Source organism: Eubacterium sp. OM08-24 (assembly GCF_003438075.1).
Lineage (GTDB): Bacteria > Bacillota > Clostridia > Oscillospirales > Acutalibacteraceae > Ruminococcoides.
This window is the reverse complement of record NZ_QSTA01000005.1, coordinates 1-57671: the sequence shown is the minus strand read 5'-3', so window position 1 is coordinate 57671 and position 57671 is coordinate 1. Positions and strand designations below refer to the sequence as shown.

The window sequence follows — 57671 nt, the reverse complement described above, 5'->3', positions numbered from 1 at the left end:
CAGGTTCGTGCCATTATTGCCCGAAAGGTCACAGTCACAGCCTTATTAATGACAGTGAAGAGGATCTTGTGTTTTTTGCAGTAGTTCCTGAGTTAAGATAAATCGAATACAATATAAAAAAGGACAGTTTTTTACGGCTGTCCCTTTTAATCAGGGTCTTTATAATGAGTTGGGGTAAATAATGGTTTAGCACACAAAGTTTGGTGTAATAAATTCAAAATTCAGGTCAACCCTTTTTAAAGGGTTGCGGGTTTGGGCAGAGCCCATAAAAAGTTTTATTTAGGACAAATTTGCAGGCGCAAACAGCTTGGCTGTTTGCATGCTAAGACTATGTTCGAAAAAACAGGCGACAGCCTTTAAAAAAGAATAATTAAAATAATGTGCCGTCATTGCGTAGCAAAGACGGCACAAATTATAAGAATATTTTTTTGTTGCTACCGCAATTAAAAGTTCATCGTTATGTTTAAGCCGCCAAACGGCAAGCTGTTTGGCTATCAAAAATTTGCAATAGCATAAAGTTTGTGGGCGTTGCCCACACCTACAACCTTTGAAAAGGATGACTAAACTTTTAACTTCGGGACGGAAAGTTTAGCTTTTGCTTTACTTTGTTGCCCGACCGAAAGTGCTATAAATCATTATATATAGTATAGATAATTTACTTGTTTTTTTCGCTCATTTCTTTAATTATATCAGCTACAAGCTCTCTTTCATCCATATGATATTTTACGCCCTTGATTTCCTGATAATCCTCGTGACCTTTGCCGGCAAGAACTATAATATCGCCGTCTTGAGCGTTTTCCATACAATATCTTATTGCGTCCTTACGATTTGGCACAACAACATATTTTCCGTCGGTTTTTGCAAGTCCTGTTTTAATGTCTTCGATAATATCCATAACATCTTCAAAGCGAGAGTTATCCTCTGTAATTACCGAAAGGTCGGAAAGTCTGCCCGAAGTTTCGCCCATTTCGTATCTTCTTACCTTTGGGCGGTTGCCGCCTGCACCAAACATTGTGATAAGTCGGTTAGGATTGTAAAGGCGAAGTGTTGAAAGTACATTTTCCATAGAAAGTGCGTTGTGTGCATAATCTATTATAAGTGAGTAGTTGCCCGGCACAGGCACAGGCTCAACTCTGCCCTTTACTTTTGCCTTGTGCAAGCCCTCTACAATGGCTTTGTCGGGAATATCAAAGAAAGATACTGCGCTGATTGCGGCAAGCGCATTGTAAACATTAAATTTACCCGGAATATTTACATCAAGAGAAAGCTGCTTTTTGCCGCTTAATTCAAAATGAACGCCGATAAATCCGTTTTCAAACAGCAAATGTTCGCCAGATGCAACAAAATCGGCTTTGTCTGAAAAACCAAAGGTAACAGGCTTTTCGGCTGCGAGCCTTGTAACCTCGGCAAACTTTTCGTCATCAATATTGCCTGCGGAGTGTTTGCACTGACCAAACAGCAAACTCTTGCAATAGAGATATTCTGCCATATCCTTGTGCTCAACACCGCCAATGTGATCGTGCGAAAAGTTTGTAAATACACCCACATCAAAGGTGATGCCGGCAAGTCTGTAATGCTTTAAGCCGATTGAGCTTGCCTCAATTACCATAGCCTCACAGCCACATTCGAGCATATCGTGCATTGCCTTTTGAATTTCGTAAGATTCAGGTGTGGTGTTGTCGGTTTTTACAATCTTGCCGTCATACAATATGCCGAGTGTGCCTATTGTGCCGGTTTTTATTCCTGCACTTTCAAGAATAGACGCAATCATAGCGGTTGTGGTTGTTTTGCCCTTTGTGCCTGTAATAGCAATCGTTTTAAGCTTCTCGGCAGGTCTGCCAAAAAGCTCGGCACTCATATATGCAAGCGCCTTTCTTGTATTGTCAACTTTAATGACTGCAACATTTTCGGGTACATCAAAAGGAAGATCATCGCTTATAATAAGCGCAGCCGCACCTTTTTCAACAGCGGATTGCGCATACTTGTGACCATCGGAAGTATATCCTTTAAGACATACGAAAGCTGTACCGTCGGTAACTTTTCGGGAATCATATATAATATCGGTTATTTCGGGATTGCCGTCATTTATTACGGTATATTCAATGTTTGCAAGTAAATTGCTTAGTTTCATAATAAATTCACTCCGTTTTTAGTTGTGATTACTATTACATTATAACAATTAGAGTTAAATAATACAATAATAATAATGAATTTTTTTGAGTGTGTTTGTTATGCGAAAAGACTTATTTTATCTATTAGTAAAAATCACCTAAAAAGTGCTTATGAAAGCGAAAATATGTGCATTTAGTCGATGTAAAACGAATTTAAGTTATTTACGAAAATAAAACGATAATCTCCAAATGGACAAGTTGCACAAAGATAAAACTGTTATTATTAACAAAAAATTAAATATAATTTTGTAAATAAAATCAAAATTTCAAAATTTAACTTGCAAAATGCACAAAAATAATTCAAAGTTTTAACACTCTGTATAAAAAGTACAAAGGTAGTTGCAATTTGTATGATTTTTTGGTATCATAAATGTAGTGAAAGGGCAGAGGGACTGTCCTCACATCATTCAGAAGGAATGAAAAAATAATTTATTTTTATGAAAGAAGGAAATATCCGATGAAAAAGATTTTTGCCGTTCTTTTGGCAAGCATGATGGCTGCAACAGCTCTCGTTGGCTGTGGCGGTTCAGGTGAAAGCAGCACAGCTGCAAACTCGAACGCTTCAGGTTCAGGCGCTTCAGCATCATCAGATTTGTTTGGCGACGAGGATAACATTACACTTAAAGTATGGGCTCCTGATAAGGCAGTTTCTACTTTTGAAAAAGAGTGCGAGGCATTCAAGGCTCTTTATCCGGACAAGAAGATTGATATTACAGTAGTTGCTCAGACTGAGAAAGATGCTGCTACAAACCTTCTTAACGATGCCTCAGCTGCTGCTGATGTATTCGGTTTCGCAAGTGACCAGCTCAACAAGCTCGTAAACGCAAAGGTTATTTCTAAGGTTGCTTTTGCTGACGAAGTTAAGGCAAGAGATACAGCTGAGGCAGTTTCAGCTGCTACAATGAATGATACACTTTACGCTTATCCGGAAACAGGCGATAACGGTTACTACCTCGTATATGACAAGTCAGTAGTTTCTGACGAGCAGGCAGGCAGATTTGAGGATGTCCTCGAAGCTTGTAAGGCCGGAGGTAAGAAGTTCATCATGAACGCAGGTGATGGTTTCTACGCATGCGTATTCACATTCACAGGCGGTCTTAAGACCGATGGTCTTGAGGATGACGGCATGACTCAGAAGTTCACAGATTATGATGAGGCCGAGGTAGTTTCAACACTCCAGGCTTTCTCAAAGCTTATACACGACTATAAGGGTACATTCCAGTCACTTTCAATAGACGCTATTTCTTCCGGTTTCACACAGAAGTCTTGCGGTGCCGGTATCGACGGTTCTTGGAACACAGTTGCTGACAAGGAAGCTCTTGGCGACAACTTCGGTGCAGCTAAGCTCCCAACAATCGATGTAAACGGCGAAGCTAAGCAGATGATTTCAATGCTCGGTTACAAGTTCATCGGCGTAAACGCTGCTTCTAAGTTCCCGCGTTCAGCTCAGATCCTTGCTAACTATCTCACAGGCGAAGAGTGTCAGAGAGAAAGAGCTACAGAGCTCGGTTGGGGTCCTTCAAACCAGACTGTAAACGGTGAAGAAGTTGTTACAGGCAGTGCAGTACTTACAGCTATCGCTGAACAGGGCAAGTTCGCTGTACCACAGGTAAATATGTCTCAAACATTCTGGGATCCATATGCAAACCTCGGTAACAAGCTCATTGCTGACGACACAGATCCTTCAAACGCTGACTTCTTCAAGCAGTTACTCACAGACACAATCGCAAACGTAAGAGACGAATAATTTAAGATTTCACAATAAATCTTCTCAATACTCGTGGGGCTCTCAAGTCGCTGAGAGCCCCATTGAGTGACTCGTTATCAATGTCGCAGACATTGTATTAATTTACACCAAACTACTAATGTATTTATGATGCTGATTGATAACGCAAAATATATTATTAGTTTGGTGTAAGTTTTGCAAACTATTTTAAGGAGAGCTTATTAATGAAATATATTGATTATGTTCAGCTTAATCCTTTCCAGAGGTTTGCCTATAATGCTAAAAACTTTTTTAAAGCTTTGCCCGGTAGAGTGGCAGGCTTTTTTAAAGCAATAGGAAATGCTATTGTAAAGTTTATCACAGGCATTGGCAAGGGATTTGCTAACTACGGCAAAACCTTTGTAAACGGAGATATTATGACAAAGCTTTCTTACCTTATCTTTGGTATCGGCGATATTTCAAAGGGTAAGTACTACAAGGGTGTATTATTCTTTGCAGCGGAAGTTTTGTATATTCTCTATATGGCTTCCTTCGGTTGGGGTTACATTTCAAAGTTCGGTACACTTGGTACTGTAAAGACAATGCAGGTTGAAGACGGTCCTTTCACAAAGACTGTATTCGGCGATAACTCAATGCTTATTCTTCTTTATTCTGTACTTACTATTGTAATCACAATAGCTGTATTTGTAGTTTACATTGCAAATATTAAAGATGCGTACAGAAACCAGCTCCTCGTAGCTGCAGGCAAAAAGCCTACATCATTAAGAACAGATGTTAAGGATTTCCTCGATGGCAAATATCACATCACACTTTTATCTTTCCCGGTGTTGATGATTGGTGTCTTCCAGATTCTCCCCCTCATCTTTATGATTCTTATTGCATTTACAAACTATGATGCTAAGCACCTCCCACCTGGTGAACTTTTCACATGGGTTGGTTTTGGCAACTTTACATCAGTATTCGATATTGCCGGTTCTGCAACAAGAGCTACAACATTTATCGGTCTTGCAAAGTGGACAATTATCTGGGCTGTTTGTGCTACATTCACAAACTACATACTCGGTATGATTGTTGCTCTTATGATTAACAAAAAAGGCATTAAGTTCAAAGCTTTATGGAGAACACTTTTTGTTATTGCAATCGCTGTTCCACAGTTCGTATCACTTCTTCTTATGAACCAGATGCTTCAGGTTGATGGTGCATTCAACGTATTACTTACAGATATTGCCCGTTTGTTTGACCCAAGCGCTGCCGAAGTCCAAGTTAAGTGGGTAGCATCTGACCCAACACTCGCAAAAGTTGTTGTAATTATTGTAAACCTTTGGGTTGGTATTCCATACACAATCCTTTCAATGTCAGGTATTCTTATGAATATTCCTGAGGACCTTTATGAGTCAGCTCGTATTGACGGTGCAGGCCCTGTAAAGACATTTACAAGCATTACACTTCCATATATGCTCTTCGTAACAGCTCCACAGCTTATTACACAGTTCGTTGGTAACATCAATAACTTTAACGTTATTTACCTCCTTACAGGCGGTGGCCCAACAACAGAGCAGTACTATCAGGCAGGTCATACAGATATCCTTGTAACATGGTTGTTCAAATTGACAATGACTCAGCAGGACTACAACCTTGCTGCCGCAATCGGTATCATTGTATTTATCATCTGCGCAGTACTTTCACTTATTGTATTTAACTCATCTAAATCAGCAAGAGACGAGGAGGCATTCTCATGATAAAAAGCTACAAACTCAGAAGAGGTATAGCAAATACACTTATCTACATTCTCCTTGCTGTCCTCGGATTTATCTGGATTTGCCCATTCATCTATCTCTTGATGCATTCGTTCCGTGCTGAGGGTGTTACAGTTGTAAACTATATTATCCCTAAGCAGTGGACTTTCCAGAACTATATTGACCTTTTCACAGGCGGCGGTACACTTAACTTTACAAAATGGTTTGTAAACACATTTGTTGTTGCATGCTTTAGCTGCGTAATTTCTACAATTTCTGTACTTATGGTAAGTTACGCATTCAGCCGTTTAAGATTTAAATCTCGTAAGAAATTCATCAATGTTGGTATGATCCTCGGTATGTTCCCCGGATTTATGACAATGATTGCTATCTATTACCTCTTAAAGGCAATGGGTCTTACACAGACACTCGTAGCACTTGTAATTTGTTACAGTGCCGGTGCAGGTCTTGGTTATCAGATTTCAAAGGGCTTCTTTGATACAATTCCAAGAGCTCTTGACGAGGCGGCAACTATTGACGGTGCAACTAAGAACCAGATTTTCTGGAAGATAATTCTTCCTATGTCAAAACCAATCGTAGTTTATACAGTTCTTACATCATTCATCGGACCTTGGACAGACTTTATTCTTGCTAAGATCATCATGGGTGATAACCGTGACAACTACACTGTTGCTATCGGCTTACAGCTTATGATTGACCTTGACTTTAAGACACAGTACTACAAGCAGTTCCTTGCAGGTTCAGTAGTAGTTGCTGTTCCGATTACACTTCTCTTCCTCAAGATGCAGAAGTATTATGTCGAAGGTGTAACAGCCGGTGGCGTAAAGGGTTAATCGAATATTTTGCACAGTTTTGGGTGGCAGTCTTTGGCTGCCATCCATTTTTCATTAATGGTTATGTTTTTTACGCAAAGCTTAGTTTAATAAATTTAAAATTTAGGTCAACCCTTTTTAAAGGGTTGCGGGTTTGGGCAGAGCCCATAAAATGATAAAAATTTACTGATTTGATATATTAACAAACAGCTGTAATTTATAAAATATAATAACTGAATCTTAGATTAATTGATGCTTTAAAATAAAACAAAAGTCAAGATTAATGAGTGGCAGAAAGTAAAAAAGTAACACTTTACCCTCAGTAGAGAAAAGGTATTCTAAAGGAAGCAAAAGTTTGCGTGTGTGGCTAATTTGCCCTTAAAAAGTGGCAAATTAGTAGTTTAAGTAGCGCTACTTTCCCTTTTATTGCTGTCGCATTTGGCTCACACTGTTGTATTCAGGTCGCCAAACGGCAAGCCGTTTGACTATTAAAAATTTGCGATAGCTTAAAGTTTTTGCGGGCGTTGCCCACACCCACAACCTTTGAAAAGGTTGACCAAACTTTTTGCTTTTTATGGAATGAATAGATTGTTGATTTTTTTACTTCCTTGTATAACTAAAATTGGCTCAAAACCATAACATATTATCCTAATCAAACCTTAAAAATGACCAGAAAAATAAAGGAGAGTTTATGAAAAAATTATTTTCGCTATTACTTGTTGCTATAATTGCGGCAAGTGCTTTACTTACAGGTTGCGGTACGCAGGAATATCAAGACCCTGTCGATACCCTGACAGCAACAGCCTCAACAGATAAGTATCGCAACTATTATCAGATATTTGTAAATTCGTTTGCAGACTCTAATGGAGATCAGATTGGCGATTTGCAGGGAATTATAGATCATCTTGATTATCTTAATGACGGAGATCCAAACACAGGCAATGACCTCGGTGTAGACGGTATCTGGCTTACTCCGATTATGCCGTCACCGTCATATCATAAGTATGATGTAACCGATTACTACAACATAGATCCCGACTTCGGCACACTCGAAACTTTCGATAAACTTGTGTCGGAGTGTCACAAGAGAGGTATTAATCTTATAATCGACCTCGTTTTAAATCACGCATCTTCACAGCACCCATATTATTTAAAGGCGGTTGAGGAGGTTGAAAAGGGAAACCTTGACGGCTATGCTCAGTATTTTGAAATTCACCCGACTTCATACTTCGCTTCGGACACACAAACAAATTATCTTTCTCACGCTATGGCTTGTGAGGCAAACTTCTCTAACGAAATGCCTGAGTGGAACTTAAATTCTGATAAAACAAGGGAAGAATTTGCTAATATTTCAAAATTCTGGCTCGACAGAGGTGTTGACGGCTTTAGACTTGACGCAGTTAAGTATTTTACAAATAAGTCAACCGACGGTACAGAATTTTTGACATGGTTCTATGATAAGTGTAAGGAAACCAATCCTAATGTATATGTTGTAGGCGAAAACTGGGACGATGACTCGCAAATTCAGGAAATTTTCAAATCGGGTATCGACAGTCAGTTTGCCTTTAAATTCTCTCAGACAAGCGGTACACTCACCACAGAGGTTATTGCTGAGCGTGGTATATCAATCGCTAAAAAGGTAATGAATTATAACGAAAAAATGTACTCAAACAATGAGAATTATATTCCGACAATGTTCCTTTCAAACCACGATATGGTAAGAAGTGCAAATTCTCTCGAACCGCAGGGACTCAGCTATGAAAAAATGGCGGCGGCTTTGTATTTGCTTTTCCCTGGAACTCCGTTTATTTATTATGGTGAGGAAATAGGAATTACCGCTCCAAACACAACCTCGGATTCAGCCTACCGCACACCGATGATTTTTGACAGCAATAACCTGCCGAATATTTGGGTAAACGGTGTTGGTGATGTTGCGAAAGATACTAAATACGGCGGCGCTAAGCAACAGCAGGCTGACCCCAATTCTTTACTTAGCTTTTACAGCAGAATTATAAAAATCAAAAATCAGAATCCTGAGATTGCTCGTGGCAAAATTACAGGACTTCAAACCTTTGACAATACGGCTATTTGTGCTTACTATGTTGAGTATAACGGCACAAAGCTGATGATTATTCATAATATGAATGCAGAGGAAAACGCAGAGCTTACCATTACCGATGATATGATAGCTAATCCTGAAATCAGAGCAGAGCTTGTTGCAAGCTCACCTGTTGACAAGGACGGTGCTTTTACCTCAACAGAGGATGAAAACGCTGTTTATCAGCACACAGCTATAAAAGACGGTGTGCTTACAATGCCTGCACAGTCAACGGTAATTTTAAAGACAGCAGAAAATTCAAAATAATTTTGAATTTTCGCTTTAAAGTGCTAAAATGCTATTGACATTTAAAAAATTCCGCTATATAATAGTATTAATTTATAAGATAAACCATTGAGCAAGAGTAGTAAGATTAATCGGCGCTTTCAGAGAGTCGGCGGTTGGTGTGAGCCGATAGTTGAGATTTTTCCGAATGGACTTGTGAGGGCGGACCGAAAGAGTATTCGAGTAGTTTCCGACGGAGCCTGACCGTTAAAGCAGGAGGCATATGTCAGTATGCTGTAAGAGTGGGCGGAATTTCCGTCAATTTGGGTGGTACCACAGAAGTCGTTTCAGACCTTTGTCCCTTAGTAGGGACAAAGGTCTTTTTATTTGAATTTTTTATAAAGGGTGAGATAAATGATTAAACCGTCTTATGATGAGGTAATGTCAATTAAAGATGAATACGATGTTATCCCTGTATACAAGGAAGTTTACGCCGATTCAGTCACTCCGATTACATTACTCAGAAAAATTCTTCAAAAGTCAGACAAGTGCTTTCTCCTGGAGAGTATAGAGGGCGGTGTAAAGTGGGGCAGATACTCATTTATCGGCTGTAACCCAAAGGCAAGACTTGTTTACAAAAACGGAGTTCTTACAATTACAGGCGAGGGCGAAAAAACAATCACAACCGCCAAGCCGTATGAAGAAATCCGAAACTATATGAAAAATTACAAAAATCCTCGTTTTGAAGATTTGCCACCGTTTACAGGCGGTCTTGTGGGATATTACGGATATGCAATGATTGCGGTAAGCGAGCCGATTTTGAAATTGCAGGAAAGCGAAACAAATGATTTTGACTTGATGCTTTTTGACAAGATAATTGCTTATGACCATCTCAGAGAGAAAATGACGGTTATAGTTAATATGAAAACCTATGACCCCAAAAGGCAGTATGAGCAGGCTGTAAATGACATAAACGAAATTATAAGTACAATTACAGACCTGGCACCTTTACTTAAGCTTGAAAGCGACAGGAATGTTGAGTTTAAGAGCACATACACAGAGCAAGAGTTTTGTGATATGGTTAATAAAACAAAGGAATATATTTTCAATGGTGACATTTTCCAGTGCGTTGTATCACGAAGATTTGAAACCGAGTACAACGGTTCACTTTTGAACGCTTACAGAGTGCTGAGAATTACAAATCCATCACCATATATGGTGTATATGAATATTGAGGGTGATGAGATAATAAGCACATCGCCCGAAACCTTGGTTAAATTGCAGAACGGTGTTTTAAATACATTCCCGATTGCAGGTTCAAGACCGAGAGGCGCTACAAAAGAGGAAGATGACGCACTTGCCGATGAGCTTATTAATGACGAAAAAGAGCTTGCAGAGCACAATATGCTTGTTGACCTTGGAAGAAACGATATTGGCAAAATTTCAAAATTCAATTCCGTAAAGGTGACCTCATATCAGCAGATTTTAAGATATTCAAAGATAATGCACATTTGCAGTGAGGTTGAGGGCAAACTCAAAGACGGACTTGACGCCTTTGATGCAGTAGAGTCACTGCTTCCGGCAGGCACACTTTCGGGTGCACCGAAAATCAGAGCTTGTCAGATTATAGACGAACTTGAAAAAACCCCTCGCGGAGTGTATGGCGGTGCGCTGGGATATGTAGATTTTAACGGAAATCTTGACACTTGCATTGCCATAAGAATGGCAGTTAAAAAGGGCAACAAGGTATATGTTCAGGCAGGCGCGGGAATTGTTGCAGACAGCGACCCTAAGTCGGAGTATCTTGAAACCTACAATAAGGCGCTTGCGGTAATAAATGCAGTTAAAAATGCGGGAGAGGTTGAAGCTATATGATTTTATTTATAGATAATTACGACAGCTTTACTTATAATCTTGTTCAGTATTGCGGAAGTATTAATCCCGATATAAAGGTAGTGAGAAATGACGAAGTAACGGTTGACGAAATCAGACAGCTTAATCCTACTCACATTATCCTTTCGCCTGGGCCGGGTTATCCAAAAGACGCAGGCGTGTGTGAAAAAGTTATCAGAGAGCTTAAAGGAGAATTTCCTATTCTCGGCATATGCCTCGGACATCAGGCAATATGCGAGGTGTTTGGCGCTGAGATTACAAGAGCCGTAAAACTTATGCATGGCAAAAAGAGCAACATTAACCTTGACAACAGTTGTAAGATTTTTGCCGATTTGCCAAAGGTAGTTGACGGTGCGAGATACCATTCTTTGATTGCAAAAAAGGATACCGTTCCCGATGAGCTTATAGTTACGGCAGAGGACGATATGGGCGAGGTTATGGCAGTTCGCCACAGAGATTACGAAATTTACGGATTACAGTTCCACCCTGAGTCAATTTTAACTTCTCATGGAATGGATATGATACGAAACTTTATTAACAACTGATAAAAAATACATTGAAATGGTGACAGTAATGATTAAGGAAGCAATAAAAAAGGTAGTAGACGGCAACAATCTTACCTATGATGAGGCATCGGCTGTAATGAATGAGATGATGAGCGGTACAGCCACTCAGGCACAGACAGCGGCATTTTTAACAGCACTCAGAATTAAGGGAGAAACCATTGATGAGATTACAGCTTGCGCAACGGTAATGCGTGACAAGGCTCTTCATGTAAAAAGAGATACCGATGTGCTCGATATTGTAGGCACAGGCGGCGACGGAACAGGTACTTTTAATATTTCTACAACAGCGGCATTTGTAGTTGCCGCCGCAGGTATTTCTGTTGCAAAGCATGGCAACCGTTCAATGTCGAGCAAGAGCGGTGCGGCAGATTGTCTGGAGGCTCTTGGAGTTAATCTTACAATAAGCCCGGAAAAAAGTGAAGAAATCCTTAAAAATACAGGCATTTGCTTTATGTTTGCACAGAGCTACCATTCATCAATGCGCTTTGTCGGCCCAGTAAGAAAAGATATAGGAATCAGAAATATTTTCAATGTTTTAGGCCCTCTTACAAACCCTGCATTTGCAAATTTGCAGGTAACAGGCGTATATTCAGAGGCACTTGTAGAGCCGATTGCAAGAGTTTTTGCAAACCTTGGTGTAAAGCGTGGATATGTATTTTACGGAATGGACGGTATGGACGAGGTTACAGTTACCGCCCCTACAAGGGTTTGTGAAATCAACAACGGTAAATTCAGCTCATACGAAATCACACCGGAGCAGTACGGTATGCTGACATACAGCAGTGCAGACCTTGTAGGCGGTGACGGCAAAGAGAATGCGGAGATTACAAAGCAGATTTTAAAAGGCGAGTTAAAGGGAGCAAAGAGAGATATTGTATTGCTTAATTCGGCTCTCGGCATTTGCGCAGGCGGAAAGGCAGAGAATATTGCCGAGGGTATTCGCCTTGCAGAAACTCTTATTGACAGCGGCAAGGCTTATGAAAAACTTGAGCAGTTTGTAAAGGCTACTAACGAATAACGGTGATATTATGATACTTGAAACAATAGCGCAGGCAAACCGAGAAAGATATGCGGAAATTGAAAAGCAAGTACCGCTTGAAGAAATTAAACGCAAGGCGCTTGCCATGGGGATTACAGATGAATTTCCTTTTGAAAAAGCACTTGCAAAAGACGGTATTTCTTATATCTGCGAGGTAAAGAAAGCCTCGCCGTCAAAGGGAATTATTGCCGAGAATTTCCCGTATGTGCAGATTGCCAAAGATTATGAAAACGCAGGAGCGTCAGCAATATCTGTACTCACCGAGCCAAAGTGGTTTAAGGGCGAAAACAGTTATTTGCAGGAAATATCGCAAAATGTAAAAATTCCGCTTTTGCGTAAGGACTTTACGGTTTGCGAATATCAGATATACGAGGCAAAGATAATCGGTGCATCGGCAGTGCTTTTAATTTGTGCATTGCTCGACACCGAAACAATCAGAAAATGGATTAAAATTTGTGATTCACTCGGACTTTCTGCTTTGGTGGAGGCTCACACAGAGGAAGAGGTGCAGTCGGCATTAAACGCAGGAGCAAGAGTGATTGGCGTAAATAACCGTAACTTAAAGGACTTTACAGTTGACCTCACAACCTGCACAAGACTGAGAAAGTTAGTGCCAAAGGAGATTTTATTCGTTGGCGAAAGCGGAATTAAAACCGCCGAAGATGTGCAGGAGCTAAGAGAGGCAGGAGTAAACGGACTTTTAATTGGCGAAACACTTATGAGAAATCCCGATAAAAAGCAGGCGCTTGCAAAGCTAAACGGCGCTGAGTTATAATTATATTAGAATTGTGATAAGGAGATAAAGCAATGTCGAAAGGTAAGTTTGGTATTCATGGCGGACAGTTCGTTCCCGAAACCCTTATGAATGCCGTTAATGAATTTGAAGAAGCATATGAAAAATACAAAAATGACCCTGAGTTTGTATCAGAGCTCGACACACTTATGCGTGAGTATGCCGGCAGACCGTCACTTCTCTATTATGCGGAGAAAATGACAAAGGATTTAGGCGGCGCTAAGATTTACTTAAAGCGTGAGGACTTAAACCATACAGGTTCGCATAAGCTCAATAACTGTCTTGGTCAGTGCTTGCTTGCCAAAAAGATGGGCAAAACAAGAGTAATTGCCGAAACAGGCGCAGGTCAGCATGGTGTAGCAACAGCAACTGTTGCCGCACTTATGGGACTTGAGTGTGAAATTTTTATGGGTAAGGAGGATACAATCCGTCAGGCTCTTAATGTATACAGAATGAAACTTCTCGGCGCAAAGGTAAATGCCGTTGAAACAGGCACAATGACTTTGAAAGACGCAGTAAACGAGGCTATGCGTGAGTGGACTAACAGAGTTGACGATACTCACTATGTACTCGGTTCGGTAATGGGCCCGCATCCGTTCCCAATGGTTGTAAGAGATTTCCAGAGCGTAATCGGTAAGGAAATCAAAGCACAGCTCCTTGAAAAAGAGGGCAGACTTCCTGATGTGGTTATGGCTTGTGTTGGCGGCGGCAGTAACGCTATGGGCGCTTTCTATGACTTTATCGGTGACGAAAGCGTACAGCTTATAGGTTGTGAGGCGGCAGGTCTTGGCGTTGATAATCCTAAGAATGCCGCTACTATCGCAAACGGCACACTCGGTATTTTCCATGGTATGAAGTCATATTTCTGTCAGGATAAGTACGGTCAGATTGCACCTGTATATTCAATTTCAGCAGGTCTTGATTACCCGGGTATCGGCCCTGAACATGCTAACTTAAGCGATACAGGCAGAGCAAAATATGTGCCTGTTACCGATGAAGAGGCAGTAAGCGCATTTGAGTATCTTTCACGCACCGAGGGTATTATCCCTGCTATTGAGAGTGCGCACGCTGTTGCACACTGCATTAAGCTTGCTCCTACAATGAGCAAAGACAGCATTATTGTTGTTAATCTTTCGGGCAGAGGCGATAAGGATGTTGCCGCTATTGCAAGATACAGAGGGGAGAATATTTATGAGTAAGATTAAAGATGCCTTCAAAAACGGCAAGGCTTTTATTCCGTTTGTAACCGCAGGAGATCCTAACCTTGAAACCACAGAAAAGCTCCTCATTGGTATGAGTGAAAACGGCGCAGATATTATTGAAATCGGTATTCCTTTTTCAGATCCGATTGCCGAGGGTGTTGTAATTCAAGAGGCTGACCTTCGCTCTTTGGCGGCAGGCACAACAACAGACAAGATTTTTGATATGGTAAAGGGAATCCGTCCGCAGGTTAAGGCGGCTCTTGCCGTAATGACATATATGAATCCGATTTTTGTTTACGGTACAGACGCATTTATGGCAAAGTGCGCAGAGTGCGGCATTTCTGCTGTAATCGTTCCTGATGTTCCTTTTGAGGAAAAGGCAGAGTTACAGCCGTATTGCGATAAGCACGGTGTAGAGCTTGTTTCGCTTATTGCGCCAACCTCGCATGACAGAATCAAGACCATTGCAAAAGAGTCGCAGGGCTTTGTATATTGCGTTTCATCAATGGGTGTAACAGGTGTAAGAAAAGAAATTACAACAAATATCGGCGAAATGGTTGACCTCGTGCGCTCTGTATGTGATACTCCTTGTGCAGTTGGTTTTGGTATTTCAACTCCTGAGCAGGCAAAGCATATGTCGCAGTACGCAGACGGTGTAATCGTGGGTTCGGCTATTGTAAAAATAGTTGCAAAGTACGGCAAAGATTGCGTAGAGCCTGTTTGTGAGTATGTAAAGCAGATGAAAGAGGCAATGCAGTAATGAGCAGTGTTGACGAACTTCAGAAAGTGATTGATGACAGCCATAGAATAGTTTTCTTTGGTGGCGCAGGAGTATCTACCGAGAGCGGCATTCCCGACTTTAGGAGTGTAGACGGTCTGTATAATCAAAAGTACGATTATCCGCCCGAAACAATACTAAGCCATACATTCTTTGTAAAAAAGACAGAGGAGTTTTATCGTTTTTACAAAGATAAAATGCTCTGCCTTGACAAAAAGCCTAATAAAGCGCATTTAAAACTTGCCGAGCTTGAGAAAGCAGGAAAACTCAGTGCAGTAGTTACTCAAAATATTGACGGACTGCATCAGGCGGCAGGCAGTAAGAGGGTGTATGAACTGCACGGAAGTGTGCTGAGAAATTACTGTATGAAGTGCGGCAAAGCATATACTGCCGAGTTTATTAAAGAGAGCAACGGTATTCCAAAATGCGAATGTTCGGGAATCATCAAGCCTGATGTTGTTTTGTACGAAGAGGGACTTGACGATAAAACCGTAAACGGTGCGGTAAATGCCATTGCGAATGCAGATACACTGATTATTGCAGGCACAAGCCTTACGGTTTACCCTGCCGCAGGTATGGTAAGATATTTTAAAGGAAATAAACTTGTACTGATAAATCGTGATGCAACACCAATGGACAGCGCCGCCGACCTTGTTTTTCACGAAAAGGTCGGAGAGTTACTCGATAAAATTAAAGTCAATATATAAAAGTTTGGTCAACCTTTTCAAAGGTTGTGGGTGTGGGCAAAGCCCACAAATACTTTCAGTTTACGCAATCTGACGATAGCCAAACAAATAGGCGTAAGTATTTGCGAGAGCAATAAAAGAAAATATACTTCATTTACATAGGGGCTGTTTTTTTACAGCTCCTTTAGCTTTGCCCGAAAATTAGTCTTACGGTCAGCACGCTCATCACTGCGGCGGTGAAATCCGCAAGCAGAGCGGCAACAAGGGTATGGCGGATTTTTTTTACCTTAATACTGCCAAAATACATTGCCACAGCATAAAATGTGGTTTCAGACGAGCCTGCAAGTACCGATGCCACCCGTCCTGCAAAACTGTCCGGACCGCAGTCCTCATACAAAGCCGTAAGCAATGCTGTTGAGCCACTGCCCGATACGGGGCGCAGCAGAACCATTGGCACAATTTCCTTTGGAAATCCGAGAATGTCGGCAAGCGGTGAAATAAAATTGCATATAACATCAATTGCTCCGCTTGACCTCAGCAAATCAACCGCAAAAACCAAGCCTATAATTGTCGGTGCAATCGTGTATAATACTTTTATGCCCTCCTTAACACCCTTTATAAATAAGTCGAAAACAGGCACTCGTTTTATAAGTCCATAAACCACAACGATTGCTGCAAAAAGCGGCATTATAACAGCCATAGCTTTACCTCGCTTTTTTCAGATTTAAGGTACAGGCAACAGTAAGCGCCACCGTCAGTGCGGTAGCCGAGCTTATCCAGATTGCGGTTATAACCTCAAATGGCGCATTGCTGCCGTAGCTTTGGCGCAGGGTTGCAAGCGTGGTAGGCAACAGCTGCAAAGAGGCAGTGTTGAGTACCACAAAAATTACCATTTCATTGCTTGCAGTGTCAGAGCAGTTGTTTAGTCTGTTAAGTTCTCCCATTGCTTTCAGTCCAAATGGTGTGGCGGCATTGCCAAGCCCTAAGAGGTTTGCGCTTATGTTCATTGTTATGCTTTTAAATGCCTCGCTGTTTCTATCAAGTTTAGGGAATAAGGGTCGCAGCAGAGGTGCGAAAAGTTTTGAAATGAGGGCGGTAAATCCGCTTTCCTCGGCAATTTTCATTATGCCGGACCATAAGCACAAAATTCCTGCCATTGTCAACAGCAGTTCTATTGATGACGAACCGCTTTCAATTAAAGCGGAAGAGAGCGACTCTGTTTTGCCGAGAAACAGTGCCGACAGCACGCTGATGATTATTAATCCTGCCCATACATAACCAAGCATTATTTCACCGACCTTAAAAATCTAAATATAGTATCAAAAATAAAGCAAATATGACAAAAATCGTTACAAAAATGTATTTATAAATATTATTTGGTAATTATTGACATATTAACCGTAAAATGGTATAATGATACAGCAATAAAAATTGTCAACCTGTCACTTCGGTTAAGGTTTACAATTTAAAAATACGAACAGAAAACTGTTCAGAAAGGGAGAAGATGTAATGATATTTACTAATTTCAGAGAAATTGACGGAGCAGGCAGAATTGTAATATCAAAGGATATTCGCAACCACCTTAATATCAAAGCAGGCGATGTATTGCATATTGAGGCAGATAATGATTGCATTACAATTAAAAAAGCGGAAGAAAAGTGCATTTTCTGCAATTCATCCGAAAATCTGAAATGTCTTAAGGGCAAATTTATATGCTCAAATTGTATCAACAAACTTAATAATTAATTATTATTAAAAAAGGGTAGGGCACACCGACAGCATACTTTGGCTGTCGGTGTGATTTTTTGCTTTATAAATTATATAGTAAATAATATTGATTTATGAATTAATGATTAACTTTTTTGGGTTATATTCAAAATGTTGGGGTAACATTAATAAATAATGGTTTAGTAAATTATCGGTCGGGCAACAAAGTAAAGCAAAGGCTAAACTTTCTGCCCGAAATTAAAAGTTTGGTCAACCTTTTTAAAGGCTGTGGGCAATGCCCACAAATCTTTATGCTATCGCAAATTTTGATAGCTAAACGGCTTGCCGTTTGGCGGCTTGAACATAACAGCGAAAGCCGATGCGATAGCAACAAAAAAGATATTCTTATAATTTGTGCCGTCATTGCTACACAATGACGGCACATTATTTTGATTATTCTTTTTTAAAGGCTGTCGCCTGTTTTTTCAAACTTAGTTTTAGCACGCAAACAGCAAAGCTGTTTGCGCCAACGAATTTGTTATAAAGGAAACTTTTTATTGGCTCTGCCCAAACCCGCACCCTTTAAAAAGGGTTGACCTACATTTTCAGTTTTTATAACTAAACTTTGTGTGCCAAACAATAATTCACCCCAATTTTTGATAAAAATTACTTTTGCAAATAAAAAGTGCCCTGCATTGCAAGGCACTAATAATTATTACAATTATTCTTCTGTTTCGGTTTCGTCTGCTTTTTCTGCAGCAGGGGTTTCTGCTGGCTCTTCTGATTTTTCTTCAACCTTTTCTTCAGCTTTTTTCTCTGCGACAGGTTCAGACTCGGCAGGTTCTTCTGCTTTTGGCTTTTCGTCGGCAGCTGCCCTTGTTTCTTCAGCCTCGTTAGCAAGCTCTGCTACATCGTCATTATCAAGGCATAAGTCAAGTTCTTCAAGGAGCATTGCGTTCTGTTTTTTCTTGTGCTGTTTTACTGCAAATACAGTTGCTGATACTGCAACAAGTGCTCCGAGTGCACCTGCAGCGGCGCAAATTAATTTTTTATTATCATCCATATTAAACACCTCTTAAAAATATAATTTTATTTTGTTTGATAATTATTCAAAATAAAAAATGCTTATTAAAATGAAATATCACTTTAATAAGCATATTATATCATAAAAATTATGCAATGCAACACTTAATTTGTAAAAATACCAAAAAAATTTGAATATTTTGCACATATATAAACAAAGTGTCTATTAATATACATTTTGGAAAATATTGCAATTTTAAATTATTTTGAATATTCGCAATAGTTGCCCAAAAAGCTGAATTCAGGCATTTCGGCGCTGAGCTGAGCTATAAGGTCGGTAACCTCTTTACTGCTGACATTGCCAGAAAAATCAAGGTAAAACAGATATTCAAATCCCTCGTCACTGCTTGGGCGTGGGCGAGATTCAATTTTTGTGAGGTTAAGACCGAGCGAATTGAATCTGCAAAGCAAGCCGTAAAGCGAACCTGTAACATGGGGGAGAGAAAAACAAAGGCTGATTTTGTTTGAATCGGGTGTGATGAACAGCTTTTTGGAAATAACAATAAATCTTGTTGTGTTTTTATCGCTATCCTGCAAATGATTGTCAAGCACTTTTAAACCGTATTCCTCTGCCGCTTTGTAAGAACATATAGCGGCAACATTAAGGCGCTTTTCTTTTGCTACATCACGAGCGGCAATAGCTGTGTTTGAACATGGTGTAGAATCAAAATTATTTCTTGCAATGTAGTCGGCGCACTGTGAAAGTGACTGCGGATGCGACCATACCTTTTCAATATCTGAAAATTCAGCTTGCTTTAAACCGCCAAGGCAGTAATCAATAGGCAAATCAAGCGCTCCGACAATGTAAAAACGGTGCTTTAAAATTAAGTCATATACAGCTGAAACCGAGCCTGCGTTTGAATTTTCAACAGGCAGTACGCCAAAGGTGATTTCGTCCCTGTCTACGGCGTCAAAAACATCGCCGAATGACTTGTAGCACTGAGCCTGAGCATCGGGGAAAAGTCTTATTGTTGCCTCGTGACCGTTAGCTCCTTTAATTCCCTGATAACCAACTTTGACATTTGTCTTTGGAATTTCGGTTTCAACATTGCTGATAATCTGCTTTATTTCTGCACCACTGCCTACAATATTGTGCTGTAAAGCTCTCGAAAGCTCCATAATATTTGAGTAAAGCAGTCTTGCATATGAACCGTACTCGCCGCCACGCTCTTCGATAGTGTCAAGAATTTCATTCTCTCTTGCTTGATTAAGAACAGGGATGTTGTTGGCTTTTTTGTAGTTGCCAACTTCCTTGGCACAATCCATTCTCTTTTTGAAAAGCTCAATAATCTGTTCGTCTATACTGTCAATTTCAGTTCTGATTTCTGAAAGATTTCTCATTTTTATTCATCCTTATTATAAAAGATTTATAATTGCAACGGCTGTAACAGCCTCAATAACAGGTACGGCTCTCGGCACAATACACGGGTCGTGTCTGCCGTTTATAACAAGTTTTGCATTTTCTTTTTTCTGCAAATCGACTGTGTCCTGTTCTTTAGAAATAGACGGAGTAGGCTTTACTCCTGCTCTGAATATAACAGGCATACCGTTTGTGATACCGCCGAGAATACCGCCGCAGTTGTTGGTTTTTGTTACAACCTTGCCGTCTTTGTATTCAAAAGGATCGTTAGACTGAGAACCACGCATTTTTGAAAGCTCAAAGCCTTTGCCAAATTCAATGCCCTTTATTGCAGGCACACCGAAAACAGCCTTTGCGATTACACCCTCAACACCGTCAAACATCGGCTCGCCAATGCCTGCCTCAATACCGCTTACGGCGCACTCAATAGTACCGCCTATGCTGTCCTGTGCAAGCCTTGCGGATTCAACTTCTGCACGCATTTTTTCTTCAACCGACTCGTCAATGAGCGCAAAGGTGCTGTTGTTGAGCTTGTTTATAAGCTCATCATCAATAGCAACAGGATTAAAGCTATCATCGCTTACATTTCCGATACTTGCAATGTGAGCGGCAATTTTAATGCCTTTTTCTTCAAGAATCTGACGGCAGATTGCGCCTGCAAAAACTATCGGCGCTGTAAGTCTGCCCGAAAAATGGCCGCCGCCTCTAATATCGTTGCTTGCGTTGTATTTTATGTATGCTGTGTAGTCGCTGTGACCCGGACGAGGACAGTTTAAAAGATTGCCGTAGTCGCCGCTTTTTGTATTTGTATTTTCAATTACCGCACATAATGGTGCGCCTGTAAGAGTATCTCCAAGCATACCGGAAAGTACCTTTGGCAGGTCGCTTTCTTTGCGTGGGGTTGCAGTTTTGTCTTTGCCGGGAGCTCGTCTTGACATCTGAACAAGCACTTTGTCCATATCAATTTTTACGCCGGCAGGAAGTCCGTCAATTACAACTCCTATGCCATTGCCATGGCTCTCGCCAAAGACAGATATTTTTATTTTTTCACCGTAGGTCGAGGACATTTGCCTTTCCTCCTATGCTGTTGTAGTCTATATAAAAATCGGGGTAGCTTTTGTTAATGCTCATTGCAAAAGTGGCGGTTATATCTTCATCACTTCTTGCGGCGCAAACAGCGGCAGACATAACGATTCTGTGATCGTTGTAGCCGTTTACATTTCCTCCTTTAAGAGAAGAAACCCCTGTGATTTCAAGTCCGTCCGAAAGTTCCTTTGCTTTGCCGCCGAGATTATTCAGCAATTCGGCGGTGGCTTTCAGTCGGTCACATTCTTTTATTCTTAATCTTTCGGCATTGATAATCTTTGTCGTGCCCTCTGCAAATGCGGCGCATACCGACAGTACAGGTACAAGGTCGGGAATTTGAGATGCGTCAATGGTAATTGCCTTTAAATCGCCTTTTTCCACTGTAACTTCATTATCCCTCTGAGTAACCTTTGCGCCAAATTCAGCGAGTATTTCGGCACATTTTTTGTCGCCCTGAGTTGAGTCCTTTGCAACTCCTTTTACAGTTACCTTGCCGCCGATTGCACCAAGCACCATAAAGAAAGCCGCCTGCGACCAGTCGCCGTCTGTTGTGTAATTGCAAGACTTGTAGGTTTGACCGCCTTCAATATGCCAGCCGTTTTCTGTGGTGTCGATATTCACACCAAACTGTTTCATTGTGCGAATTGTCATAGCAATGTAGCCAACGCTTTCGAGTGGGGAAGTGAGTACAATTTCACTGTCGCCCTCAAGAATTGGCAGAGCAAGCAAAAGTCCTGTGATGAACTGTGAACTTACATTGCCGGGAATTTCAAAAATTCCGCTTTTAAGCTGACCGTTTATCTCAAGCGGAAGTCCGCCCTCTGTTTTGCAGGTTGTGCCTGCTTTTGGCAATGCCTCGGTAAAAATTCCGATAGGGCGCTGCGGAAGTTTGCCTTTGCCTACAAAAGTTGCATTTACATTGCCGACAGCGGCAATAGGAATGAAAAATCTTAGTGTACTTCCGCTTTCTCCACAATCGAGAAGAGCGGTTTTGTTTTTATACATATTAGTTCCGTCAACAGTGAGAACATTGTTTTCGAGCACCGCCTCTGCGCCGAGCGCCTTTATACAGCCGATGGTGGCTTTTATATCGTTTGACAAAGCAACGGGAGAAATCCTGCTTACTCCGTTTGCCATGGCTGCGCAGATTATCGCCCTGTGAACATCACTTTTTGACGGCGGTACATTTACAGTTCCGTTTGGAACAAACGGGCTGAATTTTACATCAGACATATGTATCCTCCAATCAGGTTGTGATAAAGTCGCAGAGATTGGCAAGTTCAACTTTCTTTGTAAAGCTGTCGCCTATTTTTGTTAAAAGTACAAGGTCAATTGAGCTGCCTGCTGTCTTTTTATCGCCTTTTGCAGCCTGTGCCATCTGCTCAAAGGTAGATTTATCTGTAGTCGGCAGACCGTATTTTTTGCAAAGCGCACAAATTTTGTCGGCTGTGCCTTTTTCGGTAATTCCGTGTTTTTCACCTGCTTTTGTAATAAGCACCATACCTATGGCAACTGCCATTCCATGACTTATGCCTTTAAAGTTATAGATTTTTTCAATAGCGTGTCCGAGAGTGTGACCGAAGTTTAAGAGCTTTCTTTCGCCTGCCTCTTTTTCGTCACGGTTTACTACATCACGCTTTATTGAAACGCAGATTTCGATAATATCTTCAATATGCTCAAGTGCATTTTGATTTTCAAGATTTTCAAAGAGTTTTTCATCTTTAATGCAGCCGTATTTTATAACTTCACCCATACCGTCGCAAATATAATCATCGGTAAGGGTTTTGAGCGTGTCGGGGTCAATCAATACGGCAATAGGCTGATGAAAAGCGCCTACAAGGTTTTTGCCCTGCGGCAAATCAACGCCTGTTTTTCCTCCGACAGATGAATCTACCTGAGAGAGGAGAGAGGTAGGAATTTGAATAAAATCAATTCCACGCAAGTAGCTTGCAGCGGCAAAGCCTGCCATATCGCCTACAACACCGCCGCCGAGAGCAACAACAATATCTTTTCTTGTCATAGAAAATTCTGCAAGAGTGTTATACATTTCTGCAATAGAGCCGAGGTGCTTTTGCTCTTCGCCAGCTTTAAAAATATGTGTTGCAACTTTAAATCCCTCTTTTTCAAGAGAATTTTTCACTCTGTCCATATAAAGCGGAGCAACATTGCTGTCTGAAATTATAGTAACCTTTTCTGCCTTTGAAAGAGCCTTTGCGTATTCGCCGCATTTGTCAAGTATTCCTCTTTCAATGCAAATATCATACGGCTTGCCCGTATCTACTCTGACTGTTCTCATACTTTACCTCAATTCTATTCGCCGAGAGCAGTTTTTACCTTGTGTCCCTGCTCCAATAATTCTGCAAGAGTTTCTCTGTCTTCTGCTTTGATTGCGTCTTTAATTTTTGTAATATTGTCAATGAGTATGTCAAGCTCGGTAATAAGCGGCTCACGATTTTCAAGGAAAAGCTCGCTCCAAAGTTGTGAATTGATATTTGCAACTCGTGACACATCACGATAACTGCCGGCTGAAAATCCCTTATGATTTGGACAGCACGGACTCATTACATAAGAACAAGCCAACACATGGGGGAGCTGTGAGGTGAATGCAATCATTCTGTCGTGTTCTTCGGGAGTGGTAATTTTAACTGTGCCAAAGCCGATTTTTCTTGCAAGATTTGCGAGAATTTCTACTTTATCGTCAGGTGCTCCGCATGGAGTGATTATGTAGCTTGCGTTTTTGTATAAGTCAGCCTCGGAAACATCAAATCCGTTGGTTTCCTTGCCTGCCATTGGGTGACTGCCGATGAATACAAAGCCGTATTTTTTTGAAAGAGCAGAAAGACTTGGGCAAATTGCTCGCTTGATTCCCGAACTGTCGGTTACAATAGCGCCTTTTCTTATGTAGCTGCCATATTTTTCTATAAAGTCTACGGCTGCCTGCGGATAAAGCGCAAGGATTATAATATCACATTCTGTAAGGCTTTCGGGAGAGCCGATTTTGTCGATTGCTCCCACCTCAAGTGCCTTTTCTGCTGTTTTTTGTGTTCTGTTGATACCGATTACAAAGTTGTCGGTATATTTTTTAATAGCCTTGCAAAAGCTGCCGCCTATAATGCCAAGGCCGACTACGGCAATGTTCATTTTCAGTGCCTCCGAATATATTAAATAGTAAAATTACTTGCTGTTGATTTCGTTAATTGAGTTCTTGAGTGCAAATACTTTATTTGCAACCTTGTCGAACTGCTCAGGTGTGAGTGACTGCGCACCGTCCGAAAGAGCGTGCGGCGGGTCATTATGAACCTCAATGATAAGACCGTCTGCGCCTGCGGCAACTGCCGCCATTGCAAGCGGCTCAACAAGCCATGACTTGCCTGCTGCGTGACTTGGATCAACGATTACAGGAAGATGTGAAAGAGCCTTTACAACAGGAATTGCGGAAATATCAAGTGTGTTTCTTGTAAAGGTTTCGTAGGTTCTTATACCTCTTTCACAGAGAATAACCTTATCGTTGCCGCCTGCCATAATGTATTCGGCGCTCATAAGCCATTCCTCAATAGTAGCGGAAAGACCTCTCTTTAAAAGAATAGGCTTATCAATTTTGCCGAGCTCCTTTAAAAGCTCAAAGTTCTGCATATTTCTTGCGCCAACCTGAATAATGTCTACATTCTCAAACATATCAATGTGAGATGCTCTCATAATTTCGGTAACAATAGGAAGACCTGTTTCTTTTCTTGCAATCTTTAAAAGGTCAAGACCCTCAGCCTTTAAGCCTTGGAAAGCGTAGGGAGAGGTTCTCGGCTTGAATGCACCGCCTCTTAAGAATGTAGCGCCTGATGCCTTTACGCTTTTTGCAATGTCAACAATTTGAGTTTCGCTTTCAACCGAGCAAGGGCCTGCCATAATATGCAGACTGCCGCCGCCGATTGTTATATCATCATTGATTTTGATTTTTGTATCGTCCGGGTGAAATTTTCTGTTAGCCTTTTTGTATGGTTCCTGAACTCTCTTAACATTTTCTACAATGTCCTGAGCGTCAATGTAGTCCATATCGATTTTAGTAGTGTCGCCGATAAGTCCGAGAACTGTTGACTGCACACCCTCCCATTTATTTACTTTTACATTGTATTCCTCTTTGAGCATATTTGTAAAATTCATAATCTGCTCGGGTGAGGCTGATGATTTTAATACAATAATCATTTTTTTAACTACCCTTTCATTCGCATTTATATAATTTAATTCATATTTTACCACTTTAAAGCGTTACAGTCAAGCCCGTTGTATGCTTAAAATGCTTTTATTTGCTTTTTGCCGAATCAATGGCATTGAGTATTGCGTAGGCTGTTTTTAGCGGTGTGCTTTTGCCGCTTACTGTAATGTCGGCGGCAGAAAGATAAACAGGAAGTCGCTTTTCGTAAAGCTCACGCATTGCCTCCTCTTTGTCGGGGCGCTGTAAAAGCGGTCTTGTTGTGTCGTTTTTAAGCCTTTGCTTTATAATGTCAAGCGGAACATCAAGAAGAACGATTTTGTCTTTTCCTCTGAAAGCGTCTATGTTGCGCTGAAAAGTAAATGCGCCGCCGCCCGATGCGATTACAAGGCCCTCGGTATCGGCAAGCTCAAGGCATGCCTCGTGCTCCATATCTCTGAAACGGCTTTCACCGAATTTTTCAAAGATTTCGGAAATTTTCATTCCCGCCTTTTCCTCAATGTATAAATCCATATCTATAAATTTTCTACCTGCTTTGCGGGCAAGGTTTCTGCCGACAGTTGTTTTGCCGCAACCCATAAAGCCGCATAAAACTATATTATTCACTTAAAATCCTCCAAAATTATCTGTTCTTTAATTCGTTGGAAGCGGCAATGCAGATTTTTTCGATTTCGGCAGGGTCATAAACAGAGCCGTCCCATATTTCGTGAGAAACAACAGCCTGCCATACAAGCATTGACATACCGCCGACAGCGTTTGAGCCGTTAGCCTTTGCTTTCTGAATAAGTACGGTTTCAAGAGGATTGTAAACTGCATCAAAAACATTTTTGCATTTTGCGATTACCTCATCGCTTACAGGCTGATTTTCTACCTTTGGAAACATTCCGATAGGTGTTGCGTTGATAAGCACATCAATGTCGCCGCTAAGCTCGCTGATAAGGCAGTGTGACGGCTGAGAGCCGATAACCGTGTTTTTGATTTCGTTGCAAAGATTTTCGGCAATCTCAACATCTTCGGGTCTTGTAGCAAAAAGAACCGGAATATTTTTAAGTACAACCTCATAAGCCATTGTGCGTGCAACACCGCCACAGCCAAGAATTACAACTCTGCCGCCAAGTGTTATTTTTGCGGCGTCAAGCGCCTTTAAAAATCCGTCAGGATCTGTTGTGTAGCCCTTTGAGGTATAGTTTTTGTTGTCAACGGTATTTACACTGCCGTACATATTTGCTTTTTCATCAATTTCATCAAGATACTGAATAATATTCTGCTTGTGAGGAATTGTAATGTTATAGCCGCTCAATTTAGATAAAATGTGGTCATATTCATATCCGAGGCTTTCGGGAGCAACATCAAGTTTTGTATAAACGGCGTCGATTCCTGCAAGCTCAAACAATTTTGTATGTATAAAAGGTGACATAGTATGTCCGATAGGATGACCTATTACTGCATATTTTTTAGTACTCATAAAAATATACCCCCTAAAAAAATTTTTGGTAAAAATAGAAAAATTTTAAAATTCTATTGACAAAAGAATAAATAAACAATAATATAATCTAAGAAGCAAACCGATTACTCGATTGCTTATTCCATTGTAGCATAAAATATGTACTTTTGTCCATAATTACAATGGATACATTAAATATTTTTTTATTATGGGAGGAATTCCAATGGTATTGGAAAAAGTTAAGGCAATTCTTGCTGAGCAGTTCGATGTTGAAGAAGATAAGGTAACAGCTGATACAGATTTACAGGAAGATCTCGGCGCTGATTCACTTGATGTAGTAGATTTACTTATGTCAATCGAAGACGAGTTCGGCGTAGAAGTTCCTGATGATGAAATCGAGAACATCAAGACTGTTGGCTCACTTGTTTCTTACATTGAGGCAAATTCATAATTGAATTAAAAAATCTGAGGTCAGGCGGTTGTCTGACCTCTTTTACTTTTTGCAATAAAAATAATGTCGGTACTTGCAAAATAATTAAATTATAGTATAATAGAAATGTTATGATACACGAATATTTCTTTATATGGAGGAATTGAAATGGCAAACAACAAAAAAATGGTTGAGGCTATTACAAGCAGAGATGAAGACTTTGCAAAATGGTATACCGATATTGTAAAAAAAGCAGAACTTGTTGATTATTCAGGCGTTAAGGGATGTATGGTTATCCGCCCATATGGTTATGCTATTTGGGAGAATATTCAGGCTGACCTCGACAAGAGATTTAAAGAAACAGGTCACGAAAATGTATATATGCCTATGTTTATTCCAGAAAGCCTTTTGCAGAAGGAAAAAGACCATGTTGAGGGCTTTGCTCCCGAATGTGCATGGGTAACAGTAGGCGGCAGTGAAAAGCTCAACGAGCGCCTTTGCGTTCGTCCTACATCAGAAACACTTTTTTGCGAGCATTATCAGAAGATTATTAACACATACAGAGATCTTCCAAAACTCTACAATCAGTGGTGCAGTGTTGTAAGATGGGAGAAAACAACCCGTCCTTTCCTCAGAACTTCCGAATTCCTTTGGCAGGAAGGTCACACAATGCACGAAACGGCAGAAGAGGCAAAGGAGGAAACTCTCCGTATGCTCCATGTTTACGAGTCATTCTATAAAGAAACTCTTGCTATTCCGGCTGTAATCGGCAGAAAGACAGAGAAAGAAAAGTTTGCCGGTGCAGAAGAAACCTATACAATCGAGCCGATGATGCACAACGGCGTTGCTCTTCAGGGCGGTACATCACACTACTTTGGCGACGGCTTTGCAAAGAGCTTTGGCATTACATTTACAGGTAAAGACAATAAGCAGCATTATCCGCACCAGACATCATGGGGTGTGTCAACAAGAATGATCGGCGCTATCATTATGGTACACAGCGATGATGACGGTCTTGTGCTCCCACCGAGAATTTCACCTGTACAGGTTGTAATTATTCCTGTTGCACAGCATAAGGAAGGTGTACTTGATAAGGCTTACGAACTTAAGGCAGAGCTTACAAAGCGTTTCAGAACTAAACTTGACGACAGCGACCACGCTCCGGGCTGGAAGTTTGCTGAGTATGAGATGAAAGGTGTGCCTGTAAGAGTTGAGATTGGCCCTAAGGATATAGAAAAGGGTCAGTGCGTAGTTGTAAGAAGAGATACCCGTGAGAAGTATTTTGTACCGCTTGAGGGACTTTCCGATTATATTGCTGAGCTTCTTGATACAATTCACAACGATATGTACGAAAGAGCACGCAAGAATACAGAAGAAAAAACATTTACAGCCACAAACTATGATGAATTTCTTGACATTGCCAAGAATCACCCCGGCTTTATTAAGGCTATGTGGTGCGGCGACAGCGCTTGTGAGGAAAAGCTCAAGGACGCAACAGGCGGCGTTAAGAGCCGTTGTATTCCTTTTGTTGAGGAGCACATCAGCGATGTTTGCGTATGCTGCGGCAAGCCTGCTAAACATCAGGTTTATTGGGGCAAGCAGTATTAATTAAAATAATTTATTTGAAATGTATAAGGAGGTGCTGAGGCTATGCCTATTAAGGTTCAGAGCAATTTGCCTGCAATAAAGGTGCTTGAGTCTGAGAATATTTTTGTTATGCCAAATGAAATAGCGATAAAGCAGGACATTCGTCCGCTGAAAATCATTATTTTAAATCTGATGCCAACAAAAATTACCACAGAAACCCAGCTTTTAAGGCTTTTGGGCAACAGTCCGCTACAAGTTGATATTGAGCTTTTGCAGATGGCATCACACACTTCAAAAAATACCTCACCTCATCACCTTACTACCTTTTACAAAACCTTTGACCAAATAAAAAACGAAACCTTTGACGGTATGATAATTACAGGCGCACCTGTTGAACAGCTTGAGTTTGAAGATGTTGACTATTGGGACGAGCTTTGCAAGATTATGGAATGGTCAAAGCATAATGTTTATTCTACACTCCATATTTGCTGGGGAGCACAGGCAGGACTTTACTATCACTACGGTATTCAAAAGCATAAGCTAAAGGAAAAGCTTAGCGGTATTTACAATCACACAATATTAGATCCGCATCATCCGCTTATGCGTGGCTTTGACGATACTTTCTGTATTCCTCATTCAAGGTATACGGGCGTGAGGGAGGACGATATACGCAGAAACAGCGCACTCGAAATCCTTGCAGTGTCAGAGCTTGCAGGCGTGGCAATAGTTACAAATAAGTCGGGCAGACAGGTGTTTGTAATGGGACACGCCGAGTATGACAGGGATACCCTTGCAAGTGAGTATTATCGTGATGAAAACAAGGGAATCAATCCGAAAGTTCCGTACAACTATTTTCCGAATGACGATGCGTCACTCACACCGCCAATGGTGTGGAGAAGTAACGCAACATTGCTTTTCACAAATTGGCTTAACTATTATGTATATCAGGCAACTCCGTACGATTTACAGGACTTGCTTGAAAAATATCCGCATTAAACTAAAAACCATGAGCAGTTCATTTTGGACTGCTCTTTTTTTGGAAATTTTTTATAAAAACATATTGACAACCGTAACGCTTTAGCATATAATTCAATTAGTTAATTAGACAATTAACTAAATAACTAATAAATCAACAGGAGTGATTTTATGGGAGATGTGTGGAAAGCACTGGCTGATCCCACAAGGCGGAAAATTCTTGAATTGCTTAAAAATAAAAGCCTTAACGCAGGGGAGATTGCCGCTGAATTTAATATGACAAAGCCGTCTATAAGCAATCACCTTAGTATTTTGAAACAGGCAGACCTTGTGGACTCGGAAAAAATCGGTCAGAATGTTATTTATTCGCTGAGAACAAGCGTAATTGAGGATATGCTCAGAACGCTTTCAGATCTGACAGGAAGAGAGGAAAAATAGTATGAAAAAGTTTATTTTATTAATTTTATCGTTAATCAACACCGCAGTAACAGCTGCTTTTATCGCTGTTAATCCAAACGAGGTTCTGCCATCGCATTTTGGAGTGAACGGAAATGCAGACGCTTACGCTTCAAAATGGGCGCTTTTGCTTGTTCCGTGTATTCTTGTAGTATTTTCGATTGCATTTGCAATTTATGCAGCAATAAAAGAAAATGACGAAAGCTATAAATCCTACAAAAAATATGCCGAGAGATGTATCGGTGCAATATTTGTGTTTTTACTTGTCATTTTCTGGGTAATGCAGGTAATGGTGTTGCAAAATGCGTCAAATATGGGCAATCTGTTTTTCCCGCTTATCAGTATTACAATGGGCTGTATGTTTGCTTTTATAAATAACTTGATGCCGAAAATCAAGCAGAATTCCACCTTAGGCTTTAAAACCCGTGCAACGCTGCGCAGTAAAACAGTATGGAAAAAGGTTCACCGCTTTGCGGCATACCTTGGAGTTATCGGCGGAATTACAGTGGTATTTTTAGGTGTGATTTCACTGTTTGCGACAGGTATTTCAAATGTTCTGTTCTTCATTTCGCTTATAATTATTCTTGCAAGCGCAATAATACCTGCAATCTACGGAGAGATTATTTATTCAAAGGAAAAGAAGTCAAAAGTAAATGTTGAATAATTTTCTGATAAAATTTTAACTCGGATAAGAGGAAAATTCCTGAATAAAATCCCGACAGGGGAGAGCGTCAAGCTTTAGTTCCTGTCGGGATTTTTATTACAATTTACAAGACAGTTTGCAGAGTTAAACACTCATTTTTTCTCGAATAATTGCGAGAATTTTGCGTTCTCTGCGGCTGACCTGCACCTGCGTCATTGCAAGTCGGTCAGCGGTTTGTGACTGGGTTTTATTTTGAAAATAGCGCAGATGTATAATCTGCCTGTCACGCTCATCAAGCTCGGCTATTGCATTTTTTAGGCTCAGCCTTTCGGTAATCTCCTCTTGTTTGTCGCTTACAGGTATGTCTATTCGGGAATTTCCGTCATCGTCATAGTCGGCATTAAGGGAGAGTGGGGAACAGCCTGCCGCAAGCGCCTCGCAAATTTTATCTTCGCTTACATTAAGTGCTTTGGAAAGCTCGGTTATACTCATTTCTCTGCCGTTTTCTTTTTCGTACTCGTTGTTAAGTTTGCAAATTTTTAGCATTAGCTCTTTAAGGGTGCGACTAACCCGTACAGAGCCGCCGTCACGAAATATATGCTTTATTTCTCCTAAAATAACAGGTACGGCATAGGTAGAAAATTTAAGTCCTCGGCTTTCGTCAAACCGCTCAACAGCCTTTGCAAGTCCAAGACAGCCTGCCGAAAAAAGTTCCTCATATTCCACTCCTTTGCCTGCAAAATGCTTACAGCAGGAGTGAACAAGTCCCATATGCTTTTGTGCAATTTCGTTTTTGTTCCCGATAATATTATCACTGCTTTCCGACATACCGCTTACCGACCTCGTGCAAGAAATCTGTCCGATGAAATTACCTTTTCAAGCGTAACAGTAGTGCCTTTGCCGACTGCGGATTTTACCTTTACCTTGTCGCAAAAACTCTGCATAACCGCAAAGCCAAGACCTGCTCTGTCTTCTTCGGGAGCGGTGGTAAAGAGCGGTTCCATTGCCTTTTCAATATCCGCAATGCCACAGCCCTTGTCACGAATTTTTATGACAACCTTGTTGTTTTCGTAAATTTTTCCGCTTATGTAAACTGTTCCGCTTTCTCGGCGGTAGCCATGCACAATGCAGTTTGTAACAGCCTCTGAAACGGCGGTTTTTATGTCTGAAAGCTCGGCAACGGTTGGATCAAGACCGATAATAAAGGCTGATACCGCACTTCGGGCAAAAGCCTCGTTACTGCTCTTTGACGGAAAGCTAAGGCTCATTTCGTTAATTAAATTCATCTCAGCACCCCCAATCCTTCAAGTCCCGAAAGTGCAAAGAGCCTATACATATTTTCAGGTATATTGACTACACGCACAGCGCCTCCGAGTAATTTCATTTGGCGGTATCTGCCGAGCACCAATCCGATTCCGGAGCTGTCCATAAATGATACTCCCGAAAAATCAAGGCAAAGCAGCTTTGGCTTGATAGATTCGCAGATTCCGTCAAGCTTTGTGCGTATTCTTGCGGCTGAGTCATGGTCAAGCTCGCCCTCAATGAACGCAGTCAGCACATTGTTTTCAAATTTTGTTTTGAGCATTTTAAACATCCTTTTTGCTGAAAATTCAGCTCGCTATTTTTGCCCGATTAAAGGCAAATAAAAACTCCATAACTATATAATAATAGCTATGGAGTAAAAATTTTGTTTTATTGTGTTGCAGAAAAAATTATTTCTTAGCAAGTGAAGTAAGGTAATTAAAAAAATCTTCAAAACTTCCGTTTTTGTAAGCCGAATAATCTTTGTTGTTGCGGTTAATAACGCAGTCTGTAATAAGGAATGTGTCAAAGCCAAGCTCGGCTGAGCATAAATCCTCATCAACATCATTGCCCACCATAAGGCTTTCTTTTGGAGAAATGCAGCATTTTTCGCATAAATCTTTAAAATACAGAAGATTGGGTTTACAGCTTGACGAGTTGTCATAAACGGTAATATACTCAAAATCATCGGGATTAAGTCCTGCCCATTCAAGTCTTTTATATGTAGCCGACTTAGGAAAAATCGGATTTGTTGCGGCAATTACTTTGTATCCGTTTTCTTTTGCAAAATCAACACATTTTTTTGCATAAGGATTAACGAAGGTTGCGGTCTTTGCGGCGACAAATTCATTATTATAATAATCGGTAAACATATCTTCGTATTTAATAAGGTCAACGCCGCTGACTTTTGCGGCGGCTTTCCAAAACACATCTCTGTTAAGCGCAGAACCATCATTTTTTGACATTGCGCCAAGTCCTGCCATTATAGAATCGGTAAGAGCCTTTGGCTCAATTTTAAGTACGGGTATCATTTTTTCGCAGAGCGAGCCGAAATAATATTTAACAAATTCGTGAACATCCATCGGCAAAAGTGTGCCGTCAACATCAAATAAAATATTTTTATACATCATAATTCCTCCAAACACTATAATTATACATTTTTTGACAAACGATTGCAAGATTAAAAAAATTGTGTATAATAAAATTAGATTTATAGGCTTAATTGGAGGTAATAGTATGAAAATTGTTTTGACCGACGCACAGACCGTTGTCGATGATCTTGTACCTGCCGACAGACTTTTCCAGTTCGGCGAGGTTGTGCAGTACGGACTGTTAAAATATGACGAAGTTGCGGAAAAAATCGCAGACGCAGATATGGTTATCTGCAATAAAACCCGACTTGACGAGGGTTCACTAAGACTTGCAAAGAATTTAAAATATATAGGACTTTTTGCCACAGGCTATAACAATATTGATATTGAGTATTGCAGAAAAAACGGAATTACGGTTTGCAACGCAGGCTCATATTCCACAAATGCCGTTGCTCAGCATACTTTTGCGCTTATTTTGGAGCATTACAGCAAGGTGAGAGAGTATGCAAAATTTGTTGCTGACGGAAAGTGGAAAAGGAGCAAAACTTTTTCGCCGTTTGTGTATCCGCTCAATGAGCTTGCAGGCAAAACGATTGGAATAGTAGGCTTTGGCAGTATCGGAAGCGCCGTTGCAAAAATTGCGCAGGCTTTTGAAATGAATGTGATTGCGTACAATCGCTCTAAAAAGCAGGCTGACGGAGTGGAGTTTGTGAGCTTTGATGAATTGCTTGAGAAAAGTGACATTGTAACTGTTCACTGTCCGCTTAACAGTGACTCCGATAAAATGTTTGGCAAAGAACAGTTTAGAAAAATGAAAAGTAATGCCTTGTTTGTAAATACCGCAAGGGGCGGTGTAATGGTGGAAAATGACCTTTACAACGCCTTGCAGAATGATGAAATCGGCGGTGCGGCAGTTGATACCTTAGTTGTTGAGCCAATGGAGGAGGACTGTATATTAATGCAGGCGAAAAACTGCATTATAACTCCGCACATTGCGTGGGCGCCTGTTGAAACCAGAGAAAGACTGATGGGCATTGTTGCCGACAATATGCGCTCATTTATAAACGGCAAACCGCAGAATGTTGTGAGCTGAGGTAACTATGGACGAAAGACTGAAAAAGCAATTTGACTTTATAAAAGAGATCGACAAGGAAAAGTTTATACAAAGGCAAACCTTGCTTACAGGCGGAGAGCGCAAGGAAAATGATGCGGAACACGCTTGGCATATGGCGCTTATGACAGTGCTTTTGAGCGAGTATTCAAACGAGAAAATAGATGTTTTAAAAACCGTAACAATGCTTTTACTGCATGATATTGTAGAAATTGACGCAGGCGACACCTACTGCTATGACGAAGAGGGCAAGAAAACTCAGCACGAAAGGGAGTTGAAAGCGGCTGAAAGAATTTTCGGACTTTTGCCCGATGACCAGTACGAAAAGCTGAAAGGACTTTGGATAGAATTTGAAAATGCCGAAACACCCGAGGCAAAATTTGCCCACACAATGGACAATGTTCAGCCTGTAATGCTCAATGACGCAACAGACGGCAAAATGTGGGCGGAGCGAAAAATAAAATTAAGTCAGGTGCTCGGCAGGCAAAAGAATACCCCAAAAGGCTCGCAAATACTTGCGGAGTATTCTTTTGATAATTTTATAAAGCCAAATGTTGACAAAGGCAGATTAATTGACGATACACAAAAAGACAGCTGAAAACCCCTTTCTTATCAGCGCTTTTATAATTGAATTTTGGCGGTAATTGTGGTATAATTATGACCGATAAATTTATAAAAGGGCGATATTCGTGGAGAAAAGCATTAAAAAAGAAGCATGGCTGCATTTTTGCGTAAGCTCAATCGGCGGCTTTATGGGAGCGTATGCAATCATAAATCATTGTGATTTGCTGGCATCATCGCAAACCTCAAATATGATACACATTGTGCATAACTTATTTGAGCCCGAACATTCTCTGCTTGTTTATATGCTGCTTGCCGCTTTTGTGTATGCCTGCGGCAATGTGACCTATGTGTTGCTCCATAAGTTTGTAAAGCTCGACACAAGAATAATAAGCCTTTGCTTAACCTCGGCTGCTTTTATACTTGTAAGCGTGCTTAATTTTGTAGAAAATTCGTACCTTGCAATGTTGCCGCTGTTTTTTGCCGCTCCTATTCAATGGAACGCCTATGCAGGTGACGCAGGCTATGGCAGTTCAACAATTTTTTCAACCAATAATATAAGGCAAACCGTAACCTCGCTTACATCTTATCTCATAGACGGCGACATAAAAATGAAACACAAGGCGCAGTTTTTCGGAATGACCTTGCTGTTTTTCCACATCGGAGTTGCACTTGCCAGCGTAACCGAGATTTTCTGGGCAAGAGAAAGCATATGGTGGGGATTTTTGCCGCTCACCGTATCAACGGTTTGCTGTATGTGGTATAAAGAGGTAAAAGTATTTTCATTCGGCAAAAAGTCGGAAGCCTTAGAGCCGCTCGCCGAGGAACAAGTTAATATTTGATAAATAATAATTTATAAAGAATACAAAAAGCCTTGCAGTTCAAAATCTGCAAGGCTTTTGCTTTGGGTTAGTTCATATTTGCAATAAGTCGCTGAATGTCGGTTGCATCGTTTATATCAATTACACCGTCCTGATTGTAGTCGGCAAGCATTTTTTGCTCATCGGAAAAATCTTTAGATTGAGAAATATACATTTGTAATTCCGTTACATCATTAACATTGATTACACTGTCTGAATTTACATCGCCTAAAAGAGTATTTAGCAATATTTCTCTTCCGATATTTGAATCATCAATCTTTCCTCCTATGCATGCAAGAAGATAATGAGCGTCTAATGTATTAATTTTACCGTCATTATTTACATCAGCAATTTGTTTATTCATTTTATTACCTCTAGTAATATTGTACATTAATAGTTCGACATCTTCCATGGTGATGTAACCGTCATAATTAATATCTCCTACTGTTGCTTTTGCATAATTCATATTGACGCTCATATCTAATTTATCGGATAATATGCCGTTGTCCGATGATACTACAATGTAATATGAACCGTTTGGCAAAGCAAATGAACAGTCGGCAGTTTCTATATTTTCTTTTGATAATACCAATTCGTCAGTATCTTTGTTATATATATTTACTTTGTATAATTTTGCATTTAATACTTGTTCCCATTCGAGAGTAATGGAAGTTTTTGTTTTATCAATATAGGTTTTAACTGTTGGTTTAACGGTGAAAGATACAGTGTTAGATTTTTTACAATTAAAATAATTTACAGCATCAACATATGCCTCATAATAACCCGGTTGTAATTGTATTTCTTTGGCTAATGTATTTTGAGGTATATTTGAATCAATATAATATGGTTCTCCGACAAGTTCTTTGCCGTTCCATATTTTTAAAGAATAATAACTTTCACCATATGTTTTAGTCCAATTAAAAGTGGTATTAGTTTTACTGTTTCCCGGTATTACCGAAAGAACTGCACTTTTTAGTTGAACATCATCTTGCCCGTAAATTGCAAAAATTTGTGCGGCTGTTCCATTGTATTCGTATAACTGAATATTACTACCGTCCGTAGTGCTTCCGCCGGTTAAATCCATAACACTGTTTATTGTACATTTTGGAATAAAAACATATCCGCCGTTTTCAGATGAAATATACCAATGTTGAGCAGTACTGTTATTATCACCGCATACTTGTATGTTTGTTCCGTTAGCAGAAAGGCAACAGTACACATCAAGATTATAACCTGTTTTTGTGTTTTTTATTTCATAGGTTGAATCGCTTTGTCTTTCAAATTTCCATAATTGATTGGATATTCCCTGTTCGGATTGAAGTGTTACATTATTGTCATCTGTTGAGCCGATTGGTTTCCAAGCATTTTTATTTAAAATAAGTGCGTAAAAATCTGTGCCTAAATTTTCAGGTCTGAATACTCTAAAATAAACTCTTGCAGAATCTTGATAGCTTACAGAATTTCCGGCTGTAACATATGCGCTGTAATTGCCCGGCTCATTTAAAACAAAACTCGGATTTGTACCAACACCTTGAGTAATTATTCGTGTGCCGTCTTTGTCAATACCAATTGTATAACCGTTTGCATTGTTTGCTCCAAGATTAAATGTTACAGTTGATCCGGCAATAAAAGTTGAACCGTTTACTGTTAACCAAGTTCCGTTGACGGCAGGAGTGTTTGATTGATAATTAGGTCTTACAAAAATAGCTTGACATTTTGTTCCATATTCATCGTAATATGATGTGTATTTATGAGTGCAAACTTGAGAGTAGTTATACAGCCAATAATTTCCGCTTATTGCAGTAGTATTATTTAGCATTATTCCAACATGCATTAGTCCACCGGTATTTGGATTTTTATAAAAGACTAAGTCGCCTTGTTCTGCATACGATACAGTGTAACCTCCGGCATTTAAAACAGCTGAATATAAACTCGAAACTAATCCATTAAATGGAATTGCCTTTTCTTGCCCGGCAATTTTTGCACAATCACTTACAAAATTTGCACACCAAGCCTCTGTATAACCTAACTGACCTTGAGTTTTATTATTTTGTGCTTGTGCTATATTTGCCATATCAACACTTGCTGTTCCTGACAAAGAATAGCCTGTAAAATTCCAAGATCTACTTTGTGTGCTTACTGGTTCATCTGCTATTTGTGCAGCATAAACATTTAATGAAAAAAATGTACTGCTTGCTACAATAAGTAGCGATAAAAAAATTAAACATAGATTTTTAATGTGTTTAGTCATAAAAGTTCCTCCTTATATACTTTTTACAAGTATTATTATAACATAAAGGTATAATTTGTCAACAATTATGTAATAATATTATACTTAAAAAGTATAATTTAAGGGGAAGATTTATGAATAGGATTGCTATGCTGAGAAAAGAAAAGGGATTGAGCCAGATTTCTCTTTCGCTAAAGCTTAATGTTTCTCAAAAAATGATTAGCGCTTACGAAAACGGAAAAAGCGAGCCGAGCATTGCAACTCTTATGCAAATGGCAGATATTTTTAATACCTCGGTTGATTATATAATCGGCTATACAAATGTCAGACAGCCAATAGACAAAACGGTGCAAATGTCCTTAACCGAGGACGAGTGCGACTTGCTGAGCGGTTATAGGGAGCTGTCGCAAAAGCAACAGAATATAGCAATCGGAATAATTATAGGATTACTAAACTCTAACCAAAACTAAAGGTCATATCTGCAAATACAGCAGATATGACCTGTTTTTATAAATCTTTAAATATGCAGAACTGCGGTTGCAATTCCAAAGTAGATTAAAAGCGAAAGTGCATCACAAATTGTGGTGATGAGCGGAGATGCCATTACGGCAGGGTCAGCACCGATTTTGTGCGCAACCATAGGCAAAAATGAACCTATGAGTTTTGCCATTATAATAGTACCGATGAGTGTAAGCGACACTACAAGTCCTATGAAAAAGGCATTTTCTTTTCCGTTTAAATCAAATATCATCAGCTTTATAAAGTTTGCAGCGGCAAGTGTGGCACCACAAAGAATAGATACCCTAAATTCTTTCCACAATACTTTAAATGCGTTGTTAAACTTGATTTCGCCAAGTGACAATGCACGAATAACAGATACCGATGCCTGCGAACCTGCGTTACCGCCTGTACCTGTAATCATTGGTATGAATGACGAAAGTACAATTACGCTTGCAAGCGCCGATTCAAAACTTGAGATAATGGCACTTGTGAATGTGGCTGAAAGCATAAGCACAAGCAGCCATGGAATACGCTTTTTGTAAATTCCGAAAACGCTTGTTTTCATATACGGTTTGTCGGAAGGCATTACGGCAGCCATTTTTTCAATATCCTCGGTTGCCTCTTCCTGCAATACATCAATAGCGTCATCAATGGTTACAATGCCGACAAGTCTGCTTTCGGTATCTACAACAGGGAGCGCAAGGAAGTTGTAGTTAGAGAACATCTGCGCAACCTTTTCCTGGTCATCAAGGGTATTTACGCAAATTACATTTTCCTCCATAATTTCTGACACAATAACATCATCGTCAGATAAAAGCAAGTCCTTAACACTTGTAATGCCAATCAGTTTAGAGTTATCATCTGTAACATAACAAATGTAAATGGTTTCCTTGTCTACACCTGTTCGTCTGATTCGTTTAATCGACTGCTCGGCTGTCATTTCGGGACGGAGCACAATGTACTCCGTTGTCATAATCGAGCCTGCGCTGTCCTCAGGGTATTTAAGCAGTTCGTTAATAGTTTTTCTTGTATCCTTGTCTGCCTGCTTTAAAATTCGCTTAACAACATTTGCGGGCATTTCCTCAACAAGGTCAACCACATCGTCAATAAAAAGCTCGTCAACAACTTCTTTAAGCTCTGTATCGCTGAATCCGTGAATAAGAAGTTTTTGAGTTTCGTCATCCATTTCTACAAATGTTTCGGCTGCAAGTTCCTTTGGCAGTATTCTGAAAAGCAGCGGAGTTTTTTCGTCCTGGAGCTCTTCAAAAATAGTAGCAATATCATATGGCTTGAGGGTTACAAGAATATCTCTCAGAGTGTTGAACTTTTTTTCTTCAAGCAGCACTCTTATGGTTTCGGTTATTCCAACCTTAACTGTTTCCATCATCTTTCCTCCTTTAGTCTTTTAGGGAGTAAAGACGAGCACCATATTCAGTTTATTTTATGAGCGACAAAAAACGAACGCAGCTGCGGTCATTTTGTCTGTTACAACTTCGCCCAGGTACTGCGCCTTTATTACCGTCTGCGTCCATTAATTTTTCACCCCAATTTCTAAAAATTATATTAGCGGAACATAAAATTCCATACATATTTATTTTAATTTATTTTGTATTTGTTGTCAATAATTTAAAAGAATTATTATTAGCATTTTTGTAGAATTACAATATATGTGTTTCACTTGAAAAGATAAATATTTGTTAGTATTTTGCTATCGGTTATTTTGAATTGTTGTTGACTTTTTTTGTTTACAATAGTATAATTTTATGTGATGAAAATGTGAATAACACATTTTTTAATATTTTTTAATAATAGGAAGGTGGATATGAAATGAATTGCCCTAATTGTAAGAAAGAAATTAACGATGACAGCAAATTCTGTATTTTTTGCGGAACAAATGTTCAGGCAGCGCAGCCAAAGGCTGAAGAAAATTCAAATCGGCAGGCTCAGTTTACTCAGCCTGTTCAGAATCAGCAGAACACAGAGCCTCAGCAGAATAATACAGTACCTCAGGCAAACAATGAAGTGCCTCAGCCAAACTTTCAGGCTCAGAATTACACACAGCAAAATATGAATTACGCTCCTGCTATGCAGCCTAAAAAGCCGAAAAATAAAAAGATGCTTATTGGTATTATCGGCGGTGCGTGTGCTTTGGTTGCTATCATAGTTGTAGCTGCTGTTCTTGTGGTAAATCACAAAACAAAAATTAACCTTAACGATTATATTAATATTGAATATGACGGCTACGATACATATGGCAGAGCGTCTATTGATTTTGATTCTGATAAATATTTTGAGGATTTGCAGAAAGCATCATCTTCATTTAAAAAGGTTTATATGTCAGAGGGTGCAAACAATTTATTGTCTTACTACTATGATATGATAGACAGCCTTGATTACAGCCTTGACAAAAACAGCGAGCTTTCAAACGGCGACACTGTTACTGTAAGTTTTGAATTTGATAATGAGGCAGCCGCAAAATTCAAAATCGAATATGTAGGCGAACCGACAGAATACACTGTTGAGGGACTTAAAGAGGTTAAAAAAATAGACCCATTTGATGGCATTAGAGTTGACTTTACAGGTACTTCACCTAATATAAGCGCTGAGGTTGTTAAAACAAAAACTGATGATGTTTACTCAAATATCTATTTCGATTTAAGCAAGAGCTACGGTATAAAAGTAGGCGATACAGTTACTGTTACTGTATCTAATAACCCGGAATATTTTGTTGAAGACTACGGTTACGCATTTACAGCTACATCTAAAGATTATACCTGCTCTGATGTAGACAAATATATTGATAAGGCAGCTGATATTTCAGACGATACTATGTCTACTATGAAAAAGCAGACAGAAGATGTTATTAATTCATATTTTGCAGGCGACAGCAAATATATAGGTGTGTCGGATCTTAAATTTGAGGGCACATATTTCCTTACAGAAAAAGTTGATAATTCATGGAGCTTTAACGGTACAAATCAGGTTTATGTTATTTACAGCGGCAAGGTGAAGAGCAACGAGGAGAAAAAGCAGTTTGATGAAACTACTGTTTATTTCCCTGTAAGATACGCTGACATTATAGAGTACGCTGACGGAACTCAGTATGTAGATACAAAGTATGCGTCAATTGAGGGTGAAACAACACTCAAGTATTCTTACTTTAGTTCTGTAAAGGGTTACACAGATAAGTCGGCTATGTATAATGATTTGGTAGTTGCACAGAAGGCTGATTATAACGAAGAAATTACTGAAGGACTCAAGTAATTTACGAAAAATAAAAACGGGGCTTAGTTTAAGCCTCGTTTTTTAATGCAAAGCAACAAATATTGCATATCTTCTTGATTTTTTATGAAATTTAGTTATAATAGTATGAGTATTATAATATATTATTTCGGAGGTTATTATGAACGGTTTAGTTAAAAAATATTTGCCATATGGTGTGGTAATCCTTTTGGTTTATTTGCTTGTTCCTATTATTTTTATTTCAAAGTCAATGCAGGGATTTTCAACAGTGGCATATTACTTTATTTTCCCAGCAACAGCAATAGTTTGTGCGGCCATGTATTGCTCTAAGTACGGAATGGACTTTTTGTTTACGCTTATTGCTCCTGTTGTGTTTATTCCAAGTATGCTTATTTACAACGGCGGTTTTCAGCTTACCAATATAATTCTTTTGGTAGCTTACCTTATTTCGGGTATTTTCGGTTTGTTTGTAGGCGACATTGCTTTTGGCGACAAGCGCAAAAAGGCAGAGGCAGAGGCAGAGGCAGAGGCTGAGGAAAGATTGCTTGAGGCAAAGCGCAGAAACGAAGAATTTGTAAATGAAAAGGCTGCCGAGGCAGAAACACCGAAAGCTGTAGAAACAACATACGATTTAAATGATGACGACGATGATTTTGATTACAGCAAATACGCTTCCACCGACAAAGTAGCCGATGAAAGCGAAATTGATGATATATTAAATGAATTCGGTTCTTCAAAAAATAATTAAATGCAATAGAGATTAGTATCCCACGCAGGAATGTACGGATGATGCCGCAAATATATTTTGTATTCAGTATTTATTCCCGAAATCAAAAGCGGCAGTCTGAAAATATCTTCAAATCTATGATACGCTGAAAAGTTGAGCTTTGGCTTAAACATTTTCAGCGTATTTTTCATACCCAAAATTGTTTCAAAGTCAGCACCCTCAACATCAGCCTTAACATAGGTGGCGGCTCTGCCGCACAAAATTGTGTCAACGGCGGCAACGGGTGTTTTGGTGCTGCTCTCGCTGACTATTGCACTGTTTCTGCCTGCTTTGTTGTTAAAGCAAAGCGTTGTGTTGTGACTGTATGCTCCAAGCTGCCAAAGCTCAAGGTTTTTCATATCTGCGCAATGCAGCTGTAATTTGCTGTAATTCTTTGCGTTTGGCTCAAGTGCGGTTATGTGCTTGTATTTTCCGTTTGTGTAATGCAAAAACTCGTCAATGGTATCGCCGTTGTATGCACCAAGGTCAACATAGGTTTCGCTTTCGCCGAGGGAAAGGAGAGAAAAAGCTTCGTCTTTGTCGGTAGTAATGTCATCGAGCAGGGTAAGCTCGCCTGTTTTGTAAAATTCAAGAATATTGTCAAAAACTTTTTTTGATAAATCATCGGCAAGCAAATTTCGAGCGCTTTTTATGCTATCGTTGTTATCACTCATAAATTTCTCGTCAAACAAAACCTCGCCGAATGCCGGCACACTCGGAACTATCACTTTATGCTTTTTGGCAATTTCAAAAATATTTTGCATAACATCGGGCAGTTGAGTGGCAAAGCAAAGTGCAATTATAAAATCTGAATACTCATTTTCAAAGTCACTTAGCTTTTTTACCGTAAATTCGTGAAAACTCTGACCTCTTACAAAATCATCGCTCGCCATAACGCCGCTTGCGGTTATTCCGTATTTTTTAAAAGCGGACAGAACTTTGTCTGCACCGTCACCCATTCCGTAAAGAATAATCGGTAAATCGGAATTTTTAAGATAATTCCATATATAATTTTTATTGATTTCCATTGTTTCACCTACAACAAAGCCACCGCAAAAAACGGTGGCTGAATTTTTATAATTAATAATAAGCAATTATACATTGAATCTGAAAAGAACTACATCTCCGTCTTTCATAACATATTCTTTGCCCTCGCTGCGAACAAGACCTTTTTCTTTTGCCGCTGTCATACTGCCGCAGGCGATAAGGTCATCATATGCAATAACTTCGGCACGAATAAATCCACGCTCAAAGTCTGTGTGAATTTTACCTGCCGCTTGTGGAGCTTTCGTGCCTTTCTTAATTGTCCATGCTCTTACTTCCTGCTTGCCTGCTGTAAGGTAAGAGATAAGACCGAGGAGTGAGTAGCACTCGCTGATAAGTCTGTCAAGACCGCTCTGCTCAAGTCCCATATCGGAAAGGAAAAGCTCTTTTTCTTCCTTATCCATTTCTACGATTTCTGCCTCAATTTCAGCGCAAATAGGGAGAACGCCTGCCTTTTCCTCGGCGGCAATCTTCTGAACTGCCTTGTAACCTTCGTTAGTATCAAGACCGTTTGAAAAATCATCCTCGCTCATATTTGCGGCATAAATTACAGGCTTTGTTGTGAGCAATGCCACATCAGAGAGCAAAAGTGCCTCGTCATCGTCACACTCTACACTTCGTGCAGGCTTGCCTGCCTCAAGTGCCTCAAGAACTCGTTTGTAAAAATCAATGTCTTTCTGATATTTTTTGTCGCCCTTGAGCATCTTTTGTGTTCTGTCAATTTTACGCTCAAGCATTTCAACATCAGACAAAATAAGCTCAAGATTGATAGTTTCAATATCTCTTGCAGGGTCAATAGAACCCTCTACATGAATAATGTCATCATTTTCAAAGCAACGAACAACATGAACGATTGCGTCACACTCACGAATGTTTGAAAGGAACTTGTTGCCAAGGCCCTCGCCCTTTGATGCACCCTTTACAAGGCCTGCAATGTCAACAAATTCGATTGATGCAGGGGTGTATTTGTCCGGGTCATACATTTCTGCTAATTTGTCAAGACGCTTATCGGGAACTGCTACAACACCGACATTCGGCTCGATTGTACAGAACGGATAGTTTGCACTCTGAGCGCCTGCGTTTGTGATTGCGTTAAAAAGTGTGCTTTTACCAACATTAGGTAAACCTACAATGCCTAATTTCATTATCTTTTACTCCTCAAAAATTAATTGGCATACTTGCCTAATCAATATTTTTATTGTATCATAATAATAAGTATATCACAATTTTTCGTGATAGACAACAGGGAAAGGTGATTATTATGGAAGAAAAAACTCTTACAAAATCAATAAAAGTAGAAGAAGAACAGCTTGCAGTATCAATGGGCAGCGGCGGACTTGCAGTGCTTGCTACTCCTGCCGTAGTGGCTCTTATGGAAAATGCGGCTTTTGAGCTTTGCGAGGAAATTTTAAATAACGATGAGCTTACAACAGTGGGTACTGCTATTTCAATAGAACACACAAGTCCTACTCCGCTCGGTGCAGAAATTTCCGCAACGGCTGTATTAAAGGAAAATGACGGAAGATTTTTTAATTTTGAAGTAAGTGCAAGTGACGCAAAAGGAATAATTGCAAAGGGTACTCACACAAGAGTGAGCGTAAAAGCAGATAAATTCCAAAAAAAGGCGGATGAAAAATTCAATGGTTAAGCACGAGTACATACTTTTTGACCTTGACGGCACTATAAGCAAAAGCGCTGAGGGTATAAGATATTCCCTTGAAAATGCAATAAAAGAAATGGGAAAACCCGTGCCCGATCTTAGCGATTATACATTATATATAGGCCCGCCGCTCCTTGATACATTTTTGAATGTATGCCACTTTTCAAAAGAGGAGAGTGTGCGTGGGGTTGAGGTTTACAGAGAAATTTACAACACAAAGGGAAAGTTTGTAAACACCGCATATGACGACGTTGAAGAATTGCTCGCTAAAATTAAGGCGGACGGCAAGAAAATTGCTGTGTGTTCGTCAAAATACGAGCAGTTTGCAAAGGAGATCATTGACATTCTCGGACTTTCTCGGTATTTTGATGCCGTTTGCGGTTCAAACCTTGAGGGCGACAGAAAGGACAAAAAAGACCTTATTCCGTATGCTCTTAAAGCGCTTGGCACTACCCTTGAAAAAGACAGAGAAAATGCGGTGATTATCGGTGACACTTTCTTTGACACAAAGGGCGCTGTGCAGACGGGCATTGATTTTGTCGGCGCAAATTACGGCTATGGTGACATTGACAAAATGATAGAGGCAGGCGGAAAAGTTTTTGCCGACACTCCGCTTGAAATTTATGATTTAATTTAGTGCAATTTAAGCCGTAAACTTTCATATACATATGTAAGGTATATGGAGGTTTTGAAATGTTTGTTTTACGATTAAAAAAGAAACGATTTATAATTGCATTGACCGCTGTTCTCACTGTAATTACCGCATTTTTGGTAATTATAAATGCAGATTTCACATCTGTAGAGGATAATATTGAAAAAAATTCAAAAATCTATTCTCTAAAAGCAGACAGTGCCGATGACAGGCTCGGATTTTTTAAACAGCTTGAGCTAAAGACAGGGCAGGAAACATCTGACGAAGTGGTAATTCCGCAAAATTTCAACAGCGTATATGACGAGTATAACGAAATTCAGAAAAGCAGCGGATTTGATTTGCTAAGTTACGCAGGCAAAACGGCAAAACGATATACATATAGTATTGATAACGGTAAAAAGGCTGTGATACTCGTTTATAAAAACCGCATTATCGGCGGTCACATAGCAAGCGGTATATACGGAGAAGAATATCTGCCTTTGATTTAGGCAGAAAGGATGGCAAAATGGACAGACTTGATAAAATTCTGGTTTCTCAGAATGTTGGCAGTCGCAAAGATGTGCAAAAACTCATTAAGGACGGCGCAGTGTGTGTAAATGGTGAGTGCATAAAGCAGCCGCAGCATAAGGTAAATGCTGTGGCAGATGATATTACCGTAAGCGGACAACCTCTTTTATACAGTAAATATGTGTATATTATGATGAATAAACCGGGCGGTGTTCTCTCGGCAAGCAATGACAAGAGGGCAGAAACGGTTGTTGACCTGTTGCCCGAAGATTTTAAGCGCCCCGGACTTTTTCCGGCAGGCAGGCTTGACAAGGATACCGAGGGTTTGCTCATTGTAACAAATGACGGAGAGTTTGCCCATAATATGCTTTCGCCTAAAAAGCATATTGAAAAAAAGTATATTGCTCGGCTTGACGGAATTATAACAGATGAAATGATAAGCGCCTTTGAAAAAGGTATAGTATTTACCGACGGTACGCACTGTATGCCGGCAAAACTTGAGATTGACGGTGAAGATCCGAGCAAAACAACGGCTGTTGTTACTATTTGCGAGGGCAAATTCCACCAGGTAAAGAAAATGTTTGCGGTATGTGGAAAAAATGTTGTGCACCTTAAACGAATATCAATAGGTGATTTGTATTTGGATAGCAATTTGCCCATAGGAGAGTGTAAAATGTTATCGGAATTAGATAAAATGTCAATCTTTATGGGCAAAATGCACTAAAATAGAGGGGCATTTTTTAACCGGTCGCTGAAATAAATAAAATAACGACTAAAATTTTAGTCAAAATCAGTATAGTAAAAAAAGCGCAAAAGTGATATATTATTAAGTGTAATAAAGCAAAACAGTATTTTCTCAATATAGATTTTCAGATTTTTGCTTCATCGGATTATTGGAGGTTTATAAAAATGGCAAATGTATCTTTAAGACACATCTATAAAATCTATGACGGCGGCGTTACAGCCGTAACAGATTTTAACCTTGAAATTGCAGACAAGGAATTTATTATTCTTGTAGGACCATCAGGTTGCGGTAAGTCAACTACTCTCCGTATGATCGCAGGTCTTGAGGATATCTCAAAGGGTGAACTTTACATTGGCGATATGCTCGCTAACGATGTTGCACCTAAGGACAGAGATATCGCAATGGTATTCCAGAACTATGCTCTTTATCCACATATGACTGTATATGATAATATGGCATTTGGTCTTAAGCTCCGCAAGATTCCAAAGGACGAAATTAAGAGAAGAGTTGAAGAGGCAGCTCGTATCCTCGGTATTGAGCAGTACCTCGACAGAAAGCCAAAGGCTCTTTCAGGTGGTCAGAGACAGCGTGTTGCCCTCGGTCGTGCTATCGTTCGTGATCCTAAGGTATTCTTACTTGACGAACCTCTTTCAAACCTTGATGCTAAGCTTCGTGCTCAGATGAGAACAGAGATTTCTAAGCTCTATCAGAGACTTGGTACAACATTTATCTATGTAACTCATGACCAGACAGAGGCTATGACAATGGGTACAAGAATTGTTGTTATGAAAGACGGTTTCATTCAGCAGGTTGATACTCCTCAGCACCTCTACGATATGCCATGCAATATGTTCGTTGCAGGATTTATCGGTTCACCTCAGATGAACTTCATTGACGCAACACTCAAGAAGGTTGGTTCTGAGTATGCACTTTGCTTTGACAAGTATCAGGTTATCGTTCCTTCAGAGAAAACTAAGGGCGGCGTGCTTGATCCATATGTAGGCAAGGAAGTAGTATTCGGTATTCGTCCTGAGCACGTTCACGATGAGCCTGATTTCCTCGCTAAGTGCACAAGCGACAACGGTGTTGTTGAATGTAATGTAGATGTTACAGAGCTTATGGGTGCTGAAATTTACCTCTATGTAAATATCGGCGGTATCCCTGTAACAGCAAGAGTTGAGCCTACTTCAACTGCTCATCCTGGTGACAGCGTTAAGGTTGCTTTTGAGCTTGATAAGCTCCACATCTTTGATAAAGAAACAGAGCGTACAATCATTAACTGATTTTTATATGTACTTATGGCGGAGCGAAAGCTCCGCCTTTTTGTTTGGATTTTGTCAAAAGCAGGACGAATTAGAGTGGTTTTTTACCAAAAGTGGGGTGAATTATGGTTCAGCTGACTTTCGGTCGGACAACAAAGTATAGCAAAAGCAAAACTCTCCGTCCCAAAGTTAAAAGTTTGGTCAACCTTTTCAGGTTCTTTGTCAATAGTTGTGGTAAATAATGCTTTAGCGCACAAAGCTTAGTTTAATAAATTTAAAATTTAGGTCAACCCTTTTTAAAGGGTTGCGGGTTTGGGCAGAGACCATAAAAAGTTTCCCTTACATTAAATTATCGGGCGCAAACAGCTTTGCTGTTTGCGTGCTAAGACAAATGTTTGAAAAACAGGCGATAGCATTTAAACAAGAATGATTAAAATAATGTACCGTCATTGCAATGCAATGGCAGTACAAATTATAAGAATATTTTTTTCTTGTTTCTATTGCAAATTTAGCGGCTTTCGCCATTGTGTTCAAGCCACCAAACGGCAAGCCGTTTGGCTGTTAATAATTTGCGATAGCTTAAAGCCTTTGTGGGCATTGCCCACACCCACAACCTTTAAAAAGGTTTACTAAACTTTTAATATTGTGGCGGATAGTCGGTTATTTTTTAACTTTGTTGCCAGACCGAAAATAAGCTAAACCGCAATTTGTAAAAATACCCAACTTTAGCAAAGAACATTTTTGCGTTTTAGTAGAAAACTTTGCACTGCTTGTTTTTATTGTAATTAGCTAAAAAGTAAAGGTTAAATTTGTTTAATATTGTTATCAATTTTGTAACCTTTTGCTGATTATGCAAAATCTATAAAAAAAATAAAGAAATTTGAAAATAGAGGTTGATTTTTTTCTCGTTTTTGTGTAATATGTATATAAGAGATATATTGTATTTTAAATATATTAATTCATTAGGCTCTTATTATAAGAATTTTTGCCGAAAAGGCTTGCTGTACAAAAAATTACAGACAGTTTGTGATTTTTGTATATTTACAGTTTTGCTGTCGGCGGAAATATGCCAGAATAATATGCTTACAATTATATGAATATTTGCTTAGAAAAAGAGGTAAATAAAATGTCAAACAGATTATTCCAGGGTATTGTTCACCAGATGAAAGATGCAATCGACAGAACAATTGGCGTTATTGATGAAACTTCTGTTGTTATAGCCTGCTCAGAGCTTGGTAAGATCGGTGAGGTAAACGAAAGCGTAACCTCAGAAACATTAAGCTCAACAGCTCCTTTTGTAATCAATGGCTATACATATAAGTCATTTGGCAGCAACGCTAAGTATGATTACGCTGTATTTGTTCAGGGTACTGACGAATATGCTCAGAAGTATGCACAGCTCCTTTCTGTTTCTTTTGCAAGCATTAAGCAGTATTATGATGAAAAATACGATCGCTCAAACTTTATCAAGAATGTAATTCTCGATAACATTCTTCCGGGCGATATCTATCTTAAGGCAAGAGAACTTCACTTTAACAGCGAGGTTTCAAGAGTTTGCCTTCTCATTAAAATTATTTCAAAAACAGATGTATCTGCATATGATATTATTCAAAATCTTTTCCCCGATAAGTCAAAGGACTTCGTTATCAACATTAATGAGTACGAAATTGCACTTGTTAAGGAAATTAAGGCAGATACCGAAAGTCGTGACCTTGAAAAGCTCGCAAGCTCTATTTCAGACACACTTTCAAGCGAGTTCTACACTCACTGCGTTGTAGGTATCGGTACAACCGTAACAGGCATCAAAGACCTTGCTCGTTCGTTCAAGGAGGCACAGAGTGCGCTTGAGGTTGCAAAGGTATTTGACACAGAGCGTACAATCGTAAGCTATGACAACCTCGGTATTGCTCGTCTTATTTATCAGCTCCCTACAACACTTTGCGAAATGTTCTTAAAGGAAGTTTTCAAGCGTGGTTCTATTGAGAGCCTCGATCAGGAAACACTCTTTACTATTCAGCGTTTCTTTGAAAACAACCTCAATGTTTCTGAAACATCAAGAAAGCTTTTTGTTCACAGAAACACTCTTGTTTACAGACTTGAAAAAATTAAGAAACTTACAGGCCTTGATCTTCGTGAGTTTGAGGACGCTATCGTATTTAAGGTAGCTCTTATGGTTAAAAAGTACCTTAACGCAAGCCCTGCAAAGTATTGATTTTAGCGAATTTAATATGGCTCTGCACTGTCGGCTTTCGGGGGTGCAGGCCATTTTGACTTTTTAGAATTAATTTGTCAAAATATTACAAAAAATTGTATTATACAACGCAAAATATACAGAATAAATGTATATTTTGTAATAAAGGTGAAATTTATGATAGATTTTAACAATGTATCTAAAACCTATCCGAACGGCACTCATGCGCTTCACGATGTATCTATTCACATCGACAAGGGCGAGTTTGCTTTTATAGTGGGTGCGTCCGGAGCAGGTAAAAGTACGTTTTTAAAGCTGATTATGCATGAGGAAAGTCCGTCATCGGGCGAAATCATTGTAAATAATCTTAATATAACCAAAATGCGCCGCAGAAAAGTTCCGTATCTTCGCCGCCACATGGGCATAGTTTTTCAGGATTTCAGACTTATTGACAAGATGAATGTTTTTGATAATGTTGCCTTTGCAATGCGTGCAATCGGTTCGAGCGCATCTTCAATCAAAAAAAGAGTTCCGTATATTCTTGAACTTGTCGGACTTAAAAATAAAATGAAAAACAAGCCAAGCGAGCTTTCGGGCGGCGAGCAGCAGCGTGTCAGCCTTGCAAGAGCTTTGGTAAATAATCCAGAGATTATTATTGCTGATGAGCCGACAGGTAATGTTGACCCGGAGATGTCACACGATATTATTCAGCTTTTGAGTGAAATTAACGATATGGGAACAACTGTGCTTGTTGTTACTCACGAACACGACCTTGTAAGACAGTTCAACAAGCGTGTAATTGTGATTGACCATGGCAGAGTAAAGAGCGACACTAAAAATCCTGAGGCTGCGCTTGCATTTGACGCAGAGTATGAGGATATTGACGAAATAATAGAGGGCATTGCACTTCATAGAGAAAATAATGATGCGATTGCCGAATAAGTTGTCGTTCCAAACCGAAAAGAAAGGAACATAATATGAGTGGCTTTGGCTATTTAATTAAGGAAGGCTTCAGAAGTATATGGAGCAACCGAATTATGAGTATTGCTTCAATATGCGTTTTGGTAAGCTGTCTTGTGCTTACCGGTGCGGCTGAGCTTATTTCTGTAAACATAGAAAAAGAGGTTGAGTCTGTCGGCAAAACCAATGAAACAACCGTTTATATTAAGGACGGAACATCTGACCTTGAGGCTGTTTACATTGGCAAAAACCTTGAGCAGCTTGATAATATTACTTCTGTAAAATTTTATCCAAAGGAAGACGCAATCAACGAATTTAAGGATTCACTTCCCGAGGCGGTATTTGAAAATGTAAACGGTGACAATAACCCGTTGCCGGACGCATACATAGTTGCAATGGACGATTTGTCTAAATATGATCAAACCATTGACGCTATTTTAAAGGTTGACGGTGTGGATTCTATTAATAACCGCAGTGAGCTTGCACGAAAGCTCACAGACATAAGCAACCTTGTAAGCTACATAAGCCTTGCGATTGTTGTTGCACTTACAATTATTTCTCTGTTTATTATTGCAAATACAATCAGAACTACAATGTATTCAAGGCGATTTGAAATCAGTATTATGAAATCTGTCGGCGCTACCAATGCCTTTGTTCGACTTCCGTTTGTAGTCGAGGGTATGGTGCTTGGTTTTATTTCAGCAGTTATCGGTACAGGCGTGCTTTATGTGGTATATGAGGGCGTTATGTCGGCAGTAAATTCATTCGTAAAAATTTCTACAATTCCATTTTCGGATGTTTGCTTGCAGGTCGGCGGTATCTTCATTATTGCAGGTATGCTGATTGGCGCATTTGGCAGCTTTATTTCAATGCGTAAGTATCTCAAGATGGAAGGCAACGAAATTCTCGGTTGGTAATAACAAAGGAGTATATTTAATGCGAATTTCTAAAAAAAGATTCAAAGCAGTGCTTTGTGCAATTCTCAGTATGTGTATTTTTGCATATTCGGCTTATCCTGTATTTGCTGAGGAGCAGGCTGCACAAGAGGCATCAACTGAGCAAACTCAGGCAACCACTATTGATCCTAACGATATTGACGCACTTGAGAACAGAAGACAGGAACTTCAGGCTCAGAGCGATAAATATCAGCAAATTCTTGAAAAAACAAAAGAAAATATTGCAGATCAGGAAGAATATGTTAATGCGCTTGTAAGCAAGGTGCAGGTTCTCGATGATAAAATCGAACTCAGCCATCAGAGCATTAATGAGCTTAACGGCAAAATTCAGGACAAGCAGACAGCTATTGATAACGCCAATAAGAGCATTGAAAATCAGATGAATACTCTCCGCAACAGACTCAGAAATATTTATATGGCAGGCAATACAACTGACCTTGAAATTATTTTCGGAGCAAAGAGCTTTTCTGATTTTCTTGATAAAATGGAGCTTGTAGAGGCACTCTCTGATTACGATAATAATCTTATCAATTCAATTCAGGGCGACCTTGAGAATATTTCTAAAGAAAAGGCAGAGCTTGAAAAGGATATGGATTCACTCGAGGCAGAAGAGGCAAGTCTTGAAAGCGACCAGCAGGAACTTAACAAAATTCTCGAGGAGAATAAAGAACTTTTGGCAGGACTTTATAAGACAAGCGATCAGGCGACAAGCGAAATTCAGAACGGCGCACTTGAAAGTGATGATATAGAAAAGGCTATTTCTAATTATTACGCTGAAAAGGCAAGACTTGAGGCAGAGCGTGCCGAGCAGGAAAGAAATAATAATTCAAACAGCGGTGGCTCATCAAGCGGCACTGTTCACGATGACCTTGAGGTTTCACCGTCAGGCTTTGTATGGCCTTGCCCGGGATATTACTATCTTACTTCCGAATGGAACGAGGACAGAGGCTCTTATAACCACGGTGCTATTGATATTGCCGATGCAGGCATTATGGGTGCAGATGTTGTGGCTGCTAAAGAGGGCGTTGTAATTGATTCTTACAACGGTTGTTATCACAACTGGGGCAAGGACGGTTCATGCGGCTGTGGCGGTGGCTACGGCAACTATGTAATGATTGCGCATGATGGCGGCAAGATGACAGTTTACGGTCACCTTTCAACTACTATGGTTTATACAGGTCAGCATGTTTATCAGGGACAGGTTATCGGCTTTGTCGGCTCAACCGGTCACTCCACAGGTGCGCATCTCCACTTTGAAACAAGACTTAACGGTGTTAAGTACAATCCTATGACAGAATTTCAGTCATAATTAATAATTAAAATCAATCCCTTTGCATATACTTAATAAAAAGTTATGCGGAGGGATTTTTTATGCTTACGGCACTGACTGTTAAAAAGCACGAACGAAGAAAAGGAATAAAAGGATTGGCAGACAGGCTCAGGCGTGACAGAGCCGTAGTGAAGATAAAACGGGCAAGGGGAGTGTACCTCAAGCATATTACATACATTTCATACGGCAGAAAGCCAAGGTTTGAAAAGCTCGAAAAAATCGTAGGCGACAGCAAAAACAGAATAATATGCTCGCCAAAAATTAAATTTGAAAGCGACAGCAAATTCAAAAGATTTGAAAATTCGGACTTTTCGGCAAGGCTCTGCACAAACCTTGCAATTTGCTTGCTTTCAATGTGCGATTTTACCGAAAAGCTGAAAATCGGAATTTATGACCTTGACGGGCGTGAAAGTGAATTTTTGCCGTATGTTATGAAATATTCCTCTGATGTAACGGTTGTTACGGATTGCCCGGATGTTTATTATGACGAAAACGAACTTGTTATGGAGAATATGGGCGCTTGCTCGGTGGTTACAAAAAGAACCGAGGAGCTTGAACATTGCCACCTGATAATTGCTCCGCACACGATTGAAAAAACATTCTCATCAAACGAAAACACTTTAATTTTGACAAACGGCAGACCAAAGGCAGAGCTGACAGGCGAGGTTTATTATAAATATTACTTTAAAATGCCAAATGGCTTTGACCGAATAAAACCGCAGGAACTCGAAACGGAGTATTTTTGTTCGGCTTTGTATTCACTCGGCAGGCAATATTCGCTCGGCTCAATAGTGCCTACAATGTGCAGTAATTTTTCCGCTACGCAAACAGTAAAATCGTTGTATGCAATGTTTGAAAGCCTTTACAAAAATTCCGCAAAATCGGCAGACGAAAATTAAATCATTGACAAAAGAAAAACAACGGGCAAGAATTACAGCCTAAGATAAAAAGGTACTGATATTAAAAATATTTAAGTAAAAACGGAGTCTGTATTCCTTTTTCTGTTGGGGCAATTTGTTGCCAATATTTTGCATTTTGCTTGACAATAGCACGAAAAAATTTTATAATTAAAAAGTATGTAAGAATTATAAAGAAATCATTTTTCTTATTGAAAGGACGATGTATAATGGCAGCAAAACAAATTATGCTTACAGCAGAAGATGTTAAAAAATACGAGGAAGAACTCGAATTCTTAAAAACCGAAAAACGAAAAGAAATTGCAGAGAAAATCAAGGTTGCCCGTTCTTACGGTGACCTTTCCGAGAACAGCGAATACGATGACGCTAAAAACGAGCAGGCTATTCTTGAGGCTCGTATTGCTACTGTTGAGGCTACTCTTAAAAATGCCGTTATCATTGATGAGAGCAACACTTCAAACGAGCATGTTCACCTTACCTCAGTTGTAAAGGTTGAGTATGTTACAAACGGCAGACAGCTTTCATTTAAAATCTTAGGCTCGGGTTCAAACGGAATTAACCCGAGAGAGGGCGTTATTTCTGATGAATCACCAATCGGCAAGGCACTTATGAACAGAAGTGTAGGCGATGTAGTCGAGGTTGAAACTCCCGGTGGTACACAGGGCCTTAAAATTTTAGAGATTTCAAAGTAAGCAGTGTTGAAAGGAAATATAAATAATGAGTGAGAAAAATCAGTCACAGAATACTGAAAACCTCGGTGACCTTTTAAAGGTCCGCCGAGAAAAGCTTGCGGCTCTTCAGGAGGCAGGCAAGAATCCGTTTGAAATAACAAAGTACGATGTTACACATCACAGCTCAGATGTAAAAGACAATTTTGATGAGCTTGATGGCAAGACTGTTTCTTTGGCAGGCAGAATTATGTCAAAGCGTGTTATGGGTAAGGCGTCTTTCTGCCATATTCAGGACTTAAAGGGCACAATTCAGGTGTATGTTGCAAGAGATAACATCGGCGAAGACAGCTATAAAGATTTTAAGAAATACGATATGGGTGACATTGTTGGCATAAGCGGCGAAGTGTTCAAGACCAAAACAGGCGAAATTTCTATTCACGCATCTTCGGTAACACTTCTTTCAAAGAGCCTTCAGATTCTCCCTGAGAAATTTCATGGCCTTACAAATACAGATACTCGTTACAGACAGCGTTATGTTGACCTTATTATGAATCCGGAGGTTAAGGATACATTCGTTAAGAGGTCAAAAATTATCAAGGAAATCCGTAACTTCCTTGACGAAAGAGGATTTATGGAGGTTGAAACTCCAATGCTCGTTGCCAATGCCGGCGGTGCGGCTGCAAGACCTTTTGAAACACACTACAACGCACTTGATGAAGATGTAAAGCTTAGAATTTCACTTGAGCTTTATCTTAAAAGACTTATTGTCGGCGGTCTTGAGAAAGTTTACGAAATCGGACGAGTTTTCCGTAACGAGGGCGTAGATACAAGACATAACCCTGAGTTTACACTTATGGAGCTTTATCAGGCATACACCGACTACTACGGTATGATGGATCTTACAGAGAGTATGTTCAAATATCTTGCAGAAAAGGTATGCGGCAGCTCTGTAATAACATATAACGGCATTGAAATCGATTTTGGCAAGCCATTTGAGAGAATCACAATGGTTGACTGTATCAAAAAGTATGCAGGAATTGATTTTGACGAGGTTAAGACAGACGAAGAGGCTAAGGCACTCGCAAGAGAAAAGCATATTGAATTTGAGGAGCGCCATACAAAGGGCGACATTGTAAACCTTTTCTTTGAGGAGTTCTGCGAAAAGAACCTTATTCAGCCAACATTCGTTATGGATCATCCGCTTGCAATTTCTCCGCTTACAAAGAAAAAGCCTGACGACCCTGAAAAGGTAGAGAGATTTGAGCTCTTTATCAACACTTGGGAAATGTGTAACGCTTACTCCGAACTTAACGATCCTATCGACCAGAGAGAAAGATTTGCTAAGCAGGAAGAGGCTTTTGCAAACGGTGACGAAGAGGCTAACCATACAGACGAGGACTTCCTCAATGCACTTGCAGTAGGTATGCCACCAACAGGCGGTATCGGCTACGGTATTGACAGACTTGTTATGCTCCTTACAGATTCACCTGCAATCAGAGATGTATTGCTTTTCCCGACAATGAAGACCCTCGGTGGTGTAAAATCCGAAAATGGTGTAAGTTCTAAAGAGGTTTCTACACCAAATTCAGAGCCGGAAAAAATTGATTTTTCTAAGGTAAAGGTTGAGCCTTTGTTTGAAGAAGATGTTGATTTTGATACATTCTCAAAGTCAGATTTCAGAGCAGTTAAGGTTAAAGAATGCGTTGCTGTACCGAAGTCAAAGAAACTCCTCCAGTTCACTCTTGATGACGGAACAGGCACAGATAGAACCATTTTAAGCGGTATTCACGCATATTACGAGCCGGAAGAACTTGTTGGTAAGACACTTATCGCAATCACAAATCTTCCTCCAAGAGCAATGATGGGCATTGACTCTTGTGGTATGCTTCTCAGTGCAGTACACGAAGAAGAAGGCGAAGAAAAGCTTCATCTCCTTATGGTAGATGACCATATTCCGGCAGGTGCAAAGCTCTATTAAGAAGTACCGTTTTACCTTACAAAACGGGATGTACTTCATTTGTGAAAAAGCTCTGAAAATACACAAATACACCAAATTTACACCAAATGGTGCTTGAAACGGTGCAGAGCCTTAAAAATCGCATATTTTAAAGATATATGGGCAGTTCCATTGCGGAATTGCCCATTTTCAGAAAGAAAAAGATAAATTGGTATTTATAAAGGAGAATATTGATGAAACTATTTTTATGTTCGCACTTTTCAAGTGTGGGAAGTCTGATAAAGGAAGAAATTGAAAATAAGAAAGTCGCATTTATTCTAACAGCTTCACTGCGTGAAGGCTACACCGGTTATGTCGGCTCGGCTCGAAAATTGTTCAAAAAGTTGGGAGCAATCGTAACTGAAATTGATATTTCAACGGAGGCTTATTCAAC

Annotated in this window: 57 protein-coding genes and 1 other annotated feature (1 of these 58 running past the window's edge); of the genes, 37 read left to right on the top strand and 20 right to left on the bottom strand. The window is 39.8% G+C overall.

Translation table 11 applies throughout. From position 1 onward, the window contains the following. Positions 1-101 carry the 3' end of a cupin domain-containing protein gene (locus DXC23_RS08795; RefSeq protein ID WP_117705742.1) on the top strand. 232 nt of this gene lie to the left of the window's left edge, so only the last 101 of its 333 coding nucleotides appear in the window; its start codon lies off the left edge, out of view; the stop codon is at positions 99-101. 554 nt (positions 102-655) lie between these two features. Here the strand turns inward: DXC23_RS08795 and DXC23_RS08790 are convergent. Further along, positions 656-2131, bottom strand: a complete 1476-nt coding sequence (locus DXC23_RS08790; protein ID WP_117705741.1) for a UDP-N-acetylmuramoyl-L-alanyl-D-glutamate--2,6-diaminopimelate ligase — start codon at positions 2129-2131, stop codon at positions 656-658. A 497-nt stretch (positions 2132-2628) separates the two neighbouring features. On the opposite strand from DXC23_RS08790, the gene DXC23_RS08785 reads away from it, so the two are divergent. The 11 genes from DXC23_RS08785 (at position 2629) to DXC23_RS08735 (ending at position 15767) form a co-directional block, all read left to right on the top strand. After that, complete coding sequence (locus DXC23_RS08785; protein WP_117705740.1) at positions 2629-3918, top strand: extracellular solute-binding protein; 1290 nt, start codon at positions 2629-2631, stop codon at positions 3916-3918. 203 nt (positions 3919-4121) lie between these two features. After that, positions 4122-5636: a sugar ABC transporter permease gene (locus DXC23_RS08780; protein WP_117705739.1), complete on the top strand. Its 1515-nt coding sequence runs from the start codon at positions 4122-4124 to the stop codon at positions 5634-5636. Then, positions 5633-6487, top strand: a complete 855-nt coding sequence (locus DXC23_RS08775) for a sugar ABC transporter permease (protein WP_117705738.1) — start codon at positions 5633-5635, stop codon at positions 6485-6487. The genes DXC23_RS08780 and DXC23_RS08775 overlap by 4 nt, the downstream gene beginning before the upstream one ends. Positions 6488-7157: 670 nt before the next feature. After that, complete coding sequence (locus DXC23_RS08770; RefSeq protein WP_117705737.1) at positions 7158-8831, top strand: alpha-amylase family glycosyl hydrolase; 1674 nt, start codon at positions 7158-7160, stop codon at positions 8829-8831. Positions 8832-8909: 78 nt separating this feature from the next. Beyond that, positions 8910-9155: a binding site (T-box leader), on the top strand. Positions 9156-9203: 48 nt separating this feature from the next. After that, complete coding sequence (gene trpE / locus DXC23_RS08765; RefSeq protein WP_117705736.1) at positions 9204-10664, top strand: anthranilate synthase component I; 1461 nt, start codon at positions 9204-9206, stop codon at positions 10662-10664. Then, the gene (locus tag DXC23_RS08760; protein ID WP_117705735.1) at positions 10661-11227 is read left to right on the top strand and encodes an aminodeoxychorismate/anthranilate synthase component II; all 567 of its coding nucleotides are present in this window, start codon (positions 10661-10663) and stop codon (positions 11225-11227) included. Before trpE ends, DXC23_RS08760 begins: the two co-directional genes overlap by 4 nt. 28 nt (positions 11228-11255) lie before the next feature. Then, positions 11256-12266 (top strand): anthranilate phosphoribosyltransferase, encoded by a 1011-nt coding sequence (gene trpD, locus DXC23_RS08755; protein ID WP_117705734.1) that lies wholly within the window; start codon positions 11256-11258, stop codon positions 12264-12266. Between the two features lie 10 nt (positions 12267-12276). Continuing rightward, on the top strand, positions 12277-13062 hold the full coding sequence (gene trpC, locus DXC23_RS08750; protein ID WP_117705733.1) for an indole-3-glycerol phosphate synthase TrpC: 786 nt from the start codon (positions 12277-12279) through the stop codon (positions 13060-13062). Between the two features lie 32 nt (positions 13063-13094). Next, complete coding sequence (gene trpB, locus DXC23_RS08745; protein ID WP_117705732.1) at positions 13095-14279, top strand: tryptophan synthase subunit beta; 1185 nt, start codon at positions 13095-13097, stop codon at positions 14277-14279. Beyond that, on the top strand, positions 14272-15042 hold the full coding sequence (trpA, locus tag DXC23_RS08740; protein ID WP_117705731.1) for a tryptophan synthase subunit alpha: 771 nt from the start codon (positions 14272-14274) through the stop codon (positions 15040-15042). The genes trpB and trpA overlap by 8 nt, the downstream gene beginning before the upstream one ends. After that, a complete protein-coding gene (locus DXC23_RS08735) occupies positions 15042-15767 on the top strand; it encodes an NAD-dependent protein deacylase (protein ID WP_117705730.1) in 726 nt (241 codons plus the stop codon). Before trpA ends, DXC23_RS08735 begins: the two co-directional genes overlap by 1 nt. 163 nt (positions 15768-15930) lie before the next feature. Here DXC23_RS08735 and DXC23_RS08730 read toward each other — a convergent pair whose 3' ends face one another. Beyond that, positions 15931-16446, bottom strand: coding sequence for a nucleoside recognition domain-containing protein (locus DXC23_RS08730; RefSeq protein ID WP_117705729.1), 516 nt, complete (start codon positions 16444-16446; stop codon positions 15931-15933). Between the two features lie 4 nt (positions 16447-16450). Beyond that, entirely contained in the window at positions 16451-17032 is a 582-nt protein-coding gene (locus DXC23_RS08725) for a nucleoside recognition domain-containing protein (protein WP_117705728.1), read from the bottom strand. A gap of 223 nt (positions 17033-17255) precedes the next feature. Here DXC23_RS08725 and DXC23_RS08720 point away from each other — a divergent pair, with 223 nt between their 5' ends. Next, on the top strand, positions 17256-17492 hold the full coding sequence (locus tag DXC23_RS08720) for an AbrB/MazE/SpoVT family DNA-binding domain-containing protein (protein WP_117705727.1): 237 nt from the start codon (positions 17256-17258) through the stop codon (positions 17490-17492). A 682-nt stretch (positions 17493-18174) separates the two neighbouring features. On the opposite strand, the gene DXC23_RS08715 is transcribed toward DXC23_RS08720, so the two are convergent. The 9 genes from DXC23_RS08715 to aroE all read right to left on the bottom strand — a co-directional run bounded on the left by DXC23_RS08715 (position 18175) and on the right by aroE (position 26651). Then, complete coding sequence (locus DXC23_RS08715) at positions 18175-18516, bottom strand: hypothetical protein (protein ID WP_117705726.1); 342 nt, start codon at positions 18514-18516, stop codon at positions 18175-18177. Positions 18517-18737: 221 nt separating this feature from the next. Beyond that, positions 18738-19877, bottom strand: coding sequence for a chorismate mutase (locus DXC23_RS08710; RefSeq protein WP_117705725.1), 1140 nt, complete (start codon positions 19875-19877; stop codon positions 18738-18740). Between the two features lie 15 nt (positions 19878-19892). Further along, positions 19893-20963, bottom strand: a complete 1071-nt coding sequence (gene aroC, locus DXC23_RS08705) for a chorismate synthase (protein WP_117705724.1) — start codon at positions 20961-20963, stop codon at positions 19893-19895. After that, the gene (aroA, locus tag DXC23_RS08700; RefSeq protein ID WP_117705723.1) at positions 20944-22215 is read right to left on the bottom strand and encodes a 3-phosphoshikimate 1-carboxyvinyltransferase; all 1272 of its coding nucleotides are present in this window, start codon (positions 22213-22215) and stop codon (positions 20944-20946) included. Before aroA ends, aroC begins: the two co-directional genes overlap by 20 nt. Positions 22216-22228: 13 nt before the next feature. Continuing rightward, positions 22229-23278 (bottom strand): 3-dehydroquinate synthase, encoded by a 1050-nt coding sequence (gene aroB / locus DXC23_RS08695; protein ID WP_117705722.1) that lies wholly within the window; start codon positions 23276-23278, stop codon positions 22229-22231. Between the two features lie 14 nt (positions 23279-23292). Beyond that, positions 23293-24123 carry a prephenate dehydrogenase gene (locus DXC23_RS08690; protein WP_117705721.1) on the bottom strand — a complete coding sequence of 277 codons (831 nt, stop codon included), beginning with the start codon at positions 24121-24123 and terminating at the stop codon, positions 23293-23295. Positions 24124-24156: 33 nt separating this feature from the next. Beyond that, entirely contained in the window at positions 24157-25179 is a 1023-nt protein-coding gene (aroF, locus tag DXC23_RS08685) for a 3-deoxy-7-phosphoheptulonate synthase (RefSeq protein WP_117705720.1), read from the bottom strand. 97 nt (positions 25180-25276) lie between these two features. Further along, positions 25277-25792: a shikimate kinase gene (locus tag DXC23_RS08680; protein WP_242997465.1), complete on the bottom strand. Its 516-nt coding sequence runs from the start codon at positions 25790-25792 to the stop codon at positions 25277-25279. A 16-nt stretch (positions 25793-25808) separates the two neighbouring features. Next, positions 25809-26651: a shikimate dehydrogenase gene (aroE, locus tag DXC23_RS08675; protein WP_117705719.1), complete on the bottom strand. Its 843-nt coding sequence runs from the start codon at positions 26649-26651 to the stop codon at positions 25809-25811. Between the two features lie 202 nt (positions 26652-26853). On the opposite strand from aroE, the gene acpP reads away from it, so the two are divergent. The 5 genes from acpP to DXC23_RS08650 all read left to right on the top strand — a co-directional run bounded on the left by acpP (position 26854) and on the right by DXC23_RS08650 (position 30742). Further along, on the top strand, positions 26854-27081 hold the full coding sequence (gene acpP / locus DXC23_RS08670; RefSeq protein WP_117705718.1) for an acyl carrier protein: 228 nt from the start codon (positions 26854-26856) through the stop codon (positions 27079-27081). Positions 27082-27228: 147 nt separating this feature from the next. Continuing rightward, positions 27229-28668: a proline--tRNA ligase gene (gene proS, locus DXC23_RS08665; protein WP_117705717.1), complete on the top strand. Its 1440-nt coding sequence runs from the start codon at positions 27229-27231 to the stop codon at positions 28666-28668. A gap of 42 nt (positions 28669-28710) precedes the next feature. After that, positions 28711-29643 (top strand): homoserine O-succinyltransferase, encoded by a 933-nt coding sequence (metA, locus tag DXC23_RS08660; protein ID WP_117705716.1) that lies wholly within the window; start codon positions 28711-28713, stop codon positions 29641-29643. Between the two features lie 150 nt (positions 29644-29793). Then, on the top strand, positions 29794-30060 hold the full coding sequence (locus DXC23_RS08655) for an autorepressor SdpR family transcription factor (RefSeq protein WP_117705715.1): 267 nt from the start codon (positions 29794-29796) through the stop codon (positions 30058-30060). A 1-nt stretch (position 30061) separates the two neighbouring features. Beyond that, on the top strand, positions 30062-30742 hold the full coding sequence (locus tag DXC23_RS08650) for an SdpI family protein (RefSeq protein ID WP_117705714.1): 681 nt from the start codon (positions 30062-30064) through the stop codon (positions 30740-30742). Between the two features lie 123 nt (positions 30743-30865). On the opposite strand, the gene DXC23_RS08645 is transcribed toward DXC23_RS08650, so the two are convergent. The 4 genes from DXC23_RS08645 to DXC23_RS08630 form a co-directional block, all read right to left on the bottom strand. Then, a complete protein-coding gene (locus tag DXC23_RS08645; RefSeq protein WP_242997463.1) occupies positions 30866-31549 on the bottom strand; it encodes a sigma-70 family RNA polymerase sigma factor in 684 nt (227 codons plus the stop codon). A 5-nt stretch (positions 31550-31554) separates the two neighbouring features. Then, positions 31555-32007 (bottom strand): anti-sigma F factor, encoded by a 453-nt coding sequence (gene spoIIAB / locus DXC23_RS08640; protein WP_117705713.1) that lies wholly within the window; start codon positions 32005-32007, stop codon positions 31555-31557. Beyond that, on the bottom strand, positions 32004-32306 hold the full coding sequence (locus DXC23_RS08635; RefSeq protein WP_117705712.1) for an anti-sigma factor antagonist: 303 nt from the start codon (positions 32304-32306) through the stop codon (positions 32004-32006). Before DXC23_RS08635 ends, spoIIAB begins: the two co-directional genes overlap by 4 nt. A gap of 127 nt (positions 32307-32433) precedes the next feature. Then, positions 32434-33153: an HAD family hydrolase gene (locus DXC23_RS08630; RefSeq protein WP_117705711.1), complete on the bottom strand. Its 720-nt coding sequence runs from the start codon at positions 33151-33153 to the stop codon at positions 32434-32436. 106 nt (positions 33154-33259) lie between these two features. Here DXC23_RS08630 and DXC23_RS08625 point away from each other — a divergent pair, with 106 nt between their 5' ends. The 3 genes from DXC23_RS08625 (at position 33260) to DXC23_RS08615 (ending at position 35628) form a co-directional block, all read left to right on the top strand. Further along, positions 33260-34207 (top strand): D-2-hydroxyacid dehydrogenase, encoded by a 948-nt coding sequence (locus DXC23_RS08625; RefSeq protein WP_117705710.1) that lies wholly within the window; start codon positions 33260-33262, stop codon positions 34205-34207. 7 nt (positions 34208-34214) lie between these two features. Next, on the top strand, positions 34215-34823 hold the full coding sequence (locus DXC23_RS08620) for an HD domain-containing protein (RefSeq protein WP_117705709.1): 609 nt from the start codon (positions 34215-34217) through the stop codon (positions 34821-34823). 91 nt (positions 34824-34914) lie between these two features. After that, the gene (locus DXC23_RS08615; RefSeq protein ID WP_117705708.1) at positions 34915-35628 is read left to right on the top strand and encodes a YoaK family protein; all 714 of its coding nucleotides are present in this window, start codon (positions 34915-34917) and stop codon (positions 35626-35628) included. Between the two features lie 67 nt (positions 35629-35695). On the opposite strand, the gene DXC23_RS08610 is transcribed toward DXC23_RS08615, so the two are convergent. Continuing rightward, entirely contained in the window at positions 35696-37897 is a 2202-nt protein-coding gene (locus DXC23_RS08610) for an RICIN domain-containing protein (RefSeq protein ID WP_117705707.1), read from the bottom strand. Positions 37898-38010: 113 nt separating this feature from the next. Here DXC23_RS08610 and DXC23_RS08605 point away from each other — a divergent pair, with 113 nt between their 5' ends. After that, positions 38011-38346, top strand: coding sequence for a helix-turn-helix transcriptional regulator (locus DXC23_RS08605; protein WP_117705706.1), 336 nt, complete (start codon positions 38011-38013; stop codon positions 38344-38346). A 47-nt stretch (positions 38347-38393) separates the two neighbouring features. Here DXC23_RS08605 and mgtE read toward each other — a convergent pair whose 3' ends face one another. Continuing rightward, the gene (gene mgtE / locus DXC23_RS08600; RefSeq protein ID WP_117705705.1) at positions 38394-39761 is read right to left on the bottom strand and encodes a magnesium transporter; all 1368 of its coding nucleotides are present in this window, start codon (positions 39759-39761) and stop codon (positions 38394-38396) included. Between the two features lie 443 nt (positions 39762-40204). Here mgtE and DXC23_RS08595 point away from each other — a divergent pair, with 443 nt between their 5' ends. Beyond that, positions 40205-41641, top strand: coding sequence for a zinc ribbon domain-containing protein (locus DXC23_RS08595; protein ID WP_117705704.1), 1437 nt, complete (start codon positions 40205-40207; stop codon positions 41639-41641). Positions 41642-41780: 139 nt separating this feature from the next. Continuing rightward, on the top strand, positions 41781-42368 hold the full coding sequence (locus DXC23_RS08590; RefSeq protein WP_117705703.1) for a hypothetical protein: 588 nt from the start codon (positions 41781-41783) through the stop codon (positions 42366-42368). Here the strand turns inward: DXC23_RS08590 and DXC23_RS08585 are convergent. Next, positions 42365-43414 (bottom strand): FkbM family methyltransferase, encoded by a 1050-nt coding sequence (locus tag DXC23_RS08585; protein ID WP_147329134.1) that lies wholly within the window; start codon positions 43412-43414, stop codon positions 42365-42367. The genes DXC23_RS08590 and DXC23_RS08585 overlap by 4 nt on opposite strands. A gap of 66 nt (positions 43415-43480) precedes the next feature. Next, entirely contained in the window at positions 43481-44575 is a 1095-nt protein-coding gene (ychF, locus tag DXC23_RS08580) for a redox-regulated ATPase YchF (RefSeq protein WP_117705701.1), read from the bottom strand. 116 nt (positions 44576-44691) lie between these two features. Here ychF and DXC23_RS08575 point away from each other — a divergent pair, with 116 nt between their 5' ends. The 13 genes from DXC23_RS08575 to DXC23_RS08510 form a co-directional block, all read left to right on the top strand. Further along, on the top strand, positions 44692-45078 hold the full coding sequence (locus DXC23_RS08575; protein ID WP_117705700.1) for a hypothetical protein: 387 nt from the start codon (positions 44692-44694) through the stop codon (positions 45076-45078). Then, entirely contained in the window at positions 45059-45727 is a 669-nt protein-coding gene (locus DXC23_RS08570) for an HAD hydrolase-like protein (RefSeq protein ID WP_117705699.1), read from the top strand. The genes DXC23_RS08575 and DXC23_RS08570 overlap by 20 nt, the downstream gene beginning before the upstream one ends. A 56-nt stretch (positions 45728-45783) precedes the next feature. After that, positions 45784-46230, top strand: coding sequence for a DUF4830 domain-containing protein (locus DXC23_RS08565; protein WP_117705698.1), 447 nt, complete (start codon positions 45784-45786; stop codon positions 46228-46230). Between the two features lie 17 nt (positions 46231-46247). Then, a complete protein-coding gene (locus DXC23_RS08560; protein ID WP_117705697.1) occupies positions 46248-46973 on the top strand; it encodes a pseudouridine synthase in 726 nt (241 codons plus the stop codon). A gap of 185 nt (positions 46974-47158) precedes the next feature. Further along, complete coding sequence (ugpC, locus tag DXC23_RS08555) at positions 47159-48277, top strand: sn-glycerol-3-phosphate ABC transporter ATP-binding protein UgpC (RefSeq protein ID WP_117705696.1); 1119 nt, start codon at positions 47159-47161, stop codon at positions 48275-48277. A 1105-nt stretch (positions 48278-49382) separates the two neighbouring features. After that, positions 49383-50468, top strand: coding sequence for a helix-turn-helix domain-containing protein (locus DXC23_RS08545; RefSeq protein ID WP_117705784.1), 1086 nt, complete (start codon positions 49383-49385; stop codon positions 50466-50468). 156 nt (positions 50469-50624) lie between these two features. Continuing rightward, entirely contained in the window at positions 50625-51389 is a 765-nt protein-coding gene (ftsE, locus tag DXC23_RS08540; protein WP_117705694.1) for a cell division ATP-binding protein FtsE, read from the top strand. A 35-nt stretch (positions 51390-51424) separates the two neighbouring features. Then, positions 51425-52324: a permease-like cell division protein FtsX gene (ftsX, locus tag DXC23_RS08535; protein WP_117705693.1), complete on the top strand. Its 900-nt coding sequence runs from the start codon at positions 51425-51427 to the stop codon at positions 52322-52324. Between the two features lie 19 nt (positions 52325-52343). Beyond that, entirely contained in the window at positions 52344-53672 is a 1329-nt protein-coding gene (locus DXC23_RS08530) for a M23 family metallopeptidase (protein ID WP_117705692.1), read from the top strand. 62 nt (positions 53673-53734) lie between these two features. Then, entirely contained in the window at positions 53735-54592 is an 858-nt protein-coding gene (locus DXC23_RS08525; RefSeq protein ID WP_117705691.1) for a hypothetical protein, read from the top strand. A gap of 227 nt (positions 54593-54819) precedes the next feature. Further along, positions 54820-55302, top strand: coding sequence for a transcription elongation factor GreA (greA, locus tag DXC23_RS08520; RefSeq protein WP_117705690.1), 483 nt, complete (start codon positions 54820-54822; stop codon positions 55300-55302). Between the two features lie 25 nt (positions 55303-55327). Then, positions 55328-57259: a lysine--tRNA ligase gene (gene lysS / locus DXC23_RS08515; protein WP_117705689.1), complete on the top strand. Its 1932-nt coding sequence runs from the start codon at positions 55328-55330 to the stop codon at positions 57257-57259. Positions 57260-57471: 212 nt separating this feature from the next. Continuing rightward, a partial coding sequence (locus tag DXC23_RS08510; RefSeq protein ID WP_158552531.1) for a Type 1 glutamine amidotransferase-like domain-containing protein occupies positions 57472-57671 on the top strand: 200 nt, incomplete at its 3' end.

Bases quoted from the DNA above. Each gene is read 5' to 3' on its own strand.
- DXC23_RS08790 (WP_117705741.1), bottom strand. From the start codon at position 2,131: ATGAAACTAAGCAATTTACTTGCAAACATTGAATATACCGTAATAAAT.
- DXC23_RS08785 (WP_117705740.1), top strand. From the start codon at position 2,629: ATGAAAAAGATTTTTGCCGTTCTTTTGGCAAGCATGATGGCTGCAACA.
- DXC23_RS08780 (WP_117705739.1), top strand. From the start codon at position 4,122: ATGAAATATATTGATTATGTTCAGCTTAATCCTTTCCAGAGGTTTGCC.
- DXC23_RS08775 (WP_117705738.1), top strand. From the start codon at position 5,633: ATGATAAAAAGCTACAAACTCAGAAGAGGTATAGCAAATACACTTATC.
- DXC23_RS08770 (WP_117705737.1), top strand. From the start codon at position 7,158: ATGAAAAAATTATTTTCGCTATTACTTGTTGCTATAATTGCGGCAAGT.
- trpE (WP_117705736.1), top strand. From the start codon at position 9,204: ATGATTAAACCGTCTTATGATGAGGTAATGTCAATTAAAGATGAATAC.
- DXC23_RS08760 (WP_117705735.1), top strand. From the start codon at position 10,661: ATGATTTTATTTATAGATAATTACGACAGCTTTACTTATAATCTTGTT.
- trpD (WP_117705734.1), top strand. From the start codon at position 11,256: ATGATTAAGGAAGCAATAAAAAAGGTAGTAGACGGCAACAATCTTACC.
- trpC (WP_117705733.1), top strand. From the start codon at position 12,277: ATGATACTTGAAACAATAGCGCAGGCAAACCGAGAAAGATATGCGGAA.
- trpB (WP_117705732.1), top strand. From the start codon at position 13,095: ATGTCGAAAGGTAAGTTTGGTATTCATGGCGGACAGTTCGTTCCCGAA.
- trpA (WP_117705731.1), top strand. From the start codon at position 14,272: ATGAGTAAGATTAAAGATGCCTTCAAAAACGGCAAGGCTTTTATTCCG.
- DXC23_RS08735 (WP_117705730.1), top strand. From the start codon at position 15,042: ATGAGCAGTGTTGACGAACTTCAGAAAGTGATTGATGACAGCCATAGA.
- DXC23_RS08730 (WP_117705729.1), bottom strand. From the start codon at position 16,446: ATGGCTGTTATAATGCCGCTTTTTGCAGCAATCGTTGTGGTTTATGGA.
- DXC23_RS08725 (WP_117705728.1), bottom strand. From the start codon at position 17,032: ATGCTTGGTTATGTATGGGCAGGATTAATAATCATCAGCGTGCTGTCG.
- DXC23_RS08720 (WP_117705727.1), top strand. From the start codon at position 17,256: ATGATATTTACTAATTTCAGAGAAATTGACGGAGCAGGCAGAATTGTA.
- DXC23_RS08715 (WP_117705726.1), bottom strand. From the start codon at position 18,516: ATGGATGATAATAAAAAATTAATTTGCGCCGCTGCAGGTGCACTCGGA.
- DXC23_RS08710 (WP_117705725.1), bottom strand. From the start codon at position 19,877: ATGAGAAATCTTTCAGAAATCAGAACTGAAATTGACAGTATAGACGAA.
- aroC (WP_117705724.1), bottom strand. From the start codon at position 20,963: ATGTCCTCGACCTACGGTGAAAAAATAAAAATATCTGTCTTTGGCGAG.
- aroA (WP_117705723.1), bottom strand. From the start codon at position 22,215: ATGTCTGATGTAAAATTCAGCCCGTTTGTTCCAAACGGAACTGTAAAT.
- aroB (WP_117705722.1), bottom strand. From the start codon at position 23,278: ATGAGAACAGTCAGAGTAGATACGGGCAAGCCGTATGATATTTGCATT.
- DXC23_RS08690 (WP_117705721.1), bottom strand. From the start codon at position 24,123: ATGAACATTGCCGTAGTCGGCCTTGGCATTATAGGCGGCAGCTTTTGC.
- aroF (WP_117705720.1), bottom strand. From the start codon at position 25,179: ATGATTATTGTATTAAAATCATCAGCCTCACCCGAGCAGATTATGAAT.
- aroE (WP_117705719.1), bottom strand. From the start codon at position 26,651: ATGAGTACTAAAAAATATGCAGTAATAGGTCATCCTATCGGACATACT.
- acpP (WP_117705718.1), top strand. From the start codon at position 26,854: ATGGTATTGGAAAAAGTTAAGGCAATTCTTGCTGAGCAGTTCGATGTT.
- proS (WP_117705717.1), top strand. From the start codon at position 27,229: ATGGCAAACAACAAAAAAATGGTTGAGGCTATTACAAGCAGAGATGAA.
- metA (WP_117705716.1), top strand. From the start codon at position 28,711: ATGCCTATTAAGGTTCAGAGCAATTTGCCTGCAATAAAGGTGCTTGAG.
- DXC23_RS08655 (WP_117705715.1), top strand. From the start codon at position 29,794: ATGGGAGATGTGTGGAAAGCACTGGCTGATCCCACAAGGCGGAAAATT.
- DXC23_RS08650 (WP_117705714.1), top strand. From the start codon at position 30,062: ATGAAAAAGTTTATTTTATTAATTTTATCGTTAATCAACACCGCAGTA.
- DXC23_RS08645 (WP_242997463.1), bottom strand. From the start codon at position 31,549: ATGTCGGAAAGCAGTGATAATATTATCGGGAACAAAAACGAAATTGCA.
- spoIIAB (WP_117705713.1), bottom strand. From the start codon at position 32,007: ATGAATTTAATTAACGAAATGAGCCTTAGCTTTCCGTCAAAGAGCAGT.
- DXC23_RS08635 (WP_117705712.1), bottom strand. From the start codon at position 32,306: ATGCTCAAAACAAAATTTGAAAACAATGTGCTGACTGCGTTCATTGAG.
- DXC23_RS08630 (WP_117705711.1), bottom strand. From the start codon at position 33,153: ATGATGTATAAAAATATTTTATTTGATGTTGACGGCACACTTTTGCCG.
- DXC23_RS08625 (WP_117705710.1), top strand. From the start codon at position 33,260: ATGAAAATTGTTTTGACCGACGCACAGACCGTTGTCGATGATCTTGTA.
- DXC23_RS08620 (WP_117705709.1), top strand. From the start codon at position 34,215: ATGGACGAAAGACTGAAAAAGCAATTTGACTTTATAAAAGAGATCGAC.
- DXC23_RS08610 (WP_117705707.1), bottom strand. From the start codon at position 37,897: ATGACTAAACACATTAAAAATCTATGTTTAATTTTTTTATCGCTACTT.
- DXC23_RS08605 (WP_117705706.1), top strand. From the start codon at position 38,011: ATGAATAGGATTGCTATGCTGAGAAAAGAAAAGGGATTGAGCCAGATT.
- mgtE (WP_117705705.1), bottom strand. From the start codon at position 39,761: ATGGAAACAGTTAAGGTTGGAATAACCGAAACCATAAGAGTGCTGCTT.
- DXC23_RS08595 (WP_117705704.1), top strand. From the start codon at position 40,205: ATGAATTGCCCTAATTGTAAGAAAGAAATTAACGATGACAGCAAATTC.
- DXC23_RS08590 (WP_117705703.1), top strand. From the start codon at position 41,781: ATGAACGGTTTAGTTAAAAAATATTTGCCATATGGTGTGGTAATCCTT.
- DXC23_RS08585 (WP_147329134.1), bottom strand. From the start codon at position 43,414: ATGGAAATCAATAAAAATTATATATGGAATTATCTTAAAAATTCCGAT.
- ychF (WP_117705701.1), bottom strand. From the start codon at position 44,575: ATGAAATTAGGCATTGTAGGTTTACCTAATGTTGGTAAAAGCACACTT.
- DXC23_RS08575 (WP_117705700.1), top strand. From the start codon at position 44,692: ATGGAAGAAAAAACTCTTACAAAATCAATAAAAGTAGAAGAAGAACAG.
- DXC23_RS08570 (WP_117705699.1), top strand. From the start codon at position 45,059: ATGAAAAATTCAATGGTTAAGCACGAGTACATACTTTTTGACCTTGAC.
- DXC23_RS08565 (WP_117705698.1), top strand. From the start codon at position 45,784: ATGTTTGTTTTACGATTAAAAAAGAAACGATTTATAATTGCATTGACC.
- DXC23_RS08560 (WP_117705697.1), top strand. From the start codon at position 46,248: ATGGACAGACTTGATAAAATTCTGGTTTCTCAGAATGTTGGCAGTCGC.
- ugpC (WP_117705696.1), top strand. From the start codon at position 47,159: ATGGCAAATGTATCTTTAAGACACATCTATAAAATCTATGACGGCGGC.
- DXC23_RS08545 (WP_117705784.1), top strand. From the start codon at position 49,383: ATGTCAAACAGATTATTCCAGGGTATTGTTCACCAGATGAAAGATGCA.
- ftsE (WP_117705694.1), top strand. From the start codon at position 50,625: ATGATAGATTTTAACAATGTATCTAAAACCTATCCGAACGGCACTCAT.
- ftsX (WP_117705693.1), top strand. From the start codon at position 51,425: ATGAGTGGCTTTGGCTATTTAATTAAGGAAGGCTTCAGAAGTATATGG.
- DXC23_RS08530 (WP_117705692.1), top strand. From the start codon at position 52,344: ATGCGAATTTCTAAAAAAAGATTCAAAGCAGTGCTTTGTGCAATTCTC.
- DXC23_RS08525 (WP_117705691.1), top strand. From the start codon at position 53,735: ATGCTTACGGCACTGACTGTTAAAAAGCACGAACGAAGAAAAGGAATA.
- greA (WP_117705690.1), top strand. From the start codon at position 54,820: ATGGCAGCAAAACAAATTATGCTTACAGCAGAAGATGTTAAAAAATAC.
- lysS (WP_117705689.1), top strand. From the start codon at position 55,328: ATGAGTGAGAAAAATCAGTCACAGAATACTGAAAACCTCGGTGACCTT.